The organism is Pseudomonas sp. MYb327 (genome assembly GCF_040438925.1).
Lineage (GTDB): Bacteria > Pseudomonadota > Gammaproteobacteria > Pseudomonadales > Pseudomonadaceae > Aquipseudomonas.
In genome coordinates, this window is sequence record NZ_CP159258.1 from 5,275,687 (window position 1) to 5,331,963 (window position 56,277).

53 protein-coding genes and 1 pseudogene (2 of these 54 cut by a window edge) are annotated in these 56,277 nt (G+C 58.6%); 31 read left to right on the plus strand and 23 right to left on the minus strand.

The annotated features are described in order from the left end of the window. The 14 genes from tssF to ABVN21_RS23850 all read left to right on the plus strand — a co-directional run. Positions 1–113 carry the end of a type VI secretion system baseplate subunit TssF gene (gene tssF, locus ABVN21_RS23785; protein WP_339552521.1) on the plus strand. 1,675 nt of this gene lie to the left of the window's left edge, so the window shows 113 of its 1,788 coding nt (coding positions 1,676–1,788); its start codon lies off the left edge, out of view; its stop codon occupies positions 111–113. Then, entirely contained in the window at positions 77–1,099 is a 1,023-nt protein-coding gene (tssG, locus tag ABVN21_RS23790) for a type VI secretion system baseplate subunit TssG (RefSeq protein WP_339552522.1), read from the plus strand. The genes tssF and tssG overlap by 37 nt, the downstream gene beginning before the upstream one ends. Next, positions 1,096–3,744, plus strand: a complete 2,649-nt coding sequence (tssH, locus tag ABVN21_RS23795) for a type VI secretion system ATPase TssH (RefSeq protein WP_339552523.1) — start codon at positions 1,096–1,098, stop codon at positions 3,742–3,744. Before tssG ends, tssH begins: the two co-directional genes overlap by 4 nt. Positions 3,745–3,754: 10 nt before the next feature. Continuing rightward, positions 3,755–5,272 (plus strand): sigma 54-interacting transcriptional regulator, encoded by a 1,518-nt coding sequence (locus ABVN21_RS23800; protein WP_339552524.1) that lies wholly within the window; start codon positions 3,755–3,757, stop codon positions 5,270–5,272. Positions 5,273–5,333: 61 nt separating this feature from the next. Continuing rightward, positions 5,334–5,474 carry a type VI secretion protein gene (locus ABVN21_RS23805; RefSeq protein ID WP_339552525.1) on the plus strand — a complete coding sequence of 47 codons (141 nt, stop codon included), beginning with the start codon at positions 5,334–5,336 and terminating at the stop codon, positions 5,472–5,474. Between the two features lie 17 nt (positions 5,475–5,491). After that, complete coding sequence (gene tagH, locus ABVN21_RS23810; protein WP_339552526.1) at positions 5,492–6,688, plus strand: type VI secretion system-associated FHA domain protein TagH; 1,197 nt, start codon at positions 5,492–5,494, stop codon at positions 6,686–6,688. Between the two features lie 5 nt (positions 6,689–6,693). Beyond that, positions 6,694–7,194 (plus strand): type VI secretion system lipoprotein TssJ, encoded by a 501-nt coding sequence (tssJ, locus tag ABVN21_RS23815; protein WP_339552527.1) that lies wholly within the window; start codon positions 6,694–6,696, stop codon positions 7,192–7,194. Between the two features lies 1 nt (position 7,195). Further along, on the plus strand, positions 7,196–8,527 hold the full coding sequence (gene tssK, locus ABVN21_RS23820; RefSeq protein ID WP_339552528.1) for a type VI secretion system baseplate subunit TssK: 1,332 nt from the start codon (positions 7,196–7,198) through the stop codon (positions 8,525–8,527). A 5-nt stretch (positions 8,528–8,532) separates the two neighbouring features. Then, a complete protein-coding gene (icmH, locus tag ABVN21_RS23825; RefSeq protein WP_339552529.1) occupies positions 8,533–9,423 on the plus strand; it encodes a type IVB secretion system protein IcmH/DotU in 891 nt (296 codons plus the stop codon). Continuing rightward, the gene (gene tssM / locus ABVN21_RS23830; protein WP_339552530.1) at positions 9,423–12,932 is read left to right on the plus strand and encodes a type VI secretion system membrane subunit TssM; all 3,510 of its coding nucleotides are present in this window, start codon (positions 9,423–9,425) and stop codon (positions 12,930–12,932) included. Before icmH ends, tssM begins: the two co-directional genes overlap by 1 nt. After that, positions 12,932–13,657, plus strand: coding sequence for a PP2C family serine/threonine-protein phosphatase (locus tag ABVN21_RS23835; protein WP_339552531.1), 726 nt, complete (start codon positions 12,932–12,934; stop codon positions 13,655–13,657). The genes tssM and ABVN21_RS23835 overlap by 1 nt, the downstream gene beginning before the upstream one ends. Next, the gene (locus ABVN21_RS23840) at positions 13,657–14,658 is read left to right on the plus strand and encodes a serine/threonine-protein kinase (RefSeq protein WP_339552532.1); all 1,002 of its coding nucleotides are present in this window, start codon (positions 13,657–13,659) and stop codon (positions 14,656–14,658) included. The genes ABVN21_RS23835 and ABVN21_RS23840 overlap by 1 nt, the downstream gene beginning before the upstream one ends. Positions 14,659–14,796: 138 nt before the next feature. Then, positions 14,797–15,180 carry a helicase gene (locus tag ABVN21_RS23845; protein ID WP_339552533.1) on the plus strand — a complete coding sequence of 128 codons (384 nt, stop codon included), beginning with the start codon at positions 14,797–14,799 and terminating at the stop codon, positions 15,178–15,180. Positions 15,181–15,771: 591 nt separating this feature from the next. Next, a complete protein-coding gene (locus ABVN21_RS23850) occupies positions 15,772–17,031 on the plus strand; it encodes a hypothetical protein (RefSeq protein ID WP_339552534.1) in 1,260 nt (419 codons plus the stop codon). A 122-nt stretch (positions 17,032–17,153) separates the two neighbouring features. On the opposite strand, the gene ABVN21_RS23855 is transcribed toward ABVN21_RS23850, so the two are convergent. From ABVN21_RS23855 to exbB, 6 genes are all read right to left on the minus strand, one after another. Further along, positions 17,154–18,554, minus strand: a complete 1,401-nt coding sequence (locus ABVN21_RS23855) for an HDOD domain-containing protein (RefSeq protein ID WP_339552535.1) — start codon at positions 18,552–18,554, stop codon at positions 17,154–17,156. A 78-nt stretch (positions 18,555–18,632) separates the two neighbouring features. Continuing rightward, complete coding sequence (gene recG, locus ABVN21_RS23860) at positions 18,633–20,708, minus strand: ATP-dependent DNA helicase RecG (protein ID WP_339552536.1); 2,076 nt, start codon at positions 20,706–20,708, stop codon at positions 18,633–18,635. A gap of 9 nt (positions 20,709–20,717) precedes the next feature. Further along, positions 20,718–21,647: a LysR substrate-binding domain-containing protein gene (locus ABVN21_RS23865; RefSeq protein ID WP_339552537.1), complete on the minus strand. Its 930-nt coding sequence runs from the start codon at positions 21,645–21,647 to the stop codon at positions 20,718–20,720. A gap of 260 nt (positions 21,648–21,907) precedes the next feature. Further along, positions 21,908–22,657: an energy transducer TonB gene (locus tag ABVN21_RS23870; protein WP_339552538.1), complete on the minus strand. Its 750-nt coding sequence runs from the start codon at positions 22,655–22,657 to the stop codon at positions 21,908–21,910. Next, positions 22,654–23,082, minus strand: a complete 429-nt coding sequence (gene exbD, locus ABVN21_RS23875) for a TonB system transport protein ExbD (RefSeq protein WP_034147733.1) — start codon at positions 23,080–23,082, stop codon at positions 22,654–22,656. The genes ABVN21_RS23870 and exbD overlap by 4 nt, the downstream gene beginning before the upstream one ends. Before the next feature lie 6 nt (positions 23,083–23,088). Further along, positions 23,089–24,063, minus strand: a complete 975-nt coding sequence (exbB, locus tag ABVN21_RS23880) for a tonB-system energizer ExbB (protein ID WP_339552539.1) — start codon at positions 24,061–24,063, stop codon at positions 23,089–23,091. Positions 24,064–24,252: 189 nt separating this feature from the next. Between exbB and ABVN21_RS23885 the strand changes: the two genes are divergently transcribed. Further along, on the plus strand, positions 24,253–25,110 hold the full coding sequence (locus tag ABVN21_RS23885) for an SDR family oxidoreductase (RefSeq protein ID WP_339552540.1): 858 nt from the start codon (positions 24,253–24,255) through the stop codon (positions 25,108–25,110). A gap of 120 nt (positions 25,111–25,230) precedes the next feature. Here ABVN21_RS23885 and ABVN21_RS23890 read toward each other — a convergent pair whose 3' ends face one another. The 6 genes from ABVN21_RS23890 to ABVN21_RS23915 all read right to left on the minus strand — a co-directional run bounded on the left by ABVN21_RS23890 (position 25,231) and on the right by ABVN21_RS23915 (position 30,534). Further along, positions 25,231–25,971, minus strand: a complete 741-nt coding sequence (locus tag ABVN21_RS23890) for a hypothetical protein (protein WP_339552541.1) — start codon at positions 25,969–25,971, stop codon at positions 25,231–25,233. 67 nt (positions 25,972–26,038) lie between these two features. Beyond that, positions 26,039–26,419, minus strand: coding sequence for a RidA family protein (locus tag ABVN21_RS23895; RefSeq protein ID WP_003229509.1), 381 nt, complete (start codon positions 26,417–26,419; stop codon positions 26,039–26,041). Positions 26,420–26,443: 24 nt separating this feature from the next. Next, on the minus strand, positions 26,444–28,549 hold the full coding sequence (spoT, locus tag ABVN21_RS23900; protein WP_034147729.1) for a bifunctional GTP diphosphokinase/guanosine-3',5'-bis pyrophosphate 3'-pyrophosphohydrolase: 2,106 nt from the start codon (positions 28,547–28,549) through the stop codon (positions 26,444–26,446). Positions 28,550–28,606: 57 nt separating this feature from the next. After that, positions 28,607–28,870, minus strand: coding sequence for a DNA-directed RNA polymerase subunit omega (rpoZ, locus tag ABVN21_RS23905; RefSeq protein WP_007921129.1), 264 nt, complete (start codon positions 28,868–28,870; stop codon positions 28,607–28,609). Positions 28,871–29,037: 167 nt separating this feature from the next. Beyond that, on the minus strand, positions 29,038–29,658 hold the full coding sequence (gene gmk / locus ABVN21_RS23910; RefSeq protein WP_339552542.1) for a guanylate kinase: 621 nt from the start codon (positions 29,656–29,658) through the stop codon (positions 29,038–29,040). A gap of 12 nt (positions 29,659–29,670) precedes the next feature. Beyond that, on the minus strand, positions 29,671–30,534 hold the full coding sequence (locus tag ABVN21_RS23915) for a YicC/YloC family endoribonuclease (RefSeq protein ID WP_339552543.1): 864 nt from the start codon (positions 30,532–30,534) through the stop codon (positions 29,671–29,673). 267 nt (positions 30,535–30,801) lie between these two features. Between ABVN21_RS23915 and rph the strand changes: the two genes are divergently transcribed. Together rph and ABVN21_RS23925 are read left to right on the plus strand one after the other, a co-directional pair. Beyond that, positions 30,802–31,524, plus strand: coding sequence for a ribonuclease PH (gene rph / locus ABVN21_RS23920; RefSeq protein ID WP_034147726.1), 723 nt, complete (start codon positions 30,802–30,804; stop codon positions 31,522–31,524). Positions 31,525–31,553: 29 nt separating this feature from the next. Further along, positions 31,554–31,922, plus strand: a complete 369-nt coding sequence (locus ABVN21_RS23925; protein ID WP_339552544.1) for a DUF4870 domain-containing protein — start codon at positions 31,554–31,556, stop codon at positions 31,920–31,922. A gap of 108 nt (positions 31,923–32,030) precedes the next feature. Here ABVN21_RS23925 and ABVN21_RS23930 read toward each other — a convergent pair whose 3' ends face one another. Beyond that, entirely contained in the window at positions 32,031–32,810 is a 780-nt protein-coding gene (locus ABVN21_RS23930) for an exodeoxyribonuclease III (RefSeq protein WP_339552545.1), read from the minus strand. Positions 32,811–32,892: 82 nt separating this feature from the next. On the opposite strand from ABVN21_RS23930, the gene pyrE reads away from it, so the two are divergent. Beyond that, positions 32,893–33,537 (plus strand): orotate phosphoribosyltransferase, encoded by a 645-nt coding sequence (gene pyrE, locus ABVN21_RS23935; RefSeq protein ID WP_034147724.1) that lies wholly within the window; start codon positions 32,893–32,895, stop codon positions 33,535–33,537. A gap of 140 nt (positions 33,538–33,677) precedes the next feature. Here pyrE and argB read toward each other — a convergent pair whose 3' ends face one another. From argB to coaBC, 4 genes and pseudogenes are all read right to left on the minus strand, one after another. Further along, positions 33,678–34,583, minus strand: coding sequence for an acetylglutamate kinase (gene argB / locus ABVN21_RS23940; protein WP_339552546.1), 906 nt, complete (start codon positions 34,581–34,583; stop codon positions 33,678–33,680). 17 nt (positions 34,584–34,600) lie between these two features. Next, positions 34,601–36,001, minus strand: a pseudogene (locus ABVN21_RS23945) (phosphomannomutase/phosphoglucomutase); the annotation flags it as partial. Positions 36,002–36,269: 268 nt separating this feature from the next. Then, on the minus strand, positions 36,270–36,725 hold the full coding sequence (gene dut / locus ABVN21_RS23950; RefSeq protein ID WP_338583876.1) for a dUTP diphosphatase: 456 nt from the start codon (positions 36,723–36,725) through the stop codon (positions 36,270–36,272). A 5-nt stretch (positions 36,726–36,730) separates the two neighbouring features. Further along, positions 36,731–37,939, minus strand: coding sequence for a bifunctional phosphopantothenoylcysteine decarboxylase/phosphopantothenate--cysteine ligase CoaBC (gene coaBC / locus ABVN21_RS23955; RefSeq protein WP_339552547.1), 1,209 nt, complete (start codon positions 37,937–37,939; stop codon positions 36,731–36,733). A gap of 135 nt (positions 37,940–38,074) precedes the next feature. Here coaBC and radC point away from each other — a divergent pair, with 135 nt between their 5' ends. Then, positions 38,075–38,749 (plus strand): DNA repair protein RadC, encoded by a 675-nt coding sequence (radC, locus tag ABVN21_RS23960; RefSeq protein ID WP_339552548.1) that lies wholly within the window; start codon positions 38,075–38,077, stop codon positions 38,747–38,749. A 127-nt stretch (positions 38,750–38,876) separates the two neighbouring features. Here the strand turns inward: radC and ABVN21_RS23965 are convergent, their stop codons facing one another. Beyond that, positions 38,877–40,463, minus strand: a complete 1,587-nt coding sequence (locus ABVN21_RS23965; protein WP_339552549.1) for an ABC transporter substrate-binding protein — start codon at positions 40,461–40,463, stop codon at positions 38,877–38,879. Between the two features lie 446 nt (positions 40,464–40,909). On the opposite strand from ABVN21_RS23965, the gene rpmB reads away from it, so the two are divergent. Together rpmB and rpmG are read left to right on the plus strand one after the other, a co-directional pair. Continuing rightward, positions 40,910–41,143: a 50S ribosomal protein L28 gene (gene rpmB / locus ABVN21_RS23970; protein WP_034147715.1), complete on the plus strand. Its 234-nt coding sequence runs from the start codon at positions 40,910–40,912 to the stop codon at positions 41,141–41,143. Positions 41,144–41,154: 11 nt separating this feature from the next. Continuing rightward, entirely contained in the window at positions 41,155–41,310 is a 156-nt protein-coding gene (gene rpmG / locus ABVN21_RS23975) for a 50S ribosomal protein L33 (protein ID WP_007894709.1), read from the plus strand. Between the two features lie 162 nt (positions 41,311–41,472). Here the strand turns inward: rpmG and ABVN21_RS23980 are convergent, their stop codons facing one another. Further along, positions 41,473–41,835, minus strand: coding sequence for a cupin domain-containing protein (locus tag ABVN21_RS23980; RefSeq protein WP_339552550.1), 363 nt, complete (start codon positions 41,833–41,835; stop codon positions 41,473–41,475). 235 nt (positions 41,836–42,070) lie between these two features. Between ABVN21_RS23980 and ABVN21_RS23985 the strand changes: the two genes are divergently transcribed. Then, positions 42,071–43,564 carry an aldehyde dehydrogenase gene (locus tag ABVN21_RS23985; protein ID WP_339552551.1) on the plus strand — a complete coding sequence of 498 codons (1,494 nt, stop codon included), beginning with the start codon at positions 42,071–42,073 and terminating at the stop codon, positions 43,562–43,564. 186 nt (positions 43,565–43,750) lie between these two features. Next, on the plus strand, positions 43,751–44,893 hold the full coding sequence (locus ABVN21_RS23990; protein ID WP_339552552.1) for an MFS transporter: 1,143 nt from the start codon (positions 43,751–43,753) through the stop codon (positions 44,891–44,893). 76 nt (positions 44,894–44,969) lie between these two features. Here the strand turns inward: ABVN21_RS23990 and ABVN21_RS23995 are convergent, their stop codons facing one another. Both ABVN21_RS23995 and ABVN21_RS24000 read right to left on the minus strand, forming a co-directional pair. Next, positions 44,970–46,538: a phospholipase D family protein gene (locus ABVN21_RS23995; RefSeq protein ID WP_339552553.1), complete on the minus strand. Its 1,569-nt coding sequence runs from the start codon at positions 46,536–46,538 to the stop codon at positions 44,970–44,972. Between the two features lie 60 nt (positions 46,539–46,598). Then, positions 46,599–48,032, minus strand: coding sequence for a PLP-dependent aminotransferase family protein (locus ABVN21_RS24000; RefSeq protein ID WP_339552554.1), 1,434 nt, complete (start codon positions 48,030–48,032; stop codon positions 46,599–46,601). A 179-nt stretch (positions 48,033–48,211) separates the two neighbouring features. On the opposite strand from ABVN21_RS24000, the gene ABVN21_RS24005 reads away from it, so the two are divergent. Then, positions 48,212–48,457: a DUF1127 domain-containing protein gene (locus ABVN21_RS24005; protein ID WP_339552555.1), complete on the plus strand. Its 246-nt coding sequence runs from the start codon at positions 48,212–48,214 to the stop codon at positions 48,455–48,457. Positions 48,458–48,558: 101 nt separating this feature from the next. On the opposite strand, the gene ABVN21_RS24010 is transcribed toward ABVN21_RS24005, so the two are convergent. After that, entirely contained in the window at positions 48,559–49,872 is a 1,314-nt protein-coding gene (locus ABVN21_RS24010; RefSeq protein ID WP_339552556.1) for an FAD-binding oxidoreductase, read from the minus strand. Positions 49,873–50,019: 147 nt separating this feature from the next. Between ABVN21_RS24010 and ABVN21_RS24015 the strand changes: the two genes are divergently transcribed. Continuing rightward, positions 50,020–50,373, plus strand: coding sequence for a YkgJ family cysteine cluster protein (locus ABVN21_RS24015; protein ID WP_339552557.1), 354 nt, complete (start codon positions 50,020–50,022; stop codon positions 50,371–50,373). A gap of 5 nt (positions 50,374–50,378) precedes the next feature. Here the strand turns inward: ABVN21_RS24015 and ABVN21_RS24020 are convergent, their stop codons facing one another. Then, the gene (locus tag ABVN21_RS24020) at positions 50,379–50,867 is read right to left on the minus strand and encodes an Lrp/AsnC ligand binding domain-containing protein (RefSeq protein WP_339552558.1); all 489 of its coding nucleotides are present in this window, start codon (positions 50,865–50,867) and stop codon (positions 50,379–50,381) included. 157 nt (positions 50,868–51,024) lie between these two features. Here ABVN21_RS24020 and dadA point away from each other — a divergent pair, with 157 nt between their 5' ends. From dadA to ABVN21_RS24050, 6 genes are all read left to right on the plus strand, one after another. After that, entirely contained in the window at positions 51,025–52,329 is a 1,305-nt protein-coding gene (dadA, locus tag ABVN21_RS24025; protein ID WP_339552559.1) for a D-amino acid dehydrogenase, read from the plus strand. Continuing rightward, a complete protein-coding gene (locus ABVN21_RS24030) occupies positions 52,301–52,654 on the plus strand; it encodes a RidA family protein (RefSeq protein WP_339552560.1) in 354 nt (117 codons plus the stop codon). The genes dadA and ABVN21_RS24030 overlap by 29 nt, the downstream gene beginning before the upstream one ends. A gap of 97 nt (positions 52,655–52,751) precedes the next feature. Continuing rightward, entirely contained in the window at positions 52,752–53,825 is a 1,074-nt protein-coding gene (gene alr, locus ABVN21_RS24035) for an alanine racemase (protein ID WP_339552561.1), read from the plus strand. Positions 53,826–53,953: 128 nt separating this feature from the next. Then, the gene (locus ABVN21_RS24040; RefSeq protein ID WP_007947433.1) at positions 53,954–54,502 is read left to right on the plus strand and encodes a cupin domain-containing protein; all 549 of its coding nucleotides are present in this window, start codon (positions 53,954–53,956) and stop codon (positions 54,500–54,502) included. Between the two features lie 183 nt (positions 54,503–54,685). Beyond that, positions 54,686–55,099: a c-type cytochrome gene (locus tag ABVN21_RS24045; RefSeq protein ID WP_339552687.1), complete on the plus strand. Its 414-nt coding sequence runs from the start codon at positions 54,686–54,688 to the stop codon at positions 55,097–55,099. Between the two features lie 140 nt (positions 55,100–55,239). After that, on the plus strand, positions 55,240–56,277 hold the 5' portion of the coding sequence (locus tag ABVN21_RS24050) for an acetyl-CoA hydrolase/transferase C-terminal domain-containing protein (RefSeq protein ID WP_339552562.1). 885 nt of this gene lie beyond the right edge of the window; only the first 1,038 of its 1,923 coding nucleotides appear in the window; its start codon is at positions 55,240–55,242; its stop codon lies beyond the right edge, outside the window.

Here is a 56,277-nt window from a genome sequence, read left to right on the forward strand (position 1 = left end):
AGTTTTTCGCGCTTTACGCCAGCCTCAATTCGTACCACGAGTTGCGGGTAATCAGCACACAGGGAGAGGTGTACCAATGGACGCCCCGCATGGGTATGCAGCCCCTGCTTTAAGCGGGCTGAGCCAGGTAATACGTGAGTACTCGCTGTTTCAGGCGGTGCTGCTTGTGGTTGAGCGGCTTAGAGAGGCGCACCCGCTTCTGAGCGAAGAAGATTTGTATGACCAGCTCGAGTTCCAGGCCAATCCAAGTCTCGGATTCCCTGGCTGTGACGTGGACAGAGTGGAGTTTTTTGAAGAGCACGGACAGATGCGCGCGCGGCTGCGATTCAATTTGATTGGCCTGATCGGCTCCAGCTCTCCGTTGCCAGCTTTCTACGGCGAACAGGCTTTGGGTGACAGCGAAGACGGCAACCCGACCCGTAACTTCCTCGACCTGTTCCACCATCGCCTGCAACGGCTGATGTTGCCGATCTGGCGCAAGTACCGCTATCACGCAGGATTTCAGAGTGGTGCCCTGGATCCGTTTTCTATCCAGTTGTTTGCCTTGATCGGTCTCGGGGGCGAAGAGATACGCAAAGCCGGTGAGCTGAACTGGAAGCGTCTGTTGCCGTACCTCGGTTTGCTCAGTTTGCGGGCACACTCGGCTGCGCTGATCGAGGCGGTCTTGCGGTATTACTTCAAGCACGCCGAGCTGACGATTGAGCAGTGCATAGAGCGTCGCGTCGACATTCTCGACGAGCAACACAATCGTTTGGGTCGTGCCAACAGCAGGCTCGGCGAAGACCTTGTGTTGGGCGAGCACGTACGTGATCGCAGCGGCAAGTTTCGGATTCACATCCGCGAACTCAACTGGCAACGCTTTCACGAGTTTCTTCCGATCGGCTTCGGTTATCAGCCGCTGTGCGCGCTGGTGCGATTCACGCTGCGTGACCCTCTCGATTACGACATTCGTTTGACCCTGCGCCATGAAGAAATCCGTGAGCTGTGCATTGGTGAACAGAACGCCTGTCGACTGGGGTGGACCAGTTGGCTTGGCCGTGAACGCGCCGACGGTGTGGTGACCCTGAGTAGCAAAATTCATCAAGGATGTGACCAATGATCAACGTAGACCTGCAACAACTCATCCAGGCGCTCGACGCTGAAACCCGTCGTGACCTGGAAAGTTCTGCCGAACGCTGTGTTGTCCGCGGTGGCAGCAAGGTCCTTGTCGAAGATCTGTTGCTGGCATTGCTGGAGCGACCTGAAGGTCTGCTCGGCCGCGCGTTGCAAGACGCTGAAGTGGATGCGGGTGAACTGGCTGCCACGCTGCATTCGCCGATCGAGCATGGCGCTTCGCGAAATCCGGTGTTCGCTCAGGAGCTGGTGCAGTGGTTGCAGGATGCCTTGCTTGTAGGAAACCTGGAACTGGGTCAAAGCGTGGTTGGGCAAGCGGCGTTGATCCTGGCGCTGCTACGCAATCCGATGCGTTACGCCGGCAGTCATTACCAGCCATTGCTGGGTAAGTTGAATATTGACCGACTGAAAGAATTTGCATTGTCCCGAACAGAGTTTTCGCCCGCGGGCAGTTCTGCTGTCACAGGTGGCACGCTACTGGAGCGCTTCACTCACAACCTTAGTCAGCAAGCTCGTGACGGCACACTAGACCCGGTGTTGTGCCGTGACGATGCGATCCGCCAGATGGTCGACATTCTCGCCTGTCGTCGCAAAAACAACCCAATCGTGGTGGGTGAAGCGGGCGTCGGCAAGACTGCCATCGTTGAAGGCCTCGCCTTGCGCATTGCTGCCGGGGAGGTTCCGCCCGTGTTGCAAGGCGTGGAATTATTATCCCTGGACATGGGGTTGTTGCAGGCCGGTGCCAGCGTCAAGGGAGAGTTCGAGCGGCGCCTTAAAGGCGTAATCGATGAGGTCAAGGCTTCACCGAAACCGATCATTCTGTTCATCGACGAAGCTCATACGCTGATCGGCGCAGGTGGGACTGCTGGCGGATCCGACGCGGCCAACCTGCTCAAGCCGGCTCTGGCCCGTGGCGAGCTGCGAACTATCGCCGCCACCACTTGGACTGAGTACAAACGCTACTTCGAAAAAGACCCTGCCCTGGCCCGGCGTTTTCAACCCGTGCAATTGCACGAGCCCACTGTCAGTGAAGCAGTGACCATCCTTCGTGGCCTGGCTCCTGTGTACGAAAAGAGCCACGGAATCTACCTTCGTGACGACGCTGTGGTAGCGGCCGCCGAACTATCTGCTCGCTACCTTGCAGGTCGTCAGCTACCGGACAAGGCTATCGACGTGCTCGACACCGCATGTGCCCGTGTGCGAATTAGCCTGGCAGCTGCCCCGCAGAGCCTGGAAAATTTGCGCGGTGAACTGGTTGAGGGTGAACGGCAGCGCCAGGCCCTGTGTCGTGACGCCGATGCCGGGTTGCAGATTGACCACGTGGCAATTGAGTCCCTGAAAGCACGCCTGCGTGACGCTGAAGAGGAGCGGGCGGTCCTGGATGCGCAGTGGACTGAGCAAATGGTCCTGGCCAAACGCCTGCTGGATTTGCGGGAGCAATTGGCCCACGCCCGGGCTGTCGTTGAAACGAACGCCGACGTTGAAGTGGATCTGGATGACACCGCGATCGATAGCGTCGATGGGCGAGTTGGCAAAGCCCAGCGCGTGGAAATCCTGCAGACCTCTCTTGACGAAACTCACCGCGCCTTGGTCGAAGCTCAAGTCAATGAACGCCTGGTGAGCTTCGAAGTGTGTCCGCGGCTAGTGGCTGAAGTGATCAGCGCCTGGACCGGGGTGCCATTGACGCAACTGGCCCGAGAGCACAATGCCCGGGTGGCCAGTTTTGCCACCGACCTGCGCCATCGCATTCGCGGTCAAGAGCAAGCCATCCAGGCGCTGGATCGTTCGATGCGTGCAACCGCAGCGGGCCTGAACAAGCCCGATGCGCCAGTGGGCGTTTTTTTGCTCGTTGGCCCAAGTGGCGTTGGCAAGACTGAAACCGCACTGGCGCTCGCAGACTTGCTCTACGGCGGTGATCGTTTCATCACCACCATCAACATGTCCGAGTTTCAGGAACGACATACCGTTTCGCGCCTGATCGGTGCGCCCCCCGGTTACATCGGGTACGGCGAGGGGGGCATGCTCACCGAGGCCGTGCGCCAGAAACCGTATTCGGTCGTGCTGCTTGATGAAGTCGAGAAGGCCGACCCGGACGTGCTCAACCTGTTCTATCAGATTTTCGACAAGGGCGTGGTCAACGACGGAGAAGGGCGCCAGATCGATTTTCGCAACACGCTCATCCTGATGACTTCCAATCTGGGGAGCGACCGGATCAGTGAGCTTTGCGAAAACGCGGTGCGACCCTCCGCGCAAGCACTGGAAGAGTCTATCCGCCCGATACTCAGTCAGCACTTCAAACCGGCTTTGCTGGCGCGAATGCGCGTAGTGCCTTATTACCCGGTCAGCGGAGTTGTCTTGCGCGAGCTGATTGAAGTCAAGCTCGGGCTTCTGAGCAAGCGCCTGTCCCGTCGCCAGCTCGACTTTACTTACTGTCAGAGCCTCGTCGAGCACTTGGCCGCGCGTTGCGCCCAGAGCGAAAACGGTGCTCGACTGATCGATCATCTCCTTGAATTGCACGTGCTGCCGCGGGTGGCCGACCGCTTGCTCGAGGCGATGGCAACCGGGCATACCCTCAAGCGTGCCCACGCAACGTTGGACTCCGATGCCTGTGTTGTCTGTGAGTTCGCCTGAGATGGGAGTGATGCTTACTCAAGTGCCCCAACCACTGGCCTATGCCGAAGCTTTGCTGGCGCAGTTCGCTGGACTGTCTCAGGCGTCGGATGGTGCTGCGCTGCTAGGGGAATTCGTAGGTGGTGTGGCGCGACTTAGTGGGTGCGAGCTGACGCAGTTGTACCTGATGGACGGAACCCGCTCTTGCCTCCGCCTGAACGCCGAGTGTCTGAACGGCATCCTGCAGCCTCGGGATCCTGAAAATTTGCCGACGGATTACAAGGCAGAACAACTGCTTCAGTTCGCCTTTTACGAGAACCGGGTGGTGTGTCTCAGCGGATTAAGTGGCAGCCTGCACGAGACTGGTTTTTTGCCACCTCAGACCACACCTTGGCAATCGCTGCTGTGTGTGCCGTTGGTCAATCAGCGAAGGAGCGTCGAGGGTTTAATACTCTGCGCCAGTCGCCGCCATAGCGATTTGCAGGGATTTGCCGATTCACTCGGCCAACTGGGTTCGTTCGTGCTTGGGCAGCTCCGTCTGCTGCAACGAGCGTGTCAGCCGACCGGCGATGCACAACCTGTTCCTGTCAGCGTACCGAATGCCAGCGCTTATGGTCTGATCGGCAAAAGTGCAGCCATGCGCCAGACCTATTCGCTGATCAGTAAGGTTCTGCACACCTCCTACACAGTGTTGTTACGCGGTGAGACTGGGACTGGCAAGGAAGTGGTCGCGCAGGCGATTCACGACGGCAGTCCACGGCGTTCTCAGGCGTTTATCGTACAGAACTGCGCGGCGTTCGCCGAAAGCCTTCTGGAAAGTGAATTGTTCGGCTATCGAAAAGGTGCCTTCACCGGTGCCGATCGCGATCGAGTGGGCTTATTCGATGCGGCCAACGGCGGCACCCTGTTTCTTGATGAAATCGGCGATATGCCGTTGTCGCTCCAAGCCAAACTGCTGCGGGTATTGCAGGAGGGCGAGGTCCGACCGCTGGGTTGCAACGACACCCATAAAATCGACGTACGCATTATTGCGGCTACGCATCGCGATTTGGCGTTACTTGTCAGAGAGGGCAGGTTCCGCGAAGACCTGTATTACCGTCTCGCGCAGTTTCCGATTGAACTGCCGGCTCTGCGTCAACGCGAGGGCGACATACTCGATCTCGCTCGGCATTTCTCTGACAAGGCCTGTGCATTACTTCAACGGGATGCAGTGCGCTGGTCCGATGCCGCACTGAGTCAACTGGCTTGCTATGCCTTTCCCGGCAATGTGCGTGAACTCAAAGGGCTGGTTGAGCGCGCGGTGTTGCTGTGCGAGGGCGGCGAATTGTTGGCCGGGCACTTCTCTCTCCCCACGGACGCCATTGCTAAAGACAGCAGCCTTCACCTGCGCGAACGCCTGGAGCGGGTCGAGCGCAGTCTGGTCCTCGAATGTCTGCGTAAAAACAACGGTAATCAGACACTCGCGGCCCGTGAACTCGGGCTTCCGCGTCGCACACTGTTGTATCGCCTCGGGCGCCTGAATATCAGCTCTGGTGATCTCGTTGGCTAGCCTCGGATCCCAGAAAACTGTCGAGACCGACTTCATTCACTTTTTTCCTCAGGAGCCTGGAATGCCTGTTCGTCACTGGCAAGCCGTCTTGCTGACCGTCATCGTTTTGTACGGCGTTGGCGGTTGCGGCGGCAACTACAAATTCAACGACAACACTTATCGCCCATTGGGTGATCCGCAGGCGGTCTATCGCGGCAAGTGACCGCAAGGAGCAGCAACATGGAACTGGTTTTCGAAATGCTGAGCAGCAAGCAGTTCGTGCCGACAGATTTGTGCCACAAGACCTTCACGCAGGCAGGCGGCGTGATCGGTCGTGGCGAGGATTGCGACTGGATTATTCCTGACCGCAAGCGGCATCTTTCCAGCCATCACGCGACAGTCAGCTTCCACAATGGCGCGTTTCTTCTGACGGATACCAGCAGCAACGGTATCCAGGATGGTGTAAGCGGTGGCCACCTGATCAAGGGTGAGGCGGTACGTATCGAGACGGGCAGTTTTTACTTGCTGGGTGATTTCGAGATCCGGGCACGACTGAGTTATGACTCACCACGAGCCAACATCGAATCCCCTGGTTCACGAACGCCATTTAACGTCATTCCCGACGATGTCTTTCTCGACCTCGATCCTTTGAAGTTGCTGGAACAACAAGAGCTGATGCATCGCGAGGTCGACGAATTGTCCGCGCTCGACACACCTTATCAGGAGCCCATGCAACGTGCCGACTTCGCACGTATCGACATGGAAAACCTGAGGGTCCCGGTTCTGATCGATGTCCCGCCTGACCCTGCGCCAATCACGACGCCAGAAGTTGGCGAAGGCCAGAATGAAGATTTCTGGGAGCACTTTGGTGCCGCATTGGGAGTAGACCTCAAGGGCCTTGATCGTGCCTCCCGTGAAGCATTGGCGCTGAATGCTGCCGGTATGCTCAAGCAGAGCATCAGCGGTTTGCAGCAGAGTCTGCGTACCCGAAACGAGCTGAAAAACGACCTGCGTTTAGCCCAGTCGACCGTGCAAGGCTTCCAGACGAATCCATTCAGATTTGCCGTCGATGCGGGCGAAGCGTTGGAGCTGCTTTTGCTGACAAACAAGTCGGGTCAGATATCCGCGGATCAAGTGATCCCACGCGCGTTCCGTGATTTGCAGGCGCATCAAGTCGCCTCGCTCACGGCCAGCCGCGCAGCAGTTCGAGGGGCCTTGGAACACTTTTCGCCGCAACAGCTGACGCTGCGTTTTGAGCGCGATAGCAAGTCGCTGTTCGCCACTTCCGGCAGCCGTTGGCGGGCTTTCAGCCGGTATCACCAGGCGCTGCTTCAGGATGACGATTGGAGCGAACGTTTGCTGACACGTGACTTCGCCCAGGCTTACGAAGAGCAGATTCGCCTGATTTCGATCCTCCATGCCGACTACCCAGGATGATGCATATGTCTCGCTGCCCGACCGTTTTTTTCAAAGCGTTGACTGTGCTCTTGGTGATGGTTTCATTGGCCGGCTGCTTTTCGTTGTCGCCCTATTCCAGCGTGACCAAGCTCAATCTGCAGCTGACAGCCAGTGACCAACTGAACCCGGATCTCAACGGACGCCCGTCGCCGATCGTTGTTCGCCTGTTTGAGCTCAGGCACCCGGTTGCTTTCGAAAATGCTGATTTTTTCAGCCTCTACGAACGCGCCAAGGAATCCCTGGCCCCGGACCTGGTGACTAGCGAGGAGCTGGACCTGCGCCCCGGTGAAACCGTGAGTCTCAAGCTCAGCGTGAAGAAAGGAAGCCGCTACGTCGGCATTCTCGCCGCTTACCGCGACCTGCCGGAAACCCGATGGCGCTACACCGTGCCCATCACGCCGGCGGGTATTACCAGCGTCGACCTGACACTCGATCAGGCCGGTATACGCAACAATCATGAAACGTTAGCCAGGGCGGATGACTGACATGAGCACTCATAAAGTCATTTGGCAGGAAGGCATGTTGCTGCGTCCCCAGCACTTCCAGCACAACGATCGATACCACGACCATCAACTGAAGGTTCGTACGCAATTGCTGGGCAGCTACACATGGGGCTTCTTGAGCCTGGAAGTCGATTCGCAGTTCCTTAACATGGGCAAACTGGTGATCAGCCAGGCGTCGGGAGTTCTGCCCGATGGCAGCTTCTTCGAGATCGGGGGCAGTACCAAGCCGCTGGCGCTGGATGTGCCTGCCAATACCGGTAATACACCGGTTTATCTGGCTCTGCCGCTTGTGACTGGCAATCATGTCGAGTCCCGTCGTCCGGAGCAGGGTGACGTACTGGCGCGTTACATCGCTTATGAAATGGAAGTTGCGGACTCCAGCGCAGGTGACAGCTCTGCCAGCCAAATCAGCTGCGCCCGCCCGGACTTCCGCTTGCTGCTTGGCGAACAGCAAAGCGATCAGGTCTATGTAAAGCTGAAAATCTGCGAAGTCCTCGCCACCACGCCCGATGGCGTGATCAGCCTCGACCCGGATTTCGTTCCGACTTACCTTCAGGCGCATTCATCCAACTATCTGCTTTCGTGCCTGAAAGAAGTGATCAGCATGCTCGGTCATCGGGGCGACACCATCGCCGAGCGGATTCGCTCCAATGGCAAAGTGGGGGGCGCGGAAGTCGGTGATTTCATGATGCTGCAATTGATTAACCGCACCGAGTTGCTATTGCGGCATTACCTCAATCTGGAGCAGGTTCACCCGCAAGCGCTGTACTGCACGTTACTGACCCTGCTTGGCGAGCTGGCGACTTTCTCCAGTGACAGCAAGCGTCCGCGTCTGGATAGTCGCTATGAGCACAGCGACCAGGGCGCAAGCTTTCGCAAGCTGATGGAAGCGATTCGCCAGGTGCTGTCGATGGTGCTCGAACAGCATGCGGTCGAACTGGTAATGCAGGCGCGTCAGTACGGGATCATCGTTTCGCCTTTACAGGATCATAATTTGTTGGGTTCGGCCTCGTTCGTGCTGGCAGCAAGTGCCAACTGCGATGGCGAAGAACTGCGCCATCGGTTGCCGGCCCACCTCAAGGTCGGCCCGGTCGAAAGCATTCGTCAACTGGTCAACCTCCATCTGCCTGGAATCAAGATCAAGCCATTGGCAGTCGCGCCGCGGCAAATCGCTTTCCATGCCAACAAAACCTATTTCATCCTCGAGTTGAGTTCCGACGACCTGGCACAGCTCCAGCGCTCAGGTGGTTTCGCGTTCCACGTTTCCGGTGAGTTTGCCGAGCTCGAACTTAATTTTTGGGCTATCAGGAACTGACCGACATGATCAAGGACATGGAATTTTGCCAGGACGACAAAACCGTCCTGCTCGACCGTCAGGGACACGGCCCGGCACAGGGGCCATTGACGGACTCTGCCGCGCCGCCGCGTTTCGAACAGCTGGAAGAACGCATGGTTTACTCGGCTCAGCGGGGCCCGGCAGCAAGTTTCAGTATCAGTCTCAATCCACTGGTCGCGGCAGCGTCCTGCCTGCTATCAGAAGTGGTGCGGCTCAAGCGGAACGCCGTCAGCGAAGACTTGCCGAGCCTTAACAAGCGATTGAGCCTCGCAGTGGAAAATTTCTCGATAAGTGCGCAGCACAACAGTGTTGAGGCCAGCCATTTGTCCACAGCACGTTATGTACTGTGCACGGTGGTGGACGAAGCGGTGGTGACCACTGCTTGGGGCAAAGAAAGTGAATGGTCCCAGATGAGCCTTTTGAGCAAGTTTCACAATGAAACGTCGGGGGGCGAAAAGTTTTTCCATCTACTGGTGAGTCTGTCGAAGAATCCCGTCAAGCACCTGCTAATTCTGGAGCTGATGTACTTGTGTTTGTCGCTGGGTTTCGAGGGCAAATATCGCATTCAGTCGCGCGGTCTTATGGAGCTCGAGGAGCTTCGCGATGCCCTTTATCGGCAGATTCGCCATCTGCGCCCGGACGTACCGCGTGAACTCTCAACTCACTTGCAGGGCATTCGCGACCAGAGAAAAGACTGGGTGCGAATTGTTCCGTGGTGGACGGTAGTGGTGATTACAGCGGTGTGTATGGCAGTGATGTATTCGGGCTTTGCCTGGGTGTTGAGTGAGCAGCGCACCACTGTCTTGCAGCCCTTTCAACAGCTTGATCAGGCAGCGCTTGAGCTGCAGTCGCAACGGCTAAACAGGGGCGCCTGATGAAAAAGTACTTCAAACAAACCGGCGCGTTGCTGCGCAAGACATGGCTCTGGACACTGTTGTTGGTGTTGTTCGTGGCGCTGTTGATATGGTGCGTCGGCCCGCTCTTGGCAGTGGATGACTACAAGTTCTGGGAAAGTCCGACCTCACGTCTGCTGAGCATCAGTGTGATGTTCCTGATCTGGGGGCTGATCATGGTTTTCGTGAGCTGGCGCACAGGCTTAAGCAAGCAAGTGCTGGAAGGCACAGAAGATGGACAGGCCCGGCTAATCCGTGAAAAGAAAATCCACGAAGAACGTAAGGAGCTGAGGCTCCGTTTCAAAGACGCCCTAAATACCCTCAAGACTTCAAGCCTTTATCCCCATCGCAGTGAGCAGTGGCGCAGTGAATTGCCGTGGTACCTGGTCATTGGCCCCCAGGGTAGCGGTAAAACTAGCCTTCTGGATTTGTCCGGCCTTGAGTTTCCGCTCAACATAATTGACCGAAAACCGAGCCCGATACCGGAGGCTACCCAATACTGCGATTGGTATTTTGCCGAGCACGGTGTGCTGATCGATACGGCCGGTCGCTACCTGACCCAATTGGATACCGACGTCGACGCGAGTGGCTGGAATACGGTGCTGGATCTGCTGCACAAGCGACGGCGTAACCGTCCACTCAATGGCGTGTTGGTCACCTTGCCTGTCCAAACGCTGCTCACCAACGATCAAGATGCGTTAAGCACCCTGGCGCTTCAGGTGCGTGCACGCCTGCACGAGATACAGCAAAAGTTGCATGTCGACCTGCCGGTTTATTTCGTATTAACCAAAATGGATGAACAGCCTGGTTTTGACGAGTTTTTCGATCAATTGACTCGCGACGAGCGTGATCAGGTGTTTGGCGCGTGCGTTGGTGAAGTGTTGCGCAAGGTTGATACGGCTGTGGTTCGCGCTGAATTCGAAACACTGCTCCGTCGCCTCAACAGTCAGGTCATCCTGCGTATGCATCAGGAGCGTGACCCACGGTGCCGGGGTCGTATCCTCGACTTCCCGCATCAACTCGGGTTGATCGGCGAAGGCCTGTGCCAATTCATCGAAGCAGCCTTCATCGGCAATCGTTACCAACGCGTGAGCCAATTGCGTGGCTTCTACTTCACCAGCGCTGCTCACTTGAGCAAACCGCTGGATACGAGCACGGATGCCGGCAGCGGCGTGAAGAGCGGAGTGTCGTCTAACCGGGGCGCTGTTCACTCACGCTTCATAAACCATATATTCAACCGGATCATTTTTCCCGAGGCTGATCTTGCCGGTCTGGATAAACGTGAGCGCAGCCGCATCCATTGGGGGCAGCGTGCGTTGTATATGGGGGCATTGGCAGCACTGAGCCTTTGCGGATTGTTGTGGGCAACCAGCTTTTCGGCCAATCATGAACGACTGGAAAACTTACGATCCTTGGCTCTTGCCTGGACTCAACAGCGCTCGGCCCTGACTGCTCAGGATGATTTGCCAACGGCGCTTCAAGCACTCGACAACAGCTACGCAGCAACTCAGGTCTTCCCTGGAAAAGGTGATGTTTCCTACCGCGAACGCAGTGGGCTGTATCAGGGTGACGCTGCCAGTCCCGTTATCAGGAACGCTTACCAGCAAGAGCTTGAAAAACACCTGTTGCCGCGGATTGCAGCGCTGTTGGAAGGGCAGATTCGCACCCACATGAAAGACCGTGAGCGCCTGCTCGGGAGCCTGCGTGCGTATCTGATGTTGAGCATCAAGGATCGCCGTGATTCGGCATGGCTGAAGGAGTGGGTCACCACTGACGTGTCCCTGCGTTATGCCGGCAATACGCCTGTGCAAAATAGCCTGAATGCACACTTCGAGCGCTTATTGACGCAATCATTCAGTTACCCGCTCAATGATCAACTGGTGGCGCAGGCGCGTCAGTCACTGCGCAGCGAAACGTTGGCCAACGTGGTTTACCGGATGTTGCGCGATCAGGCTCGAACTCTCCCGGAGTACCGGTTGAGCCAACATTTGGGAACGCAGGGCTCACTGTTTGTCGGCACCGACTACGTAATTCCAGGGTTTTACACCAGGCAGGGCTATCAGCAATATTTTTCACTCCAGGGTACTGCGCTGGTCACCGAAATTCTGCGTGACAATTGGGTATTGGGTGAAGGTTCGGACATCAGCGGCATGGATTTGCGTCGCTTGAAGGTTGAACTTGAGCAATTGTATTTCCGCGACTACGCCAACCTCTGGGGCGATGCAATTGGTCGAGTTGCACTGCAACCGATCAACAATGCCGGTGAAGGCACCGAACAACTGGCTGGCTTGATCTCTGCCCATTCACCCTTGCTGCAATTGTTAGCGCAAGTGCGTGAAAACACCCGGTTCCCGACGATCGCAGAGAGTGTGGATGACGTGGCGGTCGTCGTCCAACAGCGCGTAGAGCCGGGCGGCAAGCTCGCCGCGGTCGCCGCCCAAAAGGCTTCGGGCGCGCTGGCCAAAAATCTACCGGACACGGCAAAAAATGCCCTGCAACGCCGCTTCGAGCCATTGCATCGCCTGCTCGACGACAGCAACGGTCCGGCTGCTGACCTGACGCCGACGCTGCAAGCGCTCAACGATCTACAGCTGCAACTCGCGAGCCTCGCCCGTGCCAGCGCACCGGATCAGGCGGCATTCGACATGGCCAAGGCCCGCATGGGTAGCCAGCGTGATGCCCTTTCTCATCTGCGTACGGCGTCCGGGCGCTTGCCGCGTCCGGTGGGTGCCTGGTTCAACGCGCTGGCCGAAGATACATGGCGCCTGGTGCTCAACGATGCTTACCAGTTTCTCAACCAGCGTTATCAGCACGAGCTTTATAGCTTCTACGGCAAAGCCATCAGCAATCGGTATCCGTTCAGTGCACACAGCGCCAGCGATGTGGCGATCAACGACTTCCGCGAGTTCTTCAAAACCCATGGTGTCGTAGACCGGTTCTTCGACAATTACATGCGTCCATTTGTCAGCGGCGGCCCGGGTAACTACCGGTTACGCAATATCGATGGGTTGAGCTTGCCCCTGTCCAGGGTGTATCTCGATCAGATGGCTAAGGCGCACGTCATTCGCCAAAGCTTTTTCGCCGAAAGTCCCGATGAGCCGCAGGTGCAGTTCAAGTTGGAGCCGTACACCCTCGACTCGATGGTCAGCCGTTCCGAGTTCCGCTTTGGCGACAAAACCATGGAGTACCGTCACGGTCCGATCGTGGCGGCTTCCTTCAAGTGGCCTGCCGATGCGGAGGGCGGACGAACGAGCCTGGTGCTCGACAAAATGGTTGGCCGCCCGATCGGTATCGAGAAAAACAGCGGTCCATGGTCGCTGTTCCGATTGCTCGATCTGATGCAAACCGAGTATCTGTCCGGCCGTGATGTATTGATGTTCAAAGCGGATCTGGGTGGGTTACGAGCCAACTACCTGCTGACGAGCCAACGCACGCCGAACCCGTTTGACGTTGGCGTGCTACGCACGTTCCGAATGCCGGTCCAGCTGTGATGCCGAATGAAGGTCCTTGGCATAGCGCTGCGCATACTGATCCGGGCAAGGTTCGGGAACGTAATGAAGATGCTTTCCTGGATTGCCCACAAATGGGCTTCTGGGTCGTCGCTGACGGTTTGGGTGGCCACCAGAGTGGCGACATCGCCAGCCAGTTGATCGTGGCCAGTCTTGCGGATTTGCCCCCACTCGACGACTTCGACGATCGACTCAAAAGCGTGCGCCATTGCCTGCACTGGCTGAACCGGCGTTTGAGTCAGGAACTGACCATCATTGCGGAACGCCGCGACGCCATCATCGGCAGCACTGTGGTGGCGTTACTGGTCGATGGCAGTCGCGCTGCGTGTGTCTGGGCCGGCGACAGTCGTTGTTATTTGTGGCGTGGGCAGCGCTTGTATCAGTTGACTAAAGACCATTCGTTGATGCAACAGCTGATTGATGAACAGCAGATGAGCATCAGTGAGGCTCGCGCGCATCCTCAGGCTCATGCATTGACCCGGGCAGTGGGGGCCAGTGAGCAACTGACCCTCGAAGTACTGGAGATGGAGGTACATCCCGGTGATGCATTTTTGCTGTGCAGCGATGGGTTGTACCAAAGCCTGAGCAGCAACTTACTGGGCAGTGCTTTGAGCCTGAATGAACCGAGCGAGGCGCTGGCGCGTTTATTCGATGATGCTTTGTGCGGTCCTGCACGGGACAACCTGACCGGCGTGGTCATCCGCTGATGATTGAGCTTGCGCCAGTGTCTGAATCCCTGCCAAACAGTAAGGAGGAGGCCAGCCTGACCTTTTTCGCCTTCGCCAAACCCGCTCAAACACCGCGTGTTGCAACTCCGACGCACCTGCGCACTGGCGACTTGCCGAAGGTATTGGGTGGGCGTTACCGCATCGAACGTTTGCTTGGCGCTGGCGGCATGGGGGTGGTATATCGCGCTCGGGATTTGCTGCACGAGCAGTTTGGAGATCCGGAACCTAAAATCGCGCTGAAAGTCCTCGGTGAAGATTTTGCCGATTCACCAGACGCCAGTGCATTGCTCTATAGCGAGTTTGCCCTGACCCGGCGACTGCATCACCCAAATGTGCTGCGCTCGCACAGCTTCGAAGTGGACACTCAGTGCCAGCGGGCTTTTTTCACCATGGAACTGATGCGTGGCCTGACTCTGGATAAATTGCTCTGCGAACACCCTTTGGGGTTACCGTGGCCGGACCTGCGTGATATCGCACTTGGGTTGCTCGATGCCCTGGCCTACTCCCACAGTCGCGGCGTTCTCCACGGCGACTTGAAACCGAGCAACGTGATGCTCGGCGAAGAAGGCGTAAAGCTGTTCGATTTCGGTTTGGGCCAGGCTGAGAAGGGCGTCCTGCCAGGCCTGCCGCAACTGAGCCGTAGTCGCTTCAGTGCCTGGACTCCGGGCTATGCTGCGCCGGAACTGTTGTGTGGTGAACCACTAACCAGCAGGGCTGATGTCTTCTCCGTTGCTTGTGTGATCTATGAACTGGCCAGTGGAAAAAATCCCATGCGCCGTCTGTCATCAACTCAGGCCGTCAATGAATGCCTTGAGCTTGAACTACAAGCGCCCGTTAATCTGCCCAAACACGTCTGGCAAGCTTTGCGAACGGCATTGGCTTTCGATCCGGCCGCTAGACATCTCTCAGCTTGCCATCTGCGTGACATCTTGGGAGGCCCTTCCTCTTGGTGGCGGCAGGTGTTTTATCGACGCTCTTAGAGGTCTGGTTCGTCAATGACTTGGTGGTCATCAGCGTCAAAAAGTGCATCATCTTCTGCTAACGCAACTCGATAGTGGAGTTGTGGCTTGAAGTCGCTACACTGCGCCGGCTGTTCATTTTTCTATTGAGGCTTGCGCATGAAATTTCGTTTTCTGTTGTGGATGATGGGTTTGTTAATGGGCAAGGCCAGTCGGACCAATCCTGCGTTTCAGCAGCAGTTAGGCGACAAGGAGTTGGTGTTTCAGCTGCAAACCCTGGACGGGAAAGTGGCTCGGCATTTCCGCGTGAAGGATCAGCGCATCACCAGCAAGGCGGGTGTGTACGCCGAGCCTGCGTTTGCCATTGCTTTTAAAGATGCCACCTATGGCTTTGCCACGATGCAGGCGAAGAACAAGCAGTTGGCATTCATGACGGGGATTCAGGACAAATCTATTCAGATCAAGGGCAACCCGGCGCTGGTGATCTGGTTTCAGGGATTGACCAAATATCTGAAACCGAGGAAGGCCAAGCCTAAGGTTTGAGATCTTTCAGGCCGGTGTTTACGGGATTCTGGTCGGATCGAAGCTTTAACTAGTTAGCCTCTTCAGTCTTCCGATTGAGGAGGTTCGCCGGCATCAAGGGACTGTTCCCTGTATGTTTTATAGATCTTTCTGCTGCCAACTTGAACGCATAGTCGACAGAGATCAAATAGAGTTCGGGTGCTCGAAGACTGTGTTTCTTGGGTCATCTTGAGCCCTTGAACACTGCCAGGTGCGGCACAAGCTCATTCCGGTCTTTTCCAGCCCAGTGGTAAAACCCGGAAAACAGGGTTTCGTGGACGTTGAGCACGGCCTTATAGTCGATTGGCTTCTTTTTAGCCAAATAAGCAAGTGCGTCCTCGATACTCAACTCGAAAGCAGCTGTTCAATACCATCGAGCTGAACGAAATTGCCCGCCATGCGGGTAATGATCACCTTGGATGGTTAAAGGTTCTCGACTAAATAATCTTAAATACCCAACAAAAAAAACTAAAGAACTGTCATTTATAACAGGTCACGGCTGCCTTTTTGGCGTGCTCAACTGTGCTGGGTGTAGTGGGGTTCACTTTTTACTCAGCACAATGGAGTGCCGCCATGGAACATATTAAGAGAGAAATTAATGCGGGTACACTTGACCCGTCTTTTGGTGATAATGGAGTGGTAGATCTGGTATCTGAAGTGAGTTGGAGTATCCCTCACTCCATTCTTGCTTTATCTAATGGGAAGCTGATTTATGCCAATGGTGATCGTAGAGAATGGCTCCGTACTTTGCAGTTAAGGCGTGTAAATACGAATGGTTTTTTTGAATCTTCGTTTGGTGTAAACGGATCGGTAATTTTGCCTATCGGTTTCAATACTGGGGCCAGGTTTGGGTTATTTCCGTATTCGGATGATAAATTCCTGGTGAAGAGTACCTATATAGATTTTGGCCAGCAAGATATGGTATTCGTTCGACTTGATTTTAATGGTTGTATTGATACTACTTTTGGTTCCGATGGTTTTTTGCGAATTCATCCCTATGACCTTATTTACCCAAGAGCTACAAAGCCAAAAAGTGAACAAAAAATTAATCAACTAACCCCCGCTGTTGATTACATTGGTGGTTCTGTATGCGCGCTACCGGATGGCAAGATGTTGATTGCTCATAGCGGAATTTTTGATGGCCGCGGGTTTAATGGGTTTATCTTTCGCCTTATGCCAGACGGGTCGGTTGACAAGACCTTTAACGGCACGGGCTTTATAATTGTACAGCTCGATTTGGCTGACCCTGAAGACAACGAAGCCATTAGTATTGCGCTACAGAAGGATGGGAAATTTCTGTTATGCGGTTCCTTCGTTGTTGGAGAAACTACGAGTGGCTTTATTGTTCGTTACAACGACAATGGCGAGGTAGATAGAAGCTTTAATAACGGGCAACCCGTCATTATTGCTAGCCCTGATTTTGGAATGATTTCGGCTACGACCCTCTCAGTCAGGGAGCAGGATGGAGCAATTGTTGTTGTGGGGACCGCCTATGATAATTGGAGTGTTATCCCTACCACTAAAACGCCATGGATGGCAGTTCTAAATACTAATGGGTCTTTCAATCTTGTGTTTAACAACGGAAGGCCACTTTTTGCTGGAGTAGTGCCTGGTAAAAGTTTGTGGCGAGAGTGCGCATGGCAGGAAGATGGTAATAAAATCCTTGTCGCCGGATCAGTAGTTGCACGCTATCTATCAAATGGACAACTTGATCTGTCGTTCAACGGTACGGGATGGAATTCTCAAGGGGATAGCTATGGGGAGATGGTCATAACAAATGATAAGAAACTAGCTCTCATCGGGCAGAATAGTTTAGTGCGTTATTTGACATGATAGATAGGACAAAGCTCCGAGGGCGAGTTTCCACTCCTCCTGGGACCGAGTTGAATTCATCGCGGGCAAGCCGCGCTCCTGCGGGATTCAGGTCCGCAGCGCGACGCTTGCCCGCGATGCATTTAGGCTTGGGAAAACTGCGAGGCCAATTCGCGTAGCAGCACTTCAGCTTCCAGTACTTTGCTGACGACGTCTTCCGCTTTGGCGCGGGTCAGGCCAACGCGTTCGAGCAGGGCGTCGGGGATGTCTTCATCCGGGCCGGAACCGATGCCACGGCTGCGCAGCAGGCGCACGGACAGGCACACCAGGTTCGGGTATTCGGCGTAGGCGCCGTCGTAGCTTGGGTCGTGCTGGAAGCGCAGCGCGGTGGACAGTTCTTCGGGCATGTCCCAGTAGCGCATCAGCCATGCGCCGATCTGTTCGCGGCTGATGCCCAGCAGGTGTTGCTCGATGTAGCTGTGGCACAGGTGCGGGTTGACCTCCAGGTGGCGGCAGATCAGCGAGAAGTGTGGCGGGAACACGTGGGCCAGCAGCAGGTAACCGAAGTTGTGCAGCAGGCCGGCCAGGTAGGTCAGTCCGGCTTCCGGACGCTGGGCGCGCGGCATGGCGCGGGTCAGGCCTTCGATGACGGCGGCGGTGTAGATCGATTGCTGCCAGTACGGCGTGGCGTGTTGCGGGTGGTCCTTGGGCAGGCTCAGGGTTTTGCCCAGGGCCAGGCCGAGTGCCAGGTTGATCACCAGGTCGAAACCCAGCACGCGCACGATGGCGTCTTCCACTGAACGAATCTTGCCCGGCGAGGCGTAGTACGGCGACGCCGCCCAGCTCACCACTTGCGCGGCCAGTGCCGGGTCGGTTTCGACCACGCTGGTGATGTCGTCGATGGTGGCGTTGGGGTCGACGCGCAGTTTGATGATCTTCTGCGCGGTTTCGGCCAGCGGTGGAATTTCGATGGTCGCTTCCAGGCGTTGCTGGATGCGTCGCGCGGTGAACGCTTGAACGGCCTGAGTGATTTCCTCGCGGTCATCGTCGGGGCGGTCGAGGTTCGGGCGGATGCTGGTCAGCGCTTCGCCGAAGTTGGCGGCACTGGCTTTGTTCAGCATGGATTTGAAGGCTTCGCTGGTGATTTCCAGCAGCACGCCCGGCTCGCCCGAGTTGACCAGCACCATCGGTTCACGCAGCAGGCTTTCTTCGTACAGGCACGGTGAGCTGGTGAGTGACGGCAGGCCGGGCAACAGGCTCAGGTTGTGCTTGCCGAGCATCTTTTCCAGGCGTTCAGTCGGCACGGCAGTGAGTCGGCGCCCGGTGAGTTCGGTGAGGCGATTGAGGTCCAGCAATTGGCTCTGCGGGAACAGCACCATCAGCGCGCCGACGGCGTCATCGAGCAGTACGGCCTGGACCTTGCGCGCCGGGTTCAAGCCGTGATGGTCGAGAACCTCTTCGTAGGCGATGCCCATTTTGTTCAGTAACAGCCGAATGACCGACGGCGCGTGCGGGGTAGCGGGTGCGAGGGCAACTTCGGTCATGGTCTGTATCCGTTCTAAAACAATTGCAGGAGTATAACCAGCTTGCTTAAACCCATCGCTCACAAACTGCGACGGTGCTCACACTTGGCCGTATTGCTGCCCATGGCGTAACCAACGATCCAGCAGGGGGCTGACATGGTCGGGCCAGCGCTCTAGCAATGCTTGCGCGGCGTCTCGCACGGCGGGTAGCAGGTCGGCGTCGCGCATCAGGTCCGCGACTTTGAATTGAAGCAGACCAGTCTGCCGCGTGCCGAGCATTTCACCGGGGCCGCGCAGTTCGAGGTCTTTTTCGGCGATGACAAAACCGTCGTTTGTTTCGCGCATGATACCCAGGCGCTGACGACCGATTTGCGACAGCGGCGGGTGGTAGAGCAGCACGCAATGGCTGGCGGCGCTGCCCCGCCCCACACGACCGCGCAACTGGTGCAGTTGGGCGAGGCCAAGGCGTTCGGGGTTTTCGATGATCATCAGGCTGGCGTTGGGCACGTCCACACCGACTTCGATCACGGTGGTGGCGACCAGCAGCTGCAAGTTGCCCGCCTTGAATTCGGCCATCACTGCGGCTTTCTCGACGGGTTTCATGCGTCCGTGGATCAGCCCGACCTTCAACTCGCCGAGGGCGGCGGTGAGGTCTTCGTAAGTGGTTTCGGCAGCCTGGCAGGTCAGCTCTTCCGACTCTTCGATCAGCGTGCACACCCAATAAGCCTGACGCCCTTCGGCACAGGCGCCGCGCACCCGTTCGATGACTTCGACGCGCCGGGTGTCGGTGATCAGCACGGTGTTCACCGGGGTTCGGCCGGGCGGCAATTCGTCGAGGATCGAGGTGTCGAGGTCGGCGTAGGCGCTCATGGCCAGCGTGCGCGGGATCGGTGTGGCGGTCATGATCAGCTGATGCGGGCACATCCGTCCGCCGACGCCTTTCTGCCGCAACGCCAGCCGCTGTTGCACACCGAAGCGGTGCTGTTCGTCGATGATCACCAGCGCCAGGTTCTTGAATTGCACTTCGTCCTGGAACAGCGCGTGGGTGCCGACCACCATCGGCGTGCCGCCGGCGATTTGTTCCAGCGCCGCCACGCGGTTCTTGCCTTTTAGCTTGCCAGCCAGCCATGCGACCTCGATGCCCAGCGGTTCGAGCCAGCGCTTGAAGGTGATGAAGTGTTGTTCGGCGAGAATCTCGGTGGGCGCCATCAGCGCCACTTGGTACCCGGCCTCCAGCGCTTGCAACGCGGCGAGGGCGGCCACCACGGTTTTACCCGCGCCAACGTCGCCCTGGATCAGCCGCAGCATCGGTTCGTGCTGACTCAGGTCGTAGGCGATTTCATTGCCGACCCGTTGCTGCGCGCCGGTCGGCGAGAAGCCGAGGTTGGCCAGGTATTTGGCCGGCAGCTTCGTGGCTTTCGGCATCGCCGGTGCGCGTAGCGAGCGCATGCTTTCGCGCAGGCGTTGCTGGGACAGTTGATGAGTCAGCAGTTCTTCGAAAGCCAGACGATGCTGCGCCCAGTGATGACCCAAGGCGAGTTCGTCGACATCGGCATCGGCGGGTGGGTTGTGCAAGTAGCGGATCGCATCGGCCAGTGGCGCCAGTTGATAGTCCCGGGCCAGTTCATTCGGTAGCCAGTCGGGCAGGCTGCTCGGGCCGAGCAAAGTCAGGGTTTGCATGCACAGTTGGCGCAAGCGCTGCTGCGTCAGGCCCTCGGTGAGCGGGTACACCGGCGTCAGGGTTTCATCCACCGGCGGTGGTTCGTCACCGGTGATGGCGCGGTATTCCGGGTGGTAGATTTCCAGTCCCGAGGCGCCGGGCCGCGCTTCGCCGTAGCAACGAATCCGCGTGCCACGCTTGAGGCCTTCTTTCTGTGCGTTGCTGAAATGGTAGAAGCGCAGACTGAGCCCGCCGGTGCCGTCTTGCAGGCGCACCACCAGGCTGCGGCGTCGGCCCATGACCACATCGGCGCCGCTGACGGTGCCTTCGATCACCGCGTCCTGGCCTGGGCGCAGCGCGCCGATCGGAACTACCCGAGTGCGGTCCTGATAACGCAGCGGCAGGTGAAACAGCACATCCTGAAGATTTTCCAGGCCGACCTTGGCCAGTTTTTCGGCCATTGCTTCGCCGACACCCTTGAGTGCCGTCACCGACACGTGCGACAACTCAGTCATGACGCTTGCTTAGCCCGCCACCACCGGCGCCGATGGTTTGGCCACCGAGCACAGGCGAATGGAGTCAGCGAGGATTTCAATGGCTTTCGGACGCGGGAAGCTTGCACGCCAGGCGATGGCCACGGTGCGAAACGGCACAGGCGCCGACAGCGGTCGAACTTCAATCACGCCGGGAGCGTAGTGATGGCTGTCCACCGCTGACAGCGGCAGGATCGAGATGCCGAGACCGGACGCAACCATGTGGCGAATGGTTTCCAGGGAGCTCGATTCCACGGTGGTGTGCTTGGCGCCGTCGTTGCCTTTGGTCAAGGTCGGGCAGGCTTCCAGCACTTGATCGCGGAAGCAGTGGCCTTCGCCGAGCAGCAACAGGCTCTTGTCGTTGAGCAGGCCGGCATCAATGGTTTCTTTTTGCGTCCACGGGTGCTGTGCCGGCATCAAGACGTAGAACGGTTCGTCGTAGAGTTGCAGGGTCAGCACATCCGCTTCATTGAACGGCAGCGCGATGATGATCGCGTCGAGTTCGCCGTTGCGCAGCTTGTCACGCAGGATGTGGGTGAAGTTTTCTTCGATGTACAACGGCATCTGCGGGGCGACCCGGTGCAGTTGCGGAATCAGGTGCGGGAACAGATACGGGCCAACGGTGTAGATCGCGCCGACTTTCAGCGGAGCGGTCAGTTGGTTCTTGCCTGCTTGCGCCAGTTCGCGAATGCCTTGGGCCTGTTCCAGGACTTTCTGCGCCTGGGCCACAATGCCTTCGCCGACCGGAGTCAGGCGGACGGCGCTTTTGCTGCGCTCGAAAATCAGCACACCGAGTTCGTCTTCAAGCTTTTTCACGCCCACCGACAGGGTCGGCTGGCTGACGTGGCAACGCTCAGCCGCGTGGCCGAAGTGCTGCTCTTGGGCGAGGGTAACGATGTAGCGTAATTCTGTGAGAGTCATAGCAAGCGTCCATGAAGTTGCGGGCCAAGCATACCGCCTGCAATCGATAGACGCACGTTATCAGACAGTATGTGTTGAGTGACACCGGGCAATGCGTGTTTGCCGATTCCAGATATGCAAAAGGCACCTTTCGGTGCCTTGAGCAAATCGATCATCCCCTGTAGGAGCTGGCTTGTCGGCGATGACGTCATAACATCCAGCATCGTCGCGGGCTGATACATCAGCTATCGCTGGCAAGCCAGCTCCTACAGGGGCGGTTACTAGCGCCGGCGTTTTTCCAGCGAATACACAAACGGTGCAACAATTTCGATCGAGCCGTTGGTCAGCATGTCCGACGGTGGCTTGGGCAGTGGTTGGGCGCGGCGGATCATGTCCAGGGTCGCCCGATCCAGATCGGCAGTTCCGGAGGGGCTCACCAATTCGAACGACAACACATTGCCTTCAGCGTCCACGACAAAGCGCAGTCGGTTCAAACCTTCCTTGCCCCGCGACTGGGCACTGGCCGGGTACTTTTTGTACTTGGCCAAATGCGCGAGCAACGTGCCCTCCCAACTGGCTTTGGCAGCTACTTGAGCAGCTGATGGGCCTGGGGCTGGCTGAGCGGATTTCTCCGTTGGCGCCGGCGTTGGTGGTGCTTCGCTCGGTTTCGCCTCGGACGGCTTTTCCTTCGGCGGCTCGGGCTTTTTCTCCACAGGCTTGGGCGGTTGAGGCTTGGGCTTGGGTTTGACCGGTTTCGGTACTGCGATCTCGGCCTTTGGCGCTTCAGCGAGCTTCGGAATCGGCAATTCTTCAACCGGAGCCGGTGGCTGCGGTGGTGTGACGACCTTCGGCGGTGCGGGCGGTGGCGGGGCAGGAATCGGTGCCAGCTCGACCATCATTGCCTGAGGCGGCAATTCGATAGGCGGGCGAGCCGTCCAGTTCACAGCCAGCGCGATGGCCAGCGCGTGAACACCCAGCACCACGGCCAGGCTACCGCTGTAACGCGTCAGCTTATGGCGCGTGTTGATCATTTCTTGACTGCCGTCTCGAGGCCGACCAGACCAACCTTCAGGTAGCCAGCGGAGCGCAGGTTGTCCATCACGCTCATCAGGTCGCCGTAGTCCACGCCTTTGTCGGCCTGGAAGAAGATCGTCGTGTCTTTCTTGCCCTGGGTCTTGGCGTCGAGTGTGGCGCCGAGTGCTTCGGCCTTCACTTCGTCTTCACCGAGGAACAGGCGTTGGTCAGCCTTGACGCTGAGGAACACTGGTTTTTCTGGCCGCGGCGCCGGTTTGGCGGTGGAGGCGGGCAGGTCGACCTTGATGTCCACGGTGGCCAATGGAGCGGCCACCATGAAGATGATCAACAACACCAGCATCACGTCGATGAACGGCGTGACGTTGATTTCGTGATTCTCGGCCAGATCGTCGTCTGCGCCTTCTTTCAAATGCAGGCCCATGGCCGATTACCCCACTTTCACCATGTGCGGTTGCGAGCTGCGCTCAGGCTGGTGGTCGAGGTCGCGGCTGACCAGCAGCAGGACTTCTGCCGACGCGTCGGACACCTGCGCCTTGTACCCGGCGATGGAGCGGGCAAATACGTTGTAGATCACCACCGCAGGAATCGCCGCGACCAGACCCAGCGCGGTCGCCAGCAAGGCTTCGGCGATGCCTGGAGCGACGACGGCGAGGTTGGTGGTCTGTGTTTTGGCGATGCCGATGAAGCTGTTCATGATGCCCCACACGGTGCCAAACAGGCCCACGAACGGTGCAGTGGAACCGATGGTGGCGAGGACGCCGGTGCCGCTGCTCATGTTGCGACCGCAGGCAGCCACCAGGCGCTCAAGGCGGAAGCTGACGCGTTCCTTGATGCCTTCTTTCTCGCGGCTGCTGGCCGACAGGTGCATTTCTTCCAGGGCATCATGGACCAGCAGGTTGGCAAGGGTGCCTGGTCTGGTCGCAGTAGCGCTGGCTTCTTTCAGCGTGGTGGCTTTTTTCAGGTGGACGATCTCGTTGCGCAGACGACGCTTGGCGCCCATCAGCTCAAAGCCTTTGGCGATCCAGATGGTCCAGGTGATGATCGATGCGATGGCCAGGCCGATCATCACGATTTTCACAATGATGTCGGCGTTCTGGTACATGCCCCATGGCGACAAGTCGTGTGCCATGCCGAGCGTGTTGTTGGCTTCGAGGACTTCAGGAACGTCTTCGCCGAGGGCTTCTGAAGCCGGTGTTGCCTGGGCCGGGTCAGTCGCGGCAGGCGCTGCAGCCGGGGTAGCATGGTCGGCCGGTGCGGATGTTGCAGCGGCCGGGGTGGCTGGCGCTTGTGCGTCAGCGAATGCGGCGGTTGGGGCCAGCATCAGGCTGAGCAGCAGGGCGGCCACCGCGCTCCAGGCGCGAGGTCGTTTGGTTGGCGAAGCGGAGAGTTGATTGCGTGTCATGCTGGCCGGACCTGAGAGAAAAAAACGGGTTATGTTCTTCCAGGCCTCGAAGGGCCGAGAACAAAAGTGGCGCGTATTATTGCAAGTAATTCTTGTTAACAGAAGTAATAGAGTCTCTTTTTTTCCTGCATTGCTAGCCGCTCGTCCATTGCCGGCGCTAGTCTGTCCGTTTCCAAGGGGAGTTTTCTGATGTCCGCGCCTTCTGTTTTGATCGCCGGTTGCGGTGATGTCGGTAGTCGTCTGGCGACGCAATTGGTGGCTTCCGGGTGGGAAGTTCATGGCCTGCGACGTGACGTTTCACGCCTGCCCGAGGGTGTGATTGGCGTTGCCGGCGATTTATTTAATAAAGACTGTCCGGCGACCTGGCCAATTGGCGCCGTGGATTACCTGGTGTATTGCGCCGCCGCCACCGATCACGATGAGGCCGGTTACCGCGCGGCTTACGTGGAAGGTTTGCAACATGTGCTGGAGTGGCTGAACGACTATGGGCAAGTGCCCAATCGCATTTTGTTCGTTTCCAGTAGCAGCGTTTACGGTCAGCAGGAAGGCGAGTGGGTCGACGAGACGTCACCCGCCATAGCGGCAGGATATTCAGGGCGAGTGATGCTCGAAGCCGAACAAATTGCGCTCAACAGCGGCATCCCGGCCAGTATCGTGCGCTTGACCGGTATCTACGGCCCGGGCCGTGAGTGGTTGCTGACTCAGGTCCGCCGGGGTTACCGCGTGGTGGTGGATCCACCGTTGTATGCCAACCGGATTCATGCCGATGACGCCGCGGGGCTGATGGCCTGCCTGCTTGGGGCTGACCGGCGTGGGGTGAAGCTGGATGATATCTACATCGGCGTCGATGACGCGCCAGCCGCTTTGGCCGATGTGGTGGGCTGGTTGCGTGAGTATCTGGGCGTGACGGACTGGGCTGAGGATGCCAGCGTGCGACGTACCGGGAGCAAGCGTTGCAGCAATGCTCGGGCGAAAGCGTTGGGCTGGACTCCAGCGTATCCGAGCTTTCGCGAAGGTTATGCGGCGATTCTTGAAGGGCGCTGCTGACACCCGCATCCTGTAGGAGCCGGCTTGCTGGCGAAAGGTCGTTACATTCAACATCAATGTTGGTTGTTACGCCGCTTTCGCCAGCAAGCTGGCTCCTACAGAGTTCAGTTCAAGTTCGGGTTACTGTTTTTCCAGCAACCACTTGCGGTCACCCGGCGTGAACGAAGGCATTTCGTCCGCCTGGGCGGTGTTCACGGTCTGGAAAATCTCCAGTTCCTTGCCTTTGCGCGCAAAGATCCAGGCATTTCCTTGCCCGTTGAGTTGCAGCCACATGTTGTCGTTGCCGCCGCTCATCGATGCGCAATCACCTGCCAGGCACAGGGCATAGCGATCGCTGCCCGGCAAGCCAGTCACCTGGCCATCGGCCTGGAACTGCACGGTATTGCCTTCGCCGGGGCCGCTGACGACTTTCCAGCTGCCGCCCATGTAGGCTGAATACAGTGCGCGTTCGAAGCTGGCGCCGAGTGGCGCGCCATCCGGCACTGGAACCGATGCGCGGTCGAAGACCTGGGCGGGTTCGTTATCGGTCGCGGCCTGGCTCAGTTGCTTGCCGTCGCGTTTCAGCTCGCTGCCGGAGCTGCCATAAAAGTCGATTTTCCAGGCGCCGGACTCTTCACCCAACAGCTTGCCGTCGACATTCTCAAAACCATTGGTGTAGCGGGCCTGGCCGGCCTTGGTGTTGACGTCCCATTCCAGGTTCGGACCATAGGCCTGGAGCGCTTCACGCAGGGGGGCGCCTTTGGATGCAGCATCAATCGCCGCCTGATTGATCCAGGTGCCGCTGATGTCACGGCTGGCAGGGTCGCTGGCACATCCGCCCAAAATCAGGGCGAGCAGCGAGAGAGCAAGCGCTTTGCGCATGGTGGAATCCTTTCAAGCTTTCTTTACAGCAGAGCAGTCGGCGCAGCCTGAGGCCGCGCCGTACGCATTACTCGATGACCAGGATGGCATCCATTTCAACCTGCGAACCCTTAGGCAGGGCGGCAACACCGATGGCGGCGCGCGCTGGGTAAGGCTGGTCGAAGTATTTGCCCATGATCTCGTTGACCTTGGCGAAGTGGCTCAGGTCGGTGAGGAAGATGTTCAGCTTGACGATGTCCTTGAACGAACCACCGGCAGCTTCAGCCACGGCCTTGAGGTTCTCGAACACCTGGACGGTCTGGGCTTCGAAGCCTTCAACCAGTTCCATGGTTTTTGGGTCCAGAGGAATTTGACCCGACATGTAAACGGTGTTGCCAGCCTTGATCGCCTGGGAGTAAGTACCGATGGCGGCCGGGGCCTTGTCGCTGGTGATAACAGTCTTGGTCATGGATGACTCCTTGTAGGGGTGGGATTAGGCGCGCATGCGGGTGATGCGGATCACCCCGGTCAGTGCGCGCAGTTTCTTGATCACGCGGGCCAGGTGCACGCGGTCGTGCACGCTGACCACCAGTTGGACCACGCTGATGCGACCATCGCGTTCGTCCATGCTGATTTTCTCGATATTGCCGTCGGCTGCGTTGACGCTGCTGGCCAACAAGGCGATCAGGCCACGTTGGTGCTCCAGCTCGACGCGCAGCTCGACATTGAATTCGCCGGTGACATCCTTGGCCCACGATAGCTGGATGCATTTTTCCGGGTTGTGGCGGATTTCGCTGATGTTGCGGCAGTTGTCCAGGTGCACGACCATGCCTTTGCCCGCGGACAAGTGACCGACGATCGGGTCGCCCGGGATCGGCGTGCAGCACTTGGCGTAGCTGAGCACCAGGCCTTCGGTGCCGCGAATCGCCAGCGGACCCTCCGGGCTCGGCAATTGTTCGCCTTCGCCGAGCAGGCGGCGTGCGACGACGTAGGCCATGCGGTTGCCCAGGCCGATGTCTTCCAGCAAGTCTTCGATCAGTTCGAGACGGTACTCGGTGAGCATTGCCTTGACGCGCTCTTGCGGGATCTTTTCCAGCGAGCTGTCGAAGCCGTTGAGGACCTTGTTCAGCAGGCGCTCGCCGAGGCTGATGGATTCGGAACGGCGTTGCAGTTTCAGTGCATGGCGGATGTGCGTGCGGGCCTTGCCGGTGACTACAAAGTTGAGCCATGCCGGGTTTGGCCGTGCGCCCGGAGCGCTGACGATCTCGACCGTGGAGCCGCTTTGCAACGGTTCGGACAGCGGCGCGAGACGACGGTTGATCCGGCAAGCAATGCAGCTGTTGCCGACGTCGGTGTGCACCGCGTAAGCGAAGTCGACCGCCGTGGAGCCCTTGGGCAGCTCCATGATCCGGCCTTTGGGCGTGAACACGTAGACCTCGTCCGGGAACAGGTCGATCTTCACGCTTTCGATGAATTCCAGCGAATTGCCGGCGCGTTGCTGCATTTCCAGCACGCCTTTGACCCACTGACGGGCACGGGCGTGAGTGCCTTTTGGCTGCTCGTCGCCGCTGGATTTGTACAGCCAATGGGCGGCGATGCCATTGTTGGCCATCTCTTCCATTTCGCGGGTGCGGATCTGGATCTCGATCGGAACGCCGTGCATGCCGAACAGCGTGGTGTGCAGCGACTGATAGCCGTTGGCCTTGGGGATCGCGATGTAGTCCTTGAAGCGCCCCGGCAACGGTTTGTACAAATTATGTACTGCACCGAGTACGCGATAGCAGGTATCGACTTTGTCGACGATGATCCGGAACGCGTACACGTCCATGATCTCGTTGAAGGCCCGACGCTTGCCGCGCATTTTCTTGTAGATGCCGTAGAGGTGTTTCTGGCGACCGCTGACCTCACCCTGAATGCCGTCGACGGCCAGGCAATGGCTGAGGGACTCTTCGATCTTGTTGACGATTTCCTTGCGGTTGCCCCGGGCGCGTTTGACCGCCTGGTAGATCCGCGCGGAACGCATCGGGTGCATGGCCTTGAAGCCGAGGTCTTCGAATTCTATGCGGATGGCGTGCATGCCCAGCCGGTTGGCAATGGGCGCATAGATTTCCAGGGTTTCCTTGGCGATGCGCCGGCGTTTTTCGCCGGACAGCACTTCCAGCGTGCGCATGTTGTGCAGGCGGTCGGCCAGCTTGACCAGGATCACGCGAATGTCGCGGGCCATGGCCATGGCCATTTTCTGGAAGTTTTCGGCCTGGGCTTCGGCCTTGGTCTCGAAGTTCATCTGGGTCAGTTTGCTGACCCCGTCGACCAGTTCGGCCACGGTTTCGCCGAACTGCGCTTGCAGCGCTTCCTTGGCAATCCCGGTGTCTTCGATCACGTCATGCAGCATGGCCGCCATCAAGCTCTGATGGTCCATATGCATGTCGGCAAGAATATTCGCAACCGCGAGTGGGTGCGTGACGTACGCCTCACCGCTACGGCGGCGTTGGCCGTCGTGGGCTTGTTCGGCGTAGAAATACGCTCGGCGGACCAGGTTGACCTGGTCTTTGCCGAGGTAGGTCGATAAGCGATCGGCGAGGGCGTCTATGCTCGGCATGATGACTCCTGCCGTAAGCTTTTATCCCGCGCCGTGCTACGTCGACCAGGCATAGGCTTAGACGGCCTCGTTGGACTCGTCCTCGAATGCAGCAAAAAGCGGTTCATCTTCAACGATTTCGGCTTCTGCGATAGCTGCGTAGTCGATCAGGCCTTCAGCGATTTCACGCAGGGCAACAACGGTAGGCTTGTCGTTTTCCCATGCTACTTTCGGCTCTTTGCCGCCGGTGGCCAATTGACGGGCACGCTTGGTAGAGAGCATGACCAGCTCAAAGCGGTTATCCACGTGTTCTAGGCAGTCTTCAACGGTTACGCGGGCCATGGTCTTCCTCGTAGCAAATGCAATATGCGCGCTGCCCGGATGGGCGAGCGGACTCAACAGTTTAAAAAATCACCAGCGATTAGGGAAGCGCTGATTTTTTGATCAAGCCCTTCAACGCGCTGCAAGCACCAATGTAAAGCCCTTACAGCGGTTTTGGGAAGTGCAAATCAATCAAGCAATTCAGCCAGCAATTTGCCAAAACGTTGCTGTTGGCGTTTCTGTTGCAGCTGATTGGCGCGGAAAATCGCCTGCAGGTCGCGCAAAGCGTGGGCGAAATCGTCGTTGATGATCAGGTAGTCGTAGTCAACGTAGTGGCTCATTTCGCTGACCGCTTCGCGCATCCGGCCGTCGATGATTTCGTCGCTGTCCTGGCCGCGATTGGTCAGGCGTTGGTGCAAGGCTTCAAGCGACGGCGGGAGGATGAAGACCGAGCGGGCCTGAGGCATCAGCTTGCGCACTTGCTCGGCGCCTTGCCAGTCGATTTCCAGAATCAGATCGTGGCCTTCGTCGAGAGTCTGCTGCAGGTGGCTTTGCGAGGTGCCGTAGAGATTGCCGAAGACTTCGGCGCGCTCCAGGAAGTCGCCGTGTTCGCCCATCTTCACAAACGCTTCTCGCGAGACGAAGTGATAGTTCACGCCGTCCACTTCACCTGGGCGCATGGCGCGGGTGGTGTGCGAGACCGAAACGCGGATCTCCGGATTGGCGTCGGTCAAAGCCTTGACCAGGCTGCTCTTGCCCGCACCCGATGGGGCGGAAATGATGTACAGGGTGCCGGTGCTGTGGGTCATGTCGGTTTTGCCTTACTCAATATTCTGCACTTGTTCGCGCATCTGCTCGATCAACACCTTGAGGTTGACCGCAGCCTGGGTGCTGCGCGGGTCGAAGGCTTTGGAGCCCAGTGTGTTGGCTTCGCGGTTGAGTTCCTGCATCAGGAAGTCCAGGCGTCGCCCGGCTGCGCCACCGGACTTGAGCACCCGGCGAACTTCAATGATGTGAGTGCTCAGGCGATCCAGTTCTTCGGCGACGTCGCTTTTCTGAGCGAGCATGACCATTTCCTGTTCCAGGCGCTGCGGATCCATTTCGGCCTTCATATCGGCAAATCGATCGAGAACCTTCTGGCGCTGGGTGCCGAGCATTTGCGGAACGAGTTCGCGCAGGGTGACCACGTCTTCTTCAATCGACGTCAAGCGATCGTTGATCAGGCGAGCCAGCTCCGCGCCTTCTCGCTCACGGCCGGCCTTGAGTTCTTTCAAACCCTGGTTGAACAGTGCCAGCGCTTCGGCATTCAAGGCTTGCGGATCGGTTGCGTCACCCACCAGCACGCCGGGCCAGGCCAGGACTTCGAGGGGATTCAGTGCAGCCGGATTCTTGATCAGGCTGGCGATCGTCTCGGCGGCCGCGACCAATTGTGCAGCACGCGCCTGATCCACTTGCAGCGCTTTGCCTGTGTTTTCTTCGGTGAAGCGCAGCGTGCATTCGAGCTTGCCCCGGGACACGCCCTGACGCAGCGCTTCGCGGACGGCGCCTTCGAGGTCACGAAAGGACTCAGGCAGACGCAAGTGGGGTTCCAGGTAGCGGCTGTTGACCGAACGCAGCTCCCAGCTCAGGGTGCCCTGAACGCCGGCTTTTTCGACGCGGGCAAAGGCGGTCATGCTGTGCACCATGGCGGTACCTCGCAATGCAGATCGGCCCGGAATTAAGGTTCCGGCATTCCGATATCAATGAATTAAAGCCGATAGGCAGCAAAGGCGCAGGATTGTAGCGCAGTGGCGCGGATGCGCCCAAACACACGGTGTGACAAACGGCTGCAGGTCGTCGACGACGGGCTGTTCAGAGCCTTCGGTCGTCGGAGGATTTTTTTAGAAGTGCCCAGCCGTGGCTGGCGGCTCTATAATGCTCCGCAGTTTTCCGTCCCCGTACAGGTATCCCTTATGAAACGTCCAAGTGGTCGCGCTGCCGATCAGCTCCGCTCGATCCGCATTACCCGCAACTACACCAAACACGCCGAGGGATCTGTACTGGTCGAGTTCGGTGACACCAAAGTCATCTGCACCGTCAGCGTCGAAAACGGTGTGCCGCGCTTTCTCAAAGGCCAGGGCCAAGGCTGGTTGACCGCCGAATACGGCATGCTGCCGCGCGCCACTGGCGAGCGCAACCAGCGTGAAGCGAGTCGCGGCAAGCAAGGCGGCCGCACCCTGGAAATCCAGCGTCTGATCGGTCGTTCGCTGCGTGCATCCCTCGACATGTCGAAGCTCGGCGACGTCACCCTGTACGTCGATTGCGACGTGATCCAGGCTGACGGCGGCACCCGCACCGCATCGATTACCGGCGCTATGGTTGCGCTGGTCGATGCCTTGAAAGTGATCAAGAAGCGCGGCGGCCTGAAAGGCGGCGACCCGCTCAAGCAGATGATCGCTGCCGTTTCGGTGGGCATGTATCAAGGTGAGCCGGTGCTCGACCTCGACTACCTGGAAGACTCGGCTGCCGAGACCGACCTGAACGTTGTGATGACCAGCACTGGTGGCTTCATCGAAGTCCAAGGCACTGCCGAAGGCGCGCCGTTCCAGCCGGAAGAGCTGAACGCCATGCTTGAGCTGGCGAAAAAAGGCATGAACGAAATCTTCGATCTGCAGAAAGCCGCACTGGCTGACTGATTGATTCGACGTCTGGCAAGGAGAGCGCCATGAGTGATGAGCAACAACTGCTGCCCACCCCGAGCCCCGAGGCTCGACAGTGGGCGATGTTTTGCCACCTCTCGGCGTTTCTCGGCGTCTGGTTGCCCTTCGGTCACCTGATCGGGCCGCTGATACTCTGGCAGTGGAAGCGTGAAACCGACCCGTTCATCGATGCCCAAGGCAGGGAAGCGCTGAACTTTCAAATCACCGTGGCCCTGGTCTCGGGCATTTGTTACTTGCTGATGCTGGTTCTGATCGGTTTTGCGCTGTTGCCGTTGGTGCTGATCGGGGCGATGGTGCTGTCCATCATTGCCGGGCTAAAGGCCAATGACGGGTTGCCGTACCGTTATCCGTTCACCTGGCGGTTGATCAAATAGCGATCAATCTACTCGTAGGAGCCAGCAAGCCGCTCCTACAGAAAGCTGATCACTACGCACGAAAAAGCCGACCCTGAAGTCGGCTTTTTCGTATCTGCGAAACGACGCTTAGATTGTCAGCGTCCAGTCGTAGTCCACGATCAACGGCGCATGCTGCGAGAACCGTGGCTGACGTGGCAGGCGTGCGCTCCGTACAAAACGGCGCAACCCTGGCGTCAGAATCTGGTAATCGAAGCGCCAGCCGAGATTGAGCATCTCGGCCTGCTCGTTATCCGGCCACCAGCTGTACTGATCGCCTTCGCGACTGACTTCGCGCAGGGCATCGACATAACCCATATTGCCGACAATCTCGTCCATCCAGGTACGTTCAGGTGCCAGGAAGCCCGGGGATTGCTGGCTGTCGCGCCAGTTCTTGATATCCAGCTTCTGTTGCGCGACGTACAGCGAGCCACAATAAATGTACTCGCGACGTTTGCGCCGCTGTTTATCCAGATAACGGGCGAAGTCGTCCATTAGCTTGAACTTCTGGTTCAAGTCTTCATCGCCGTTCTGCCCCGAAGGGAGCAGCAAGGTCGCGATGCTGACCTTGTCGAAATCGGCTTGCAGGTAGCGCCCGTAGCGGTCGGCCGTCTCGAAACCGAGACCGCTGATGACAGCCTTCGGTTGCAGCCGCGAATACAAAGCCACGCCACCTTGGGCGGGAACTTCGGCATCGCAGGCATAAAGGAAGTATCCATCCAGTTGGAAGGCTGGATCGTCCAGTTCAAAGGCGGAGGCGCGGGTGTCCTGCAGGCAGATGACGTCGGCATTCTGTGCTTGCAGCCAACTGAGCAAACCACGCTCGACTGCAGCCTGAATACCATTGACGTTCACACTGATGATCCGCATAAATGGCCCCAAAAATCGCGTGCGTGTATGATACACGGCGTCAAGCTAATTAGCTAAATCCGTGGTATTTGGGGTTTTTTTCATGCAAGCGTATCAGCGCGATTTCATTCGTTTTGCCATCGATCGCGGCGTTTTGCGCTTCGGTGAGTTCACCCTGAAGTCCGGGCGCACCAGTCCATACTTCTTCAACGCCGGCCTGTTCAACTCGGGTTCCGCCCTGGCGCAGCTGGGGCGTTTCTACGCCGCAGCCATTGCCGAGAGCGGCATTTCGTTCGATGTGCTGTTCGGTCCGGCCTACAAGGGCATCCCTTTGGCGGCCACTACCGCCGTAGCGTTGGCCGAACATCACAACCGTGACCTGCCATGGTGCTTCAACCGCAAGGAAGCCAAGGCCCACGGCGAAGGCGGCAGCCTGGTAGGCGCTCCGTTGACCGGTGAAGTGTTGATCATCGACGACGTGATCACGGCGGGCACCGCCATTCGCGAAGTGATGCAGATCATCGCTTCCCAGGACGGCGCCAAGGCTGCAGGCGTGCTGATCGCCCTGAACCGCCAAGAGCGCGGCAATGGCGAATTGTCGGCGATCCAGGAAGTGGAACGCGACTTCGGCATTCCGGTGATCAGCATCGTTTCGCTGAACCAGGTGCTGGAATTCCTCGCAGACGATCCGCAGCTCAAGCAACATCTGCCGGCGGTTGAAGCCTACCGCGCCCAATTCGGCGTTTAACCTCTATTTCCTGTGGGGAGCTTGTGTGGTGAGGGAGCAAGCTCCCTCGCCACAAAAAAGCAGCTCTCCTTAGGGAGAACGGTGCAAAAAAAGACCCCGCTCAGCCAGGCTGAGCGGGGTCTTTTAGTACGCGCTATCGCTTAGTGACGCTTGCGGTTGCTGATCAGCGTGCCCACACCGGTATCGGTGAAGATTTCCAGCAGGATCGCGTTCGGTACGCGACCGTCGATAATCAGCGAGCTGCCCACGCCGCCCTGAACCGCTTCCAGCGCGCAACGGATCTTCGGCAGCATGCCGCCGTAGATCGTGCCGTCGGCGATCAGGTCGTCGACTTGCTGAGTGGTCAGGCCAGTCAGGACCGTGCCCGACTTGTCCATCAGGCCGGCAATGTTGGTGAGTAGCATCAACTTCTCGGCTTTCAGCGCTTCGGCGACTTTACCGGCCACCAAGTCAGCGTTGATGTTGTACGACTCACCGTTGGCGCCGACGCCGATTGGCGCGATCACCGGAATGAAATCGCCTTTGACCAGCAGGTTCAGCAAGTCGGTGTTGATACCGACCACTTCGCCAACGTGGCCGATGTCGATGATTTCCGGTTGCGTCATTTCCGGTGTCTGGCGGGTGACGGTGAGTTTTTTCGCACGAATCAGCTCAGCGTCTTTACCGGTCAGGCCGATGGCGCTGCCGCCGTGACGGTTGATCAGGTTCACGATGTCCTTGTTGACCTGACCGCCAAGCACCATTTCCACCACGTCCATGGTCGCGGCGTCGGTGACGCGCATGCCATCGACAAAATGGCTCTCGATCGACAGCCGCTTGAGCAGATCCCCGATTTGCGGGCCACCGCCGTGAACGACCACCGGGTTGATGCCTACGGCTTTCATCAGCACGATGTCGCGGGCGAAGCCGGTTTTCAGCTCCTCGCTTTCCATCGCGTTGCCGCCGTATTTGATCACCAGCGTCTTGCCGACATAGCGGCGAATGTAAGGCAGCGCTTCGGACAGGACCTTGGCGGTATTGGCGGCGGCATCGCGTTCGAGGGTCATTCAGGGCTCCGGGTGAATCAGAACGGTAGTTGGAGATCAGGTGCAACACGCTTCAACTGGACGCTGAAAACGTCCTTGATGCGCTGCAGTTCAGCCTCGTCATCGGCCTCGAAACGCAACACCAGCACCGGTGTGGTGTTGGAGGCGCGAACCAGGCCCCAGCCTTTGGCATAGTCGACTCGCACGCCGTCAATGGTGGTCAGGTCGGCGCCTTCGCCCCACTTCGCATCGTGCAGTGCATCAATGATGCTGAATTTGCTCTCTTCGGTCACATGGATATTGATTTCTGGCGTAGAAATATCGTTTGGGAAGGTCGCAAACAGCTCTTCCGCCGAAGATTTTTCCTTGCTGAGGATTTCCAGCAACCGCGCGGCGCTGTAGATGCCGTCGTCGAAACCGAACCAGCGCTCCTTGAAGAAGATGTGGCCGCTCATTTCGCCGGCCAACAGGGCGCCGGATTGTTTCATCTTCTTTTTGATCAACGAATGACCAGTCTTCCACATTAGCGGACGACCACCGTATTCCTTGATCAGCGGGATCAGGCGACGGGTGCATTTGACGTCGAAGATGATTTCCGCGTCCGGATTACGCGCCACCACGTCGCGGGCGAACAGCATCAGCAGGCGATCCGGGAAGACGATGCTGCCGGTGTTGGTCACCACGCCGACACGGTCGCCGTCGCCGTCGAAGGCCAGACCGATATCAGCGTTGGTTTCCTTGACCTTGGCGATCAGGTCGATGAGGTTTTCAGGCTTGCCCGGATCCGGGTGGTGGTTCGGGAAGTTGCCGTCGACTTCGCAGAACAGCGGGATGACTTCGCAGTTCAGCGCTTCGATCAGTTGCGGGGCGATCACGCCGGCGGCGCCATTACCGCAGTCCACGACAACTTTGAGGCGACGGGCCAGTTTGATGTCCTGGACGATTTCGGAGGTATAGCGGTCGAGGATTTCTACTTTGGTAATGCTGCCCTTGCCGCTGCTCAGGTTGTTGGTCTTGAGTCGGTCATGCAGGGCCTGAATCTGTTCGTTGGCCAAGGTGTCGCCAGCGATGACGATCTTGAAGCCGTTGTAGTTCGACGGGTTGTGGCTGCCGGTCAGCATCACGCCGGATTTGCCGGCCAGGATGTTGGCGGCGTAATACAGCGCCGGAGTCGGTACCAGGCCTACGTCGCTGACGTGGCAGCCGCTATCGGCCAGGCCTTGAATCAGTTGTTCCACCAACTCCGGGCCGGACAGGCGACCGTCACGGCCAACGGATACGTTTGGTTCATCCTGAGCCAGACTTTGGGCACCAATGGCGCGACCGAGCCAGTAAGCCGTTTCTGCGTTCAGAAATTCCGGGACGGTGCCGCGAATGTCGTAGGCGCGGAAAATGCTGTCAGGGAACTTGGGGGCAATTTTGCTCGGGGTGTTCATCGGGGGGAATACTCCATCTCGAAAGTGGCTGGACCTGTCTGCGATTTGCCCGGCAGGCTCAAACTGAAGGGTATGACGGCGTTTTCAACAGAGAGTTCGTGGTGCGAAAAGGCCACCCCAGCAATGTCAGCAGTTTTTTGACCGGTCAATACCTCGATTTTGTGGCGAGAGAGCTTGCCCCTGCTTGAGTGCGAAGCGCTCACAAAATTAGTGGGGCCGCTGCGCAGCCCAGCGGGAGCAAGCTCCCTCGCCACAATGAATCTCTATCGAATCAACGGGTGCCGGTATGGCCGAAACCGCCAGTGCCGCGCTCGGTTTCGACAAATTCTTCAACCATTTCGAAGTGAGCCTGCACGACGGGCACCAGCACCAGCTGCGCCAGGCGCTCACCAACCGGCATGGTGAATTCGGTCTGGCCACGGTTCCAGCAGGAAACCATCAACGGGCCCTGATAATCCGAGTCGATCAAGCCGACCAGGTTACCCAGCACGATGCCGTGCTTATGACCCATGCCGGAGCGCGGCAGAATCAGCGCCGCCAGGTTCGGATCGCCGATGTAAACAGACAGGCCGGTCGGGATCAGTACGGTTTCGCCCGGCTTAATGACGGTGTCCTTTTCCAGCATGGCGCGCAGATCGAGGCCGGCGGAGCCAGGCGTGGCGTACTGCGGCAGCGGAAATTCGGTACCGATGCGGGGGTCGAGGATCTTGGCTTGCAAAGCGTGCATGTAAATTAAACCTGGTTCAGACGTTCGGCGATAAAAGTGATCAGCTGGCGAGCAATCTTGCTCTTGCTGGTCTGGGCGAAAAGTGTGGCGTGAAGCTCGCGGTCGATCACGCTGCAGGCGTTCTCTTCGCTGTTGAAGCCAATGCTCGGGTTGGCGACGTCGTTGGCGACGATCAAATCGAGATTCTTGTCTTTCAACTTGCGGGCGGCGTAATCGAGCAGGTGTTCGGTTTCGGCGGCGAAACCAACACTGAACGGACGGTCGGGACGGGTGGCGATGCTGGCCAGGATATCCGGGTTGCGCACCATTTGTAGTAACAAGCCGTCACCGTTTGTAGGGTCTTTCTTGAGTTTCTGTGGTGCGACGACTTCCGGGCGGTAATCCGCAACCGCAGCCGAGGCGATGAACAGGTCGCACGGGATTGCGGACTCACACGCGGCGAGCATGTCGCGGGCGCTGACCACGTCGATGCGCGTGACACGATCCGGGGTTGGCAGGTGTACCGGGCCGCTGATCAGCGTGACGCGGGCGCCAGCCTCTATTGCGGCTTCGGCCAGGGCGAAGCCCATTTTGCCGGAGCTGTGGTTGGTGATGTAGCGCACCGGATCGATGTTTTCCTGGGTCGGGCCAGCGGTGATAACCACGTGCTTGCCGGTCAGGGCCTGACGCTTGAAACAATCGGCGGCGAGCTGTGCGAGGTCGGTGGCTTCGAGCATGCGCCCAAGACCTACATCGCCGCAGGCCTGGCTGCCGGAGGCTGGGCCGAAAACTTTCAGGTCACGGTTTTCGAGTGTTTGCAGGTTGGCCTGGGTGGCCGGGTCGCGCCACATCGCCTGGTTCATGGCCGGGGCAACGGCAACAACAGCGTCGGTGGCCAGTACCAGAGTGGTCAGCAAGTCATCGGCGATGCCTTGGGCCAGACGCGCGATCAGGTCCGCAGTGGCCGGGGCGATGAGTACCAGATCGGCCCATTTGGCCAATTCGATGTGCCCCATGGCGGCTTCGGCCGCAGGATCCAGCAAATCCAGGTGCACAGGGTGCCCGGACAGGGCTTGCATGGTCAGCGGGGTGATGAACTCGGCACCGCCACGGGTCATGACCACTCGCACTTCGGCGCCCTGGTCCATCAGCCGGCGGACCAGGTCGGCGCTCTTGTAGGCAGCGATGCCGCCGCCGACGCCCAGAACAATGCGTTTCCGATACAGCCGCTGCATAGGCCTGCCTTTCATTTCGTTGATGACTGCGTGGCGAAACCCCCTCCCCAGGAGTGAATTCGCCCGCAAAAAAGATGGGCTACGATATCACAGCGACCGCTACGGAACAGCGGCGCCCACAGACAGGGAGGTGCTATGAGTATTCGTGATTGGCCGGCGGCGGAGCGGCCGCGGGAGAAGTTGCTTGAAATGGGTTCGGCGAGTCTTTCCGATGCCGAATTGCTGGCGATTTTTCTACGAACCGGTGTGTCCGGCAAAAGTGCGGTGGACCTGGCACGGCATCTTCTGAACCAATTTGGCAGCCTGCGCTCGCTGCTGGAGGCAGATCAGTTGACGTTCAGCAGGCATTTGGGGCTGGGACCAGCGAAGTTCGCTCAATTGCAGGCTGTACTGGAGATGGGGCGGCGGCATCTGGCTGAACGCTTGCGCCACAAATCGGTGCTGGAAAACCCGCACGCGGTTCGTGAATACCTGAAGTCGATGCTGCGTCACGAGCCTCATGAGGTGTTCGGCTGTCTGTTTCTGGATTCCAGGCATCAGGTGCTGACGTTTGAGGCGCTGTTCCGCGGCTCCATTGATAACACGAGCGTGCATCCGCGCGAGGTGGTCAAGCGTGCGCTGGCGCATAACGCAGCGGCGTTGATCCTTTGTCACAACCACCCATCGGGCAATACCGATCCCAGTCAAGCCGACAGGGTGCTGACCAAGCGTCTGCAAAAGGCGCTTGAGCTGATCGATGTGCGGGTACTCGACCATTTCATCATCGGGGATGGCGATCCGTTGTCGATGGCGGAGTATGGGTGGATGTGATGCGGCTAACGCGAACGCCTTAGGAGCCGGCTTGCTGGCGATGGCGGCGTTTCAGTCAACTTATTCGGTGACTGGGCGGACGCTATCGCCAGCAAGCCGGCTCCTACGGGGGTTGTGTCGCGGCGGATTACTTGATGTTGACCTTCGAGTAATCCTGCCGGCCAAACGGGCTGACCGAATAACCCTCGACATCCTTGCGTGTCAGGGCGAACGCGGTCGGGTGGGCCAGTGGCAGCCATAGCGCTTGCTGCTGGATCTGCGCCTGAGCCTGCTCGTAGAGCTTGGTGCGCACACCTTGCTCGCCCGTGGTTTTGCCGGCGCTGATCAGCTTGTCCAGGTCCTGGTTGCAGTAGCGGGCGAAGTTGGTGCCGGATTTGACCGCGGCGCAGGAAAACTGCGGCGTGAGGAAGTTGTCCGGGTCACCGTTGTCACCGGCCCAGCCCATGAACAGCAGGTCGTGTTCGCCAGCTTTGGCACGACGGATCAGCTCGCCCCATTCAATGACGCGAATCTCGGCCTGAATGCCGATTTCAGCGAGGTCGGACTGAAGCAGTTGAGCGCCGAGACTCGGGTTCGGGTTCAGCAAGCTGCCTGACGGACGAGTCCATATCGTCGTCTGGAAACCGTCCTTGAGCCCGGCTTTAGCCATTAAAGCTTTGGCTTTCTCGACATCATGGGGATAGCCCGGCAGGTTTTTCGCGTAGCTCCAGGTGTTGGGTGGGTAAGGGCCGTTCGCCGCTTCGGCGGTGTCCTCGAACACGGCTTTGACGTAGTTGGCCTTGTCGAAGGCGAGGTTGATCGCCTGGCGGACTTCCGGTTTATCCAGCGGCGGATGCTGACTGTTGATGCCGACGAATGCGGTCATGAAGGCGTCAGTCTTTTCCACTTTCAGGGTCGGTTCTTTCAGCGCAGCTTGTACGTCCAGAGGCTTGGGCGACAGGGCGATCTGGCATTCGTTGCGGCGCAGCTTCTGCAAGCGCACGTTGGCGTCCGGGGTGATGGCGAAGATCAGCGGGTCCACTGACGGCTTGCCGCCGAAGTAGTCCGGGTTGGCTTTGTAACGGACCGAGGCGTCTTTCTGGAATCGGGTGAAGACGAACGGGCCAGTGCCGATGGGTTGGTTGTTAAGCTTCTCCGGGGTGCCAGCCTTGAGCAGTTTGTCGGCGTATTCAGCCGAGTAGATCGAGGCGAAACCCATGCTCAGGGTCGCGAGGAAGGTCGAGTCCGGATGATCTAATGTGAAGCGTATGGTCAGCGGGTCGAGAGCGTCGATCTTCTTTATCAGCGCCGGCAATTGCATCGATTGCGCATGCGGGAAACCGCTCTGGGCGACTTTGTGCCACGGGTTGGCCGGGTCGAGCATGCGGTCGAAGCTGAATTTGACGTCTTCGGCGGTCAACTCGCGGGTGGGAGTGAAATAGTCGGTGCGGTGAAATTTCACCTGCGGATGCAGCTTGAACACGTAGATCAACCCGTCGGGGCTGACTTCCCAACTGTCCGCGAGGCTGGCGACCACTTTGCCGCTGGCGGTATCGAAATCCACCAGGCGATTCATCAGCACATCGGCCGAGGCGTTGGTAGTGGTCAGCGAGTTGTATTGCACCACGTCGAACCCTTCCGGGCTGGCCTCGGTGCAGACGCTCAGGGCAGCGGCGAAGGCCTGTGGGCTCAGCAGAAGCGGGGCGAGCAACAGCGGTAGGGCAGCGAGGCGCATGGTCGGATTCCTTTACAGATCGAAGGCCCATCTGCAAGTGCAGTCTGGAAAAGGCTTACCCTAGTGGGCTCGATTGCAAATGACTATCCCCTTTTTCATTTTGAGGGGAGTATAGGCCACTGATTTGAGTGAGCCTTGATTGAGAAAACCCTGGGATCGGCGTGTTGAGCGTTTCTCTGCGACGAGTGGTCGAAATCGATGACAGCCTTTATCTAAAGCGCTTGGCGCCGGAAAAGTGGGGTTTTTATCCATTCAAGGCACAGCGAATGTTGTTGCTCTCCAGTCTTTCTGGTATAAAGCAGCGCTCTTTTCTAGGGGCCCGGTTCCTTCACTGTAGGTGTAGCCGGTAAGACCTCTAAAGAAACGCGGCGCCTGGCGCCAAATGACTGAGAGATTAAGCGGCCAACCCATGCCGGGTTGGGCATGTGGTTTTAGAGGGCTGAGGCATGTCTAGAGTATGTCAAGTTACCGGTAAGGGTCCGGTAACTGGGAATAACATTTCCCACGCAAACAACAAAACCCGTCGTCGTTTCCTGCCGAACCTGCAGCATCACCGCTTCTGGGTTGAAGAAGAGAAACGTTTCGTGCGTCTGCGCGTATCTGCCAAAGGCATGCGTATTATCGACAAGCGCGGCATCACTGCCGTTCTGGCCGAAATCCGCAAAGCCGGCAAGATCTAAGGGAGCTAATCATGCGTGAATTGATTCGTTTGATTTCGAGCGCCGGTACTGGTCACTTCTACACTACCGACAAGAACAAGCGTACTACCCCGGACAAAATCGAGATCAAGAAATTTGATCCGGTTGTTCGCAAGCACGTGATCTACAAAGAAGGCAAAATCAAGTAATTGATTTTTCCCTCTTACGAAAAAGGCCCGTATCGCGAGATACGGGCCTTTTTTGTTGCCTGGATTTTGTGGTGTCTGTCAGTACTTTTTCGAGAGCAAACCAACAGATCTCTGTAGACGCAATCTTGCTCGCGATGAGGCCAGTCCAGACAACCTAAAACCTCAGGCCTTCTGCTCAAACGCCACATAGATCTTGCGGCAAGGTTCCAGCACTTCCCAGGTGCCCCGGAACCCGGCGGGAATCACAAAGCGATCGCCCGCCCGCACGGTTTTGCTATTGCCGTCGTTGTCACGGAGCACGGATACACCCTGAACAATTTCGCAGTATTCATGTTCGGTGAAATTCACCAGCCATTGGCCGACAGCACCTTCCCAGACGCCAGCATTCAATTGACCGCAAGGGCTGTTGAAGTGGTTGTACACCACTTGTTCGGGATCACCCTTGAGGACTTTGGCCGGGTCTGGACGGTAGCGCTCGGCCTCGGTGGTGGCCTGGCTGAAGTCGACGATGTTTTGGATGCTCATTGTTGTAAATCCCCCGTGATTGCGACGCGAGTGGTTGAAAGTCCCAAAGTCTATGTTTATTAAAATGAACATCGCAAGGCCGTTTGCCGGCGTTATGTCAAATATATTGAAACTTCATGTGCGGCTGGTTTAGGGTGGCGGATGCCTTGGGCCGAAAAGCAGGCTGGCAGGGCAGAATTCCTGACAGCGCCCGCGAAGATCGCGGGTGTCGTATCAATAAGAGGAGGACACTCGCATGACCACCCTGACCCGTGCCGACTGGGAACAACGCGCCAAAGACCTGAAAATCGAAGGCCGCGCCTACATCAATGGCGAATACACCGACGCCGTCTCCGCCGAGACCTTCGAGTGCATCAGCCCTGTCGATGGTCGCCTGCTGGGCAAGATCGCCAGCTGTGATGCCGCCGATGCCCAGCGCGCTGTTGAAAACGCCCGCGCCACCTTCAATTCCGGCGTGTGGTCGCGCCTGGCGCCGACCAAACGCAAAGCCACCATGATTCGTTTTGCCGGCCTGCTGAAGCAGCACGCCGAAGAGCTGGCGCTGCTTGAAACCCTGGACATGGGCAAGCCGATCAGCGACTCCCTGTACATCGACGTTCCCGGCGCGGCGCAAGCCCTGAGCTGGAGCGGCGAAGCCATCGACAAGATCTACGACGAAGTGGCGGCTACCCCGCACGATCAACTGGGTCTCGTCACTCGCGAGCCGGTCGGCGTGGTTGGCGCCATCGTGCCGTGGAACTTCCCGCTGATGATGGCTTGCTGGAAACTCGGCCCGGCGCTGTCCACCGGTAACTCGGTGATCCTCAAGCCGTCGGAAAAATCGCCACTGACCGCCATCCGCATCGCGGCGCTAGCCGTCGAAGCCGGCATCCCGAAAGGCGTGCTCAACGTGCTGCCGGGTTACGGTCACACCGTCGGCAAGGCCCTGGCTCTGCATAACGATGTCGACACCCTGGTGTTCACCGGATCGACCAAGATCGCCAAGCAACTGCTGATTTACTCCGGCGAATCGAACATGAAGCGCGTCTGGCTCGAAGCCGGCGGTAAGAGCCCGAACATCGTGTTCGCCGATGCGCCGAACCTGCAAGAAGCTGCCGAGGCCGCTGCCGGTGCTATCGCCTTCAACCAGGGTGAGGTCTGCACCGCCGGTTCTCGCCTGTTGGTGGAGCGTTCGATCAAGGACAAATTCCTGCCATTGGTGATCGAGGCGCTGAAAGCCTGGAAGCCAGGCAACCCGCTGGATCCGGCGACCAACGTCGGTGCGCTGGTGGACACTCAGCAGATGAACACCGTGCTGTCCTACATCGAATCGGGTCACAACGACGGCGCCAAACTGGTCGCGGGCGGCAAGCGTATCCTTCAGGAAACCGGCGGCACGTATGTGGAACCGACAATTTTCGACGGTGTGAGCAATGCGATGAAAATCGCCCAGGAAGAAATCTTCGGCCCAGTGTTGTCGGTGATCACTTTCGACAGCGCTGAAGAAGCCGTCGCAATTGCCAACGACACACCGTACGGCCTTGCCGCTGCGGTGTGGACTTCGGACATCTCCAAAGCTCATCTGACTGCCCGTGCACTGCGTGCCGGTAGCGTGTGGGTCAACCAGTACGACGGCGGCGACATGACGGCACCGTTCGGTGGCTTCAAGCAGTCCGGCAACGGTCGCGACAAGTCGCTGCACGCGTTCGACAAGTACACCGAGCTGAAGGCGACCTGGATCAAGCTGTAAGTCAGTAAAGGGGGCCTGATTTAGGTCAGGTCTCCCGAACGACACAAATCCCCTGTGGGAGCGAGCCTGCTCGCGATTGCGGTATGACAGTCGACGTCATTGTTGAATGTTGCTCCGTCATCGCGAGCAGGCTCGCTCCCACAGTGTTTTGTGCAGTCCATAAAAATATCCACAGGAGCGTGGAACATGCGTTGGGCGACGTATTTTGCCGTGTTGGCGTCTGTCTTGAGTGTTGGCTTGGCCCTGGGTGTCAGCATGCCGCTGGTGTCGTTTCGGCTGGAGAGTTGGGGCTATGGCTCGTTTGCCATCGGTGTAATGGCGGCAATGCCGGCAATTGGTGTCCTGTTGGGGGCGAAAATTTCCAGCCATCTGGCGGCGCGTCTCGGCACGGCCAATCTGATGCGCCTGTGCCTGTGGGCCGGGGCGGTGTCCATCGGGTTGTTGGCGCTGTTGCCAAGTTATCCGATCTGGCTGGTTCTGCGGCTGATGATCGGGGTGATCCTGACCCTCGTCTTCATCATCGGTGAAAGCTGGATCAACCAATTGGTGGTCGAGGAGTGGCGCGGGCGGCTGGTGGCGCTGTATGGCAGCAGTTATGCGCTGAGTCAGTTGGCCGGGCCGGTGTTGCTGGGCTTCATTGGCACCGAACACGATTACGGCTTTTGGGTCGGCGTTGGCTTGCTGATGGCTGCACCGTTTCTGTTGCTGGGCCGCAGCGGTGCGCCGAGCAGCGAGGCCAGCAGCGTGACCTTCAGGGATTTGCTCGGGTTCTGCCGTGGCCTGCCGGCGATTGCCTGGGCGGTGTCGTTGTTTGCCGCGTTCGAAGCGATGATCCTGACGCTGTTGCCGGTTTACTGCCTGCGCCAGGGTTTCACCACGGAAATCGCCCTGGCAATGGTCAGTACGGTGGTGGTCGGTGATGCGGTGCTCCAATTGCCGATCGGTGCGCTGGCGGATCGCGTGTCGCGGCGTACGTTGTTCACGGGTTGCGCGGTGGTGCTGCTGGTGTCGAGCCTGGCGATCCCGATGCTGATCGACACACTGTTGATCTGGCCGTTGTGGGTATTGTTCGGCGCCAGTGCCGGCGGATTGTTTACCTTGTCGCTGATTCTGATCGGCGAGCGCTATCGCGATGACGCGCTGGTCCGGGCCAATGCGCATATCGCGCAATTGTGGGGGATTGGTTGTTTGCTTGGGCCGTTGCTGGCAGGTGCAGGCAGTCAGTGGGTCAGCGGGCATGCGTTGCCGTGGCTGATGGCGGTGGGAGCGTTGGGTGTGCTGATCGTGGTTTCGCGTCAGGGGGCGTTTGGCAGCGTGCAGCCGGCATAGAGCGTCCAAAGATCAGATGATCGCAGTCTTCGGCAGCTCCTGCAGGGAGCGCGTTTCAACTGTAGGCTGCGATCTTTTACAGCATCCGTTCCAATCCCACCGTGTTGCTCAGCCACGCATTGAAGCGCCGCCACCAACTGCCAGGCTCCTTGGTCAGGGTGTGTATTTTGCCGTCATCTTCGGTGACCCAGACGACCTGCTCATTTTCCAGTTTTACCTGATAACTCAGGGGCGGGGCCATGCCCTGCAGCGCCAGTTCGCGGACGCGGGCTGCGAGTTCCGGGCTGTCAACCAGCACCCCGACTTCGGTGTTCCACAGCACCGAGCGCGGGTCGAAGTTGAATGAGCCGATGAAGGCTTTCTGTTGGTCGAAGACGATGGCCTTGCTGTGCAGGCTGGAGTCGGAATCGCCGTATGACTTGCTGGAAAACAGGCGGGGTCCGCTACCACTGCTGTCGCCGGGCTGGCGACGCAGCTCGAAGAGTTGCACGCCATGCTCCAGCAGCGCCTTGCGATACGGTGCGTAGCCGCCATGCACCGCCGGTACATCTGTGGCTTCCAGGGCATTGGTCAGCAACCGTACCGACACACCGGCGTCGGCGCGCCCGGTCAGGTAGACCAGTCCCGGAGGGCCGGGAACAAAATAAGCCGAGATCATCACCAGCTCTTTGTTGACGCCATTGAGTGCGGGCGCCAACTGAGTGGTCAGCAGCAACTGGGGGTCTGGCTCGCCATCGGCCAGCACCTTGCTCGGCGCATCCCACAGCGCCTGATTCCAGGCCCAGATCAGCTCCTTGCGCCAAATATCCAGGCGCGGCTGCGTGGCGAAAGTCATCAGTTGCTGATAAAGCGCGTGGTTCTGTTTGCGGGATTCTTCCAGGGATTGTTCCAGCCGGGTCCGGGTGTTTTGCAGATCCTCTGCAGTCGGTTTGCTGGAGACGAATTCATCGATCGGCTTGCTCAGGGCGCTGTTCCAGTATTGATCGAAACTGTGGCCCAACTGCTCGGCGACCGGCCCGACGCCCAGCATGTCGATGTCAGTGAAATTCAGCTTGGGTTCGGCATCGAAATATTCGTCCCCCAGATTGCGCCCACCGACAATCGCCATGCTGCTGTCGGCCAGCCACAACTTGTTGTGCATGCGCCGATGTTGCTGCGACAGGTTGAACAAGCGACCCATAGTGCGCGTCAAGCCAGTGCTGCGGCCCAGGTTCAACGGGTTGAATAAGCGAATCTGGATTTGCGGATGCGCTGCCAGGGTGGCGATGGTTTGGTCCAGGCCATCACTGGTGGTGTCATCGAGCAGAATGCGGATGCGCACGCCACGGTCGGCGGCCTTGAGCAACTCATCCACCAGCATCCGCGTACTGATACCGTCGTGCACGATGTAGTACTGCAAGTCGAGGCTGCTCTGGGCGTTGCGGATCAGCTCGGCGCGGGCGGTGAACGCCTCGGTGCTGTCGGACAGCAGGCGAAAGCCGGATTGCCCCTGGTGCGGTGCCGCCTGGGCTTGCACCGAGCGGCCGAATGCGGAGTCACTCGCCGGCAACGCCTGGCTCGATCCGCGCTGCAAATCGAAATTGGCGCAGCCGTTCAGAAACGAGGCAAATATCACAAGAGCAAGCAGGGGCAGTCTGACTCTCACGTAGGATCGTTCCGATTGGCGGCAGGAGATGGCATATGGACGCTGGTATCCCGAGAAAGATCAGTCGCGGAGTTGATCGTTTTCCGCCAACAGTCTGATGGCTTCGGCACCGACCTTGCGCACAGCTTCTTCGATCTGCGCTGTCGGTTTGGCAGCGTAGTTCATGCGCAGGCAATTGCGGTATTTGCCCGAGGGGGAAAAGATACTGCCCACGGCAATCTGTACGCCCTGATCGTGCAAGGCACGATTCAGTTTCAAGGTGTCGAAGCTTTCCGGCAGTTCGACCCACAGCATAAAGCTGCCTTGTGGGCGGCTGGCGCGGGTGCCGGCCGGAAAGTAGCGGCTGACCCAATCGATCATCAGGTCGCGATTGCGCTGGTATTGCGTGCGCATCCGCCGTAAATGAGGCTCGAAGTGCCCGCCCTTGAGAAATTCCGCGATAGCGATCTGCGGTTGTGGTGCGGTAGAGCCGGTGCTGATGTATTTCATGTGCAGCACGCGCTCCAGATAGCGACCCGGCGCGACCCAGCCAATGCGCAGGCCGGGGGCCAGGGTTTTGGAGAACGAACTGCAGAGCAGGACGCGGCCGTCTTCGTCGAAGGATTTGATCGTGCGCGGACGTGGGTAGCTATAAGACAGTTCGCCATACACATCGTCCTCAATGATCGCCACGTCGAAGCGCTGTGCGAGCGTCAATAACGCGCGTTTGCGTGACTCCGGCATGATGTAGCCCAGCGGGTTGTTGCAGTTGGGCGTCAACTGTATGGCCTTGATCGGCCACTGTTCCAAAGCCATTTCCAGCGCATCCAGACTGATCCCGGTGAGCGGGTCGGTGGGAATCTCCAGGGCTTTCATGCCCAGGCCCTTGAGCGTCTGCATGGCGCCGTGAAAGCTTGGCGAATCAACCGCGACGATGTCTCCCGGCTCGCAAATCGAGCGGATGCTGGTGGACAGCGCTTCATGGCAACCGGTCGTCACCACCAGATCACCGGGGCTTAGCTGGCAGCCGGAATCGAGCATGAGCCGGGCGATTTGTTCGCGCAGTTCGAGGTTGCCGTGGATGTTGTCGTAATACAGGCCGGGCATGTCTTGCCGCCGACTGAGTTGCGCCAGGCCGCGCAGCAGCGGTTTGAGGGTTGGCGTGGTGATGTCCGGCATGCCACGACCCAGTTGCACGACATCCTTGCGTGGCACGGCTCGGATTAGCTCCAGCACTTGCTCCCATTGCGAAATCTCCACCGGACGCTGGGCCGGGCGACTGATGGCCGGTAAATCGGGCAGGTCGCGACTGGCCGGCACGAAATACCCGGACTTGGGTTTCGGCGTGGCCAGCCCATTGTCTTCAAGCAAGCGGTAAGCCTGCTGCACTGTGCTCAGGCTCACGCCGTGTTCAATGCTGAGCGCCCGCACCGACGGCAGCCGATCACCCGGGCGATAGAAGCCCTGTTCGATACGCGTGCCGAGCAATTCGGCGAGGTTCACATAAAGGGTCATGGCACTGCCTCGGCGCGGGTGATTCGGTTAACCAGTACAGATATGACAAAAAATGACAATTCAGAGTCTCGAACGGCAATTCTGTATTGAAATAATACAGTGGCGTTGAATCTGTAATGCTTTTGCTCGCCAACGCATCATGGAATCTCTGGCTACCCAAGTAAACAGGAGCATTAAAAATGAACGGCTTGAGCGATGTGCGGCTGACGTTACACAGTCAGGAACTGGCGGCAGGGCAAAATTACGGCGCACGCGAGGCGCATATGCGCAAAGCACCGTCCAGCCTGAATCGCTGGGATCTGTTCTGGCGTCGTCTGCACACACGCAAGGCGTTGCTGGAGTTGACACCGGAACAGCTCAAGGACATAGGGCTGACGCGTGAACAGGCGCGGGAGGAGGGGCTCAAGCCTTTCTGGCGGGTCTGATTTTTGTGGCGTTTGTTCGGTCCAATCGCTGGCAGGCCAGCTCCTACAGAATTCGCATACTCTTGTAGGCGCTGGCTTTGCCAGTGATGGCAACAACGTGGTCAAACCAACTCTTTAAGCCGATGCCACAACATCCCCAATGCCAACAACGGCGAGCGCAAGTGCTTGCCGCCGGGGAAGGTGATATGTGGCACCTGGGCGAACAGATCGAAGCCACCACTGTGCTGTCCGCTGATTGCTTCGGCCAGCAGCTTGCCCGCCAGATGCGTAGCATTCACCCCGTGACCGGAATAAGCCTGGGCGTAATACACGTTCGGCTGGTCCTTGAGCCGGCCGATCTGCGGCAAGCGATTGGCGCCGATGCCGATCATGCCGCCCCACTGATAATCGATCTTTACGCTGGCCAGTTGCGGGAATACGTCCAGCATCTTCGGTCGCATGTAGGCCGCGATGTCTTTCGGGTCGCGCCCCGAGTAATGGCAGGCGCCGCCGAACAGCAGACGCCGATCCGCCGAGAGCCGATAGTAATCCAGCGCGACCCGTTGATCGCAGACCGCCATGTTCTGCGGCAGCAGTGCGTGGGCCAGCTCTTCGCTCAAAGGCTCAGTGGCGATGATGTAGCTGCCGGCGGGCAGTACTTTGCCGCTGAGTTCGGGGTTGAGTTCGTTGAGATAGGCGTTACAGCCCAGCACAAGTGTCTTGGCACGGACCGAGCCTTGAGCGGTATGCACCTTGATCTCAGGACCGTAGGCGATGCGCGTAACGACCGACTTTTCGTACAGCTTCACGCCCAATTGCTGTGCGGCGGCGGCTTCGCCCAGCGCCAGGTTCAGCGGGTGCAGATGCCCGGAGCCCATGTCGATCAGGCCGCCGACATAGCGGTCGGAGCCGACCACGGTGCGCATTTCATCGGGTTGCAGCAGTCGGGTTTCGTAGCGGTAGCCGAGGTTGCGCAGTTCTTCGGCGTCTTCGGCGAAACCTTCAAGATCGCGAGGTTTGTTGGCCAGGTCGCAGTAACCCCAGGTCAGGTCGCAGGGGATCTGAAAACGTTCGACGCGCTGTCGGACGATTTCCACTGCTTCCAGACCCATAAGTTTCATCTGACGCACGCCGTCGACACCGATGACGTTGGCGAACTGATCGAGGCCGTGACCGACCCCGCGAATCAACTGCCCACCGTTGCGGCCGCTGGCGCCCCAACCGATCTTGTGGGCTTCGAGCAGCACCACGCTCAAACCACGTTCGGCCAGTTCAAGCGCGGTGTTCAACCCCGAAAACCCGCCTCCGACCACGCACACGTCGGCCAGCACTTCGCCTTGCATTGCAGGGTATTCCGGTTGCGGCAGGCTGCTGGCCGCGTAGTAAGAAGCAGTGTGCTGATGGCTCGGGACAGGCTGTTGGGCACGAACATTCATGCGCGAGATCCTGATTCTTGCGTTTAGAAAATTTGACGGAGCATAAGCCGGACTTTCCCGGGCGGGCAACATTGGTCGGTTGTTGCTGTCTGGATCCGGGATTTTGCGTCAGAATCCCGCTCTATTTCGTTATTGGCCACCGCTTCGATGAGTTGCAACAGTCAGAAAATTCGCACGCTGCGCCAGCAGATTCCCTCGTTCGAGTGCGTGCCCGGCTGCCATGACTGCTGTGGTCCGGTAACCACCTCGCCGGAAGAAATGGCCCGCCTGCCGCGCAAGACCCGCGCCGAGCAGGAGGCGGCCATGGATGAACTCAACTGTGTGCACCTGGGGCCGAATGGCTGCACGGTGTATGACGAGCGGCCATTGATCTGTCGACTGTTCGGCACCACCAAAACCCTGCCGTGCCCCAATGGGCGGGGGCCGGTGGAGCTGATCCATCCTAGCGTCGAGAAGCAAGTGTTTGAGTACATGGCTTCGAATCGGCAAGTGCTGGTTTAAGCGTTTCAATCCGGAATCGGCAAATTCAAACTCTCCTTCACCTCTTCCATCACGATATAGCTCTTGGATTCCCGGACATGTGGCAGCTTGAGCAGGATGTCGCCCAGCAGCTTGCGGTACGAGGCCATCTCGGAAATCCGCGCCTTCACCAGATAGTCGAAATCCCCTGACACCAAATGGCACTCCAGCACGTGAGGCAGCTTCAGGACTGCGCGTCGGAACTCCTCGAAAGTGTCGCCGGATTTGTAATCCAGGCTGATCTCGACGAACACCAGCAGACTACCCTTGAGGTGCTGCGGATTAAGCCGCGCGTAATAGCCCATGATGATCCCTTCGCGCTCAAGGCGCCGGACCCGCTCCGTACAAGGCGTGGTCGAGAGCCCGACCTTTTCCCCCAGCTCGGTGAAGGAAATTCGCCCGTCCGCTTGCAGGATCCGCAGGATGTTGCGGTCGATCTTGTCCAGCTCACGTTTGGTTTGAGTGTTGGTACGCATAGGGGATGCGCCTCCGTGAAAAGGGTTTTTGCCGAGAATTGTCGCCAAATATAGGCGCTTATATAGTGAAAATCACTGGCTATTCTTTTTTACACTGCGCACATCTAAAGCTCTGAACAACAAACGTCAGCGGTCAGCCGCGATGAGGGATATGAAAATGCGCGTTATGGTCTTGGGTAGCGGCGTCATCGGTACCACCAGTGCTTATTATCTGGCGCGTGCCGGGTTTGAAGTAGTGGTCGTGGACCGGCAGCCGGCTGCCGCCATGGAGACCAGTTTCGCCAACGCCGGCCAGGTTTCGCCGGGTTATGCTTCGCCGTGGGCCGCGCCGGGCGTGCCGCTCAAAGCCATCAAGTGGTTGCTGCAACGCCACGCACCGCTGGCGATCAAAGCCACTGGCGATATCGACCAATACCTGTGGATGGCGCAGATGCTGCGCAATTGCACCGCCAGCCGTTACGCGGTGAACAAAGAGCGCATGGTCCGTCTGTCCGAGTACAGCCGTGACTGCCTCGACGAACTGCGCGCTGAAACCGGCATTGCCTACGAAGGCCGCAGCCTCGGGACTACACAACTGTTCCGCACCCAGGCTCAGCTCGATGGCGCCGCGAAAGACATCGCCGTATTGAAAGAGTCCGGCGTACCGTTCGAACTGCTCGATCGCGAAGGCATCGCCCGCGTTGAGCCGGCACTGGCCAGCGTCACTGACATCCTCGCTGGTGCCCTGCGCCTGCCGAACGACCAGACGGGCGATTGCCAGATGTTCACCACCAAACTTGCAGAAATGGCCGCGAACCTCGGTGTGCAATTCCGTTTCGGTCAGGATATTCAGCGCCTCGACTTCGCCGGTGACCGCATCAATGGCGTATGGATCGATGGCAAGCTGGAAACCGCGGACCGCTACGTGCTGGCACTCGGCAGCTACTCGCCGCAATTGCTCAAGCCGCTGGGCATCAAGGCCCCGGTGTATCCGCTCAAGGGTTACTCGCTGACCGTGCCGATCACCAATCCGGCAATGGCCCCGACTTCGACCATTCTTGATGAGACTTACAAGGTCGCGATCACCCGTTTCGACAACCGCATCCGCGTCGGCGGCATGGCGGAGATTGCCGGTTTTGACCTGTCTCTGAACCCGCGCCGGCGTGAAACCCTGGAGATGATCGTCAACGACCTTTATCCTCAGGGCGGCAATCTGGCCGAGGCCAGCTTCTGGACGGGCCTGCGTCCGACCACGCCGGACGGCACGCCAATTGTTGGCGCGACCCCGTTCAAGAACCTGTTCCTGAACACCGGTCACGGCACTCTCGGCTGGACCATGGCCTGCGGCTCCGGTCGCTTGCTGGCGGACCTGATGGCCAAGAGAAAGCCGCAGATCAGCGCCGAAGGCCTCGATATTTCCCGTTATGGCAGCAAAACCCAGGAGTCTGCGAAGCATGTCAGTCCAGCGCCAGCTCACCAATGAGCGCATGAGTCAGATCGTCATCCACAACGGCACGGTGTACCTGGCCGGACAGGTTGGCGACGACATGAACGCCGGGATTGAACAGCAGACCCGTGAAACCCTGGCCAACATCGAGCGTTTGCTGGATCTGGCCGGGACTGACAAAAGCCGTCTGCTGTCGGTGACGATTTACCTGAAAGACATTGATGCTCACTTCAAAGGCATGAATTCGGTGTGGGACCAGTGGCTGCCGAAAGGCGTTGCACCGGCCCGGGCCACCGTTGAAGCGAAGTTGTGCGAACCAGAAATCCTGGTCGAGCTGTCGGTTGTGGCCGCTCTTCCATAAGCAACACTGCGAGATCCCTCACCCGGCGCTACTGGCGGTTCATGCCGACAGCCAGTGCCGGTTTTTCTCCCCAACGACCGACTAGAAGTCTGCCGCCATGCGTCCTGCCCGTGCCCTGATCGACCTTCAAGCCCTGCGTCACAACTACCAAATCGCCCGTGAAGTCACAGGGGCCAAAGCTCTCGCGGTGATCAAAGCCGATGCCTATGGCCATGGCGCGGTGCGTTGCGCGCAGGCGCTGGAAGCCGAGGCGGACGGGTTTGCCGTCGCTTGCATCGAAGAGGCCCTGGAGCTGCGAGCGGCGGGCATTCGTGCGCCGGTGTTGCTGCTGGAAGGTTTTTTTGAAGCCGATGAGCTGTCGCTGATCGTCGAGCATGATTTCTGGTGCGTGGTGCATTCGCTGTGGCAACTCGAAGCGATCGAGAAAGCCGCATTGAGCAAACCGATTGTGGTCTGGCTCAAGCTGGACTCGGGCATGCACCGGGTCGGTCTGCATCCCAAGGATTATCAGGCGGGCTATCAGCGATTGCTGGCCAGCGGCAACGTGGCGAAGATTGTGCTGATGAGCCACTTCGCCCGCGCCGATGAGCTGCACAGTCAAGCCAGCGCCGAGCAGGTCGCGGTGTTTGAAGCAGCGCGCCTAGGCTTGTCGGCCGAGGTCAGCCTGCGCAACTCGCCGGCGGTGCTCGGTTGGCCACAGGTGCCGAGTGATTGGGTGCGACCGGGCATCATGCTCTACGGCGCCACGCCTTTTGAAGAAGCCAACGCCGTGGCCTCGCGCCTGCAACCGGTGATGACCCTCGAATCAAAAGTGATCAGCGTGCGCGAACTGCCGGCCGGCGAGCCGATCGGTTACGGCGCTAAATTCATCACCCAGAAACCGATGCGCGTTGGCGTTGTGGCAATGGGTTACGCCGACGGCTATCCGCGATTGGCGCCAACCGGCACGCCGGTGCTGGTCGCCGGGCAGCGCAGTCAGTTGATCGGCCGGGTGTCGATGGACATGCTTTGCATCGACCTGACCGATGTGCCGCAAGCCGGCCTGGGCTCGACCGTCGAGTTGTGGGGCAAAAACATCCTCGCCAGCAACGTGGCCATCGCGGCGGGCACGATTCCTTACCAGATCTTCTGCAACCTGCGCCGGGTGCCACTGCTCTATTCCGGGAGCTAAGGCCAAACCGCCCGCACCGGAAGTCGCTTCACCGAACGGGATTCAGGTCAAAGTGTTGTAAATACTGAACGCTGTCGCCATGATATCGCTCAATATTCCAACAACCTGAATCCCTGGAGGCTCCTGCATTGGACGTCGGTGAACGACTGCAATCGATCCGCAAGCTCAAAGGTCTTTCCCAGCGTGAACTCGCCAAACGCGCGGGCGTCACCAACAGCACGATTTCGATGATCGAGAAAAACAGCGTCAGCCCCTCGATCAGTTCGCTGAGGAAAGTGTTGGGCGGGATTCCCATGTCCATGGTCGAGTTCTTTTCCGAAGAAATCCTGCAGGAAAAACCGACTCAGATCGTCTACAAGGCTAACGAGCTGATCGATATTTCCGATGGTGCAGTGACCATGAAACTGGTCGGCCGGGCGCACCCGAGCCGGGCTATCGCATTCCTCAATGAAATCTACCCGCCAGGCGCCGACACCGGTGACGAGATGCTCACCCATGAGGGCGAGGAAACCGGGATTTTGGTGGAAGGGCGGCTGGAACTGGTGGTCGGGCTCGAAACATTTGTGCTCGAAGCCGGCGATAGCTACTACTTTGAAAGTACCAAGCCGCATCGTTTCCGTAATCCGTTCGACGCGCCGGCGCGACTAATCAGCGCAGCGACACCGGCAAACTTTTAACAAAAGAGGCGCCCTGCCAGCCGTGGCCGAGGCACCCGAGCTGTTTTACCGTTGCGCAACAAGACCCCTTCGACTTTGGGGTTGTTTCAGTGTCGCGGGCTAACCGCTATACTTGCGCCCGCCTGCGAACCGTGGCCGTAGGCGTGACTAGCCACCATTGAGGGTGAACGCGTGAACCTAATTATGAAAATGCTGGCCGTACCAGCAACCGTATTGGCCCTCTGGGCTGTCAGCGCTCAAGCTGCGACGAACGATGAGATTGCCAAGCGACTGGAGCCCGTTGGCCAGGTCTGTGTAACAGGTCAAGAGTGCAAGGGCATGGAAGTCGCCGCTGCCGCTGGCGGTGGTGGCGGTGCCAAGGCGCCTAAAGATGTTATTGCAAAACATTGCAATGCTTGCCACGGCACCGGCCTGCTGGGCGCACCGAAAATCGGTGACAAGGCGGCCTGGAAAGAACGTGCCGATCACCAGGGCGGCCTCGACGGCATCCTGGCCAAAGCCATTACCGGCATCAACTCCATGCCGCCTAAAGGCACCTGCGCCGACTGCTCCGATGACGAGCTGAAGGGCGCCATCAAAGAGATGTCCGGCCTGTAACACGCCCGTCTCTTTCGCGAAAAAAGCCGCTTGCGAGCGGCTTTTTTGTGCCCGCTATTTGCCATTCGATACTGGTCATTGCAGCAAAGACCCGGCAAGCTCGGTCCAACCCCACGTCATGGAATGGAAGGGAGGTTCGGATGGTGCAGCTGTGTTCTATCGAACAAGCAGTCGATGAGGTGTTGGCACGATTGCCGGCGCATATTCACATGGGCCTGCCCTTGGGGCTGGGCAAACCCAACCACTTCGTCAACGCGCTATATCGTCGAGTCGCCCAGTTGCCGCAGCGGCGGCTAACGATCTACACCGCGCTCTGCCTTGGCCGTCCGGCATTGGGCGACGGTTTGCAAAAACGTTTCCTCGAGCCCTTCACCGAACGGGTTTTCGGCGACTATCCGGAACTGGATTTTCTGGCCGACCTGCGCCGCGACAGCCTGCCGCACAACATCCATATTCAGCAATTTTTCATGCAGCCCGGCAGCCTGCTACACAGCGCATCGGCCCAGCAGAATTACGTCAGCAGCAACTACAGCCACGCCGCCCGGGACATCAACGCCGCCGGTTTGAACCTGGTGGCGCAACTGGTGGCAAGCCACTCCGAACACCCGGATCGCCTCAGCCTCAGTTGCAACCCGGACATCACTCTCGACCTGTTGCCGATGATCGCCAAGCGCCGGAATGCCGGGGAAACGATCCTGATGCTTGGCCAGGTGCACGACGATTTGCCCTACATGCCTGGCGATGCCGAAGTTGGTATCGACACGTTCGACCTGCTAGTCGACGAGAAGGACGGCACGACGCTGTTTTCCACGCCGAACATGCCAGTGGGTTTTCAGGACCATTTCATCGGTTTGCACGCCAGCACGCTGGTGCGCGATGGCGGCACCTTGCAGATCGGCATTGGCGCCATGGGCGATGCATTGACCGCCGCGTTGCTGGCGCGACAGGCCGACAACGACGCCTACAAAGCACTGCTGGCTGACGTAAATCTTAGTCAATGGGCGCAACTGATCGCGCGTGAGGGCGGCACCGAACCGTTCGCCAAGGGCTTGTATGGCTGCAGCGAAATGTTCGTCAACGGCTTGTTGGTGCTGGCCGACGCCGGGATCGTGCGGCGCAAGGTCTATCCGGACGTGCTGACTCAGCAGCAGGCGAATGCCGGCACCCTCGACGAAGCG

Excerpts from the sequence above, each read along its gene's own strand:
- tssG (WP_339552522.1), top strand. The coding sequence starts at position 77 with ATGGACGCCCCGCATGGGTATGCAGCCCCTGCTTTAAGCGGGCTGAGC.
- tssH (WP_339552523.1), top strand. The coding sequence starts at position 1,096 with ATGATCAACGTAGACCTGCAACAACTCATCCAGGCGCTCGACGCTGAA.
- ABVN21_RS23800 (WP_339552524.1), top strand. The coding sequence starts at position 3,755 with ATGCTTACTCAAGTGCCCCAACCACTGGCCTATGCCGAAGCTTTGCTG.
- ABVN21_RS23805 (WP_339552525.1), top strand. The coding sequence starts at position 5,334 with ATGCCTGTTCGTCACTGGCAAGCCGTCTTGCTGACCGTCATCGTTTTG.
- tagH (WP_339552526.1), top strand. The coding sequence starts at position 5,492 with ATGGAACTGGTTTTCGAAATGCTGAGCAGCAAGCAGTTCGTGCCGACA.
- tssJ (WP_339552527.1), top strand. The coding sequence starts at position 6,694 with ATGTCTCGCTGCCCGACCGTTTTTTTCAAAGCGTTGACTGTGCTCTTG.
- tssK (WP_339552528.1), top strand. The coding sequence starts at position 7,196 with ATGAGCACTCATAAAGTCATTTGGCAGGAAGGCATGTTGCTGCGTCCC.
- icmH (WP_339552529.1), top strand. The coding sequence starts at position 8,533 with ATGATCAAGGACATGGAATTTTGCCAGGACGACAAAACCGTCCTGCTC.
- tssM (WP_339552530.1), top strand. The coding sequence starts at position 9,423 with ATGAAAAAGTACTTCAAACAAACCGGCGCGTTGCTGCGCAAGACATGG.
- ABVN21_RS23835 (WP_339552531.1), top strand. The coding sequence starts at position 12,932 with ATGCCGAATGAAGGTCCTTGGCATAGCGCTGCGCATACTGATCCGGGC.
- ABVN21_RS23840 (WP_339552532.1), top strand. The coding sequence starts at position 13,657 with ATGATTGAGCTTGCGCCAGTGTCTGAATCCCTGCCAAACAGTAAGGAG.
- ABVN21_RS23845 (WP_339552533.1), top strand. The coding sequence starts at position 14,797 with ATGAAATTTCGTTTTCTGTTGTGGATGATGGGTTTGTTAATGGGCAAG.
- ABVN21_RS23850 (WP_339552534.1), top strand. The coding sequence starts at position 15,772 with ATGGAACATATTAAGAGAGAAATTAATGCGGGTACACTTGACCCGTCT.
- ABVN21_RS23855 (WP_339552535.1), bottom strand. The coding sequence starts at position 18,554 with ATGACCGAAGTTGCCCTCGCACCCGCTACCCCGCACGCGCCGTCGGTC.
- recG (WP_339552536.1), bottom strand. The coding sequence starts at position 20,708 with ATGACTGAGTTGTCGCACGTGTCGGTGACGGCACTCAAGGGTGTCGGC.
- ABVN21_RS23865 (WP_339552537.1), bottom strand. The coding sequence starts at position 21,647 with ATGACTCTCACAGAATTACGCTACATCGTTACCCTCGCCCAAGAGCAG.
- ABVN21_RS23870 (WP_339552538.1), bottom strand. The coding sequence starts at position 22,657 with ATGATCAACACGCGCCATAAGCTGACGCGTTACAGCGGTAGCCTGGCC.
- exbD (WP_034147733.1), bottom strand. The coding sequence starts at position 23,082 with ATGGGCCTGCATTTGAAAGAAGGCGCAGACGACGATCTGGCCGAGAAT.
- exbB (WP_339552539.1), bottom strand. The coding sequence starts at position 24,063 with ATGACACGCAATCAACTCTCCGCTTCGCCAACCAAACGACCTCGCGCC.
- ABVN21_RS23885 (WP_339552540.1), top strand. The coding sequence starts at position 24,253 with ATGTCCGCGCCTTCTGTTTTGATCGCCGGTTGCGGTGATGTCGGTAGT.
- ABVN21_RS23890 (WP_339552541.1), bottom strand. The coding sequence starts at position 25,971 with ATGCGCAAAGCGCTTGCTCTCTCGCTGCTCGCCCTGATTTTGGGCGGA.
- ABVN21_RS23895 (WP_003229509.1), bottom strand. The coding sequence starts at position 26,419 with ATGACCAAGACTGTTATCACCAGCGACAAGGCCCCGGCCGCCATCGGT.
- spoT (WP_034147729.1), bottom strand. The coding sequence starts at position 28,549 with ATGCCGAGCATAGACGCCCTCGCCGATCGCTTATCGACCTACCTCGGC.
- rpoZ (WP_007921129.1), bottom strand. The coding sequence starts at position 28,870 with ATGGCCCGCGTAACCGTTGAAGACTGCCTAGAACACGTGGATAACCGC.
- gmk (WP_339552542.1), bottom strand. The coding sequence starts at position 29,658 with ATGACCCACAGCACCGGCACCCTGTACATCATTTCCGCCCCATCGGGT.
- ABVN21_RS23915 (WP_339552543.1), bottom strand. The coding sequence starts at position 30,534 with ATGGTGCACAGCATGACCGCCTTTGCCCGCGTCGAAAAAGCCGGCGTT.
- rph (WP_034147726.1), top strand. The coding sequence starts at position 30,802 with ATGAAACGTCCAAGTGGTCGCGCTGCCGATCAGCTCCGCTCGATCCGC.
- ABVN21_RS23925 (WP_339552544.1), top strand. The coding sequence starts at position 31,554 with ATGAGTGATGAGCAACAACTGCTGCCCACCCCGAGCCCCGAGGCTCGA.
- ABVN21_RS23930 (WP_339552545.1), bottom strand. The coding sequence starts at position 32,810 with ATGCGGATCATCAGTGTGAACGTCAATGGTATTCAGGCTGCAGTCGAG.
- pyrE (WP_034147724.1), top strand. The coding sequence starts at position 32,893 with ATGCAAGCGTATCAGCGCGATTTCATTCGTTTTGCCATCGATCGCGGC.
- argB (WP_339552546.1), bottom strand. The coding sequence starts at position 34,583 with ATGACCCTCGAACGCGATGCCGCCGCCAATACCGCCAAGGTCCTGTCC.
- dut (WP_338583876.1), bottom strand. The coding sequence starts at position 36,725 with ATGCACGCTTTGCAAGCCAAGATCCTCGACCCCCGCATCGGTACCGAA.
- coaBC (WP_339552547.1), bottom strand. The coding sequence starts at position 37,939 with ATGCAGCGGCTGTATCGGAAACGCATTGTTCTGGGCGTCGGCGGCGGC.
- radC (WP_339552548.1), top strand. The coding sequence starts at position 38,075 with ATGAGTATTCGTGATTGGCCGGCGGCGGAGCGGCCGCGGGAGAAGTTG.
- ABVN21_RS23965 (WP_339552549.1), bottom strand. The coding sequence starts at position 40,463 with ATGCGCCTCGCTGCCCTACCGCTGTTGCTCGCCCCGCTTCTGCTGAGC.
- rpmB (WP_034147715.1), top strand. The coding sequence starts at position 40,910 with ATGTCTAGAGTATGTCAAGTTACCGGTAAGGGTCCGGTAACTGGGAAT.
- rpmG (WP_007894709.1), top strand. The coding sequence starts at position 41,155 with ATGCGTGAATTGATTCGTTTGATTTCGAGCGCCGGTACTGGTCACTTC.
- ABVN21_RS23980 (WP_339552550.1), bottom strand. The coding sequence starts at position 41,835 with ATGAGCATCCAAAACATCGTCGACTTCAGCCAGGCCACCACCGAGGCC.
- ABVN21_RS23985 (WP_339552551.1), top strand. The coding sequence starts at position 42,071 with ATGACCACCCTGACCCGTGCCGACTGGGAACAACGCGCCAAAGACCTG.
- ABVN21_RS23990 (WP_339552552.1), top strand. The coding sequence starts at position 43,751 with ATGCGTTGGGCGACGTATTTTGCCGTGTTGGCGTCTGTCTTGAGTGTT.
- ABVN21_RS24000 (WP_339552554.1), bottom strand. The coding sequence starts at position 48,032 with ATGACCCTTTATGTGAACCTCGCCGAATTGCTCGGCACGCGTATCGAA.
- ABVN21_RS24005 (WP_339552555.1), top strand. The coding sequence starts at position 48,212 with ATGAACGGCTTGAGCGATGTGCGGCTGACGTTACACAGTCAGGAACTG.
- ABVN21_RS24010 (WP_339552556.1), bottom strand. The coding sequence starts at position 49,872 with ATGAATGTTCGTGCCCAACAGCCTGTCCCGAGCCATCAGCACACTGCT.
- ABVN21_RS24015 (WP_339552557.1), top strand. The coding sequence starts at position 50,020 with ATGAGTTGCAACAGTCAGAAAATTCGCACGCTGCGCCAGCAGATTCCC.
- ABVN21_RS24020 (WP_339552558.1), bottom strand. The coding sequence starts at position 50,867 with ATGCGTACCAACACTCAAACCAAACGTGAGCTGGACAAGATCGACCGC.
- dadA (WP_339552559.1), top strand. The coding sequence starts at position 51,025 with ATGCGCGTTATGGTCTTGGGTAGCGGCGTCATCGGTACCACCAGTGCT.
- ABVN21_RS24030 (WP_339552560.1), top strand. The coding sequence starts at position 52,301 with ATGTCAGTCCAGCGCCAGCTCACCAATGAGCGCATGAGTCAGATCGTC.
- alr (WP_339552561.1), top strand. The coding sequence starts at position 52,752 with ATGCGTCCTGCCCGTGCCCTGATCGACCTTCAAGCCCTGCGTCACAAC.
- ABVN21_RS24045 (WP_339552687.1), top strand. The coding sequence starts at position 54,686 with ATGAAAATGCTGGCCGTACCAGCAACCGTATTGGCCCTCTGGGCTGTC.